Source organism: Streptomyces sp. NPDC050988 (genome assembly GCF_044456225.1).
Classification (GTDB): Bacteria; Actinomycetota; Actinomycetes; order Streptomycetales; family Streptomycetaceae; genus Streptomyces.
In genome coordinates this window covers 132,025-188,429 of record NZ_JBITFQ010000010.1, presented here as the reverse complement: position 1 = coordinate 188,429, position 56,405 = coordinate 132,025, and the positions used below count along the sequence as shown (strand labels likewise).

The following is a 56,405-nucleotide window of genomic DNA, read 5'->3' as shown; positions in this document are numbered from 1 at the left end:
CGACGGCACCCGCGCGCCGCAGCAGTTGGCCCATATGGGGAGACGGCCCGGGGAAGGGACGGCGAGCAGCAGTGGACTTCGTCATGGCATTTCACTCCTCAAGTGGCGGGCCCCGGGCACGGATGGTGCCCGGGGTGCTGGGAGCGGGCTTGTTGCGGGCCCGGCTCGACCGGCTGTCGGAACGGTCGCCAACTCGATGCCAAGCTCCGCAACCGAGCGGCCCCAGGCGGCCGGGAACACCGGGGCCCACCCGCGCACCGAGCAAGCTCGTGTGGCGGGTGGGCCGAGCTCCACGTCTTGCGCTCCGGCGTTGCGGAGGGCGGGGTGGGGGCCGCGTGGTCGCGCCGGTACCGGCTTGTCAGCGGGTGGCGACGCGGAACTGGGTGCACTCGCCGGAGGGCTCGTGGGCGGTGTGGTGCCGACCACAGCGGCAGTTGGCGATCGGCTGCTCGCCCAGGGTGTCGCAGTCGGTCAACTGGCATACCGGGCAGCGGCCGTTCGACAGATGCGCGAGGGCCTGCAGTAGGGGCATGGCGTCCTTCTCGTAGGGGCGGATGGCATCGTCGAGGAACGAAGAGTCCTCCGGCTGCTCGTCGGCCTCCAGGCCTTCATCCTTCATGAGCTGGGCGCGCTCGTTCTCCCAGGAGGTGATGGACGCGGCCGCTTCGGCCATCAGCCGCTGGACGGCAAGGTCGGTTCGGGCCAGGCGTTCACCGGTCTCGCGGATGGCGGCCAGGCTCCAGACGATCACGTCTCCCCACGTGGCCTGCTCCGTGGGAGGGCGGAAGAACTCGACGTCCTCGGACAGCGAGGCACGGCGTGAGCCGTCGGGGAGGTCGTAGGTGATCAGCGCGTAGCGGACGTCTTCCGCGTCGGGCCAGACCAGAATCGGCTCGGCCCACGTGACCTGCGCGCTCCGCGCGGCTGCCAGGAGCTGCTCCAAGTCGTCCCAGGTGAGGGCGGGTGCGGTGTCGAAGAGCTCGTGCCACTGCTCGGGGGATGGGTCGGGGTGCGGGTGGGGTGAGTTGTAGGCGGCGAGGGTGTGCAGCACCCAGAGGGCGTACGCCATGGCGGTCTCCGCTCGGTCCGGTGGGCCGCGCTGAGTGCGCGGCGGGTGCGGGCGAGCGTGGAGGCGTGAGCATCTAGGCGGGCAACATCGCCCCCCGGGGCCCTTGTACGGTCCGCTGGATGGGACGCGGGGTCGGCGTCACTGGGACTTGCTCAACCGGCTGGCGATTGGGTGCTGCGTGGAGGCATGCGAACGGCCCGCCTGCTGATGCAGGCGGGCCGCGGGATCGCTCGGGTCGAGCTGGGTCGTTCGGCTAGCCCGGGAGGTGTTATGCGTGCTGTTCCGTCATCTCCAACTCCCACTGGTGGAGGAAGTCCGGGTCGGAGGGCGCCGCGTGGGCAACGGGACGTCCGTCGGTGAACAACTGGTTTCGGGTGATCAGGTGGGGTGTTGCCCTGGTGGCGTCGCTGGACAGGTGCGGGCAGGACTCCAGTGCCATGTCTTTGCAGGTCTCGTGGAGGGCGGCCTGGAGCACCTGCCCTTCCGGGGTGGCCATCACCCAGGCCTCCTCATCCAGCGCGAATCCGCATCCTTGGCACAGCCAGTGGTTCTGTGCGTCAGCGAGACGTCGGGCATCTAGTGCTCTCCACCAGACCTCGTCTGCGGCCCGAGGAGCGACCCAGGGGACGGGGAGACCCCGATGTAGGGGGCGCGGCAGCCCGGCCGGGTTCGGTGCGGCCAGGCCGCTGGTCTCAAGGGCGCGCCAGACGGGCGTCTCCATTCCGAGAGCAGCGCACCAGTCGGTCGCGCAGTAGAACCGGCTGCTGGTCTGGTCGAGTTCGAGGGCCTTCTTGCACTCGGGGCACGGCACGCTCATGTGGACATCCTCTCCAAAGCAAGCCGCTGCTGTGTGCGGCCCCGGTCACGGCGCCGGCGAGTCGGCCGGGTCTGGCGGGACCGTAGTCAGGGCGGAGGCAAGGGGGACAAGCCATCCCGGCTGTGGGCGCGGGTCGAGTTGGTAGGCGGCCTCGGCCCGCGCACAGCGGGCCGGGGCCGGGATGGGATGGGGGGGGTGGGGTGGGGTGGGGATCAACGTGGGGAGGTGTTCCCGCTCTTCTGGCTCTCCAGGAGTTTGTGGAGCTGGTCAAGCGTGGGGGCGTTGTCGAAGGATTCGTCGACGGTGAGGAGTTCGCTGGTCGCCCTATCCACGACGTCGTAGCTGAGGCCGGGAGCGTCTCGCCAGGTGAGGCGGTGCACCTCCAGGGTGTGGCCGTCCACCGTGTGGGTGTCGACGAGCTGCTCCGCGATCACTTTGTCTCCCATGTCCAGTTCTCCGTTGCAGGTTGGGGTTGTTGGTGATGTGGCCCGGTGGCGCTCGGTCGTGGCTTGTTGCGGCGCGGCGGGCCGCTGCACCGTGATGTCGGTGACGGCAAGCGGGGCCATCTGCGAGCAGGGAGCTGGTTGATGACGAGCGCCGACTTCCCGAGGCCGGGCATGGCAGCGCCCCGGCCGCCAGGGGTTCTGGCGACCGGGGCACTGAGCGCTGCGTCAGCTCTTCCAGATGCTGACGATGGCCTCGACGAGTCCTTCGAAGAGGTCAGCGATCCAGGATCGATCGCGGCGGCGCTTTCGTGAGCGTCGGGTCACTTGGTGCACCTCGGGTCGTTCGCCACCACGGCGAGCGATCCGTACTTGTTGTCCCCGTGGTAGACGACGTAGACCCTGTTGGGCCCATCGCACTTCGAGCCCACATTCGAGAAGCCGTCGGCCATCCTGATGAGGTCCATCGGCACGCCGTTGTCCTTGCCGGAGCGCGGTGCGTCCTTGAAGGGCTCCGTGTACTTGGCGCCGCACCCGGCCAGGGTGAGGGCGACGGTGGCTGCGATGGCACCGCCGATGGCGAGGCGGCGGTTGCGCCGTGAGCGGGGAGTGGGGTGAAGGGTGGTGGCGCTGGGCTCGGTGGTGGTGGTCTTGCGGGCAGCGGGCATCGCTGTCATCGCTGTACTCCTGTGTCGATGAAGTGGTTGGTGGTTGGTGCTTCCTGCTGGCCGTCAATCGGCAGCCAGCCGCCCTGAGTTGGGCGAGTGAGCTGACCTTGGCCGGTCGAGGGGTTAGCGCCGCAACCCGCACCTGACCTGGGTTTTGGTGGAGTGCCGTACATCGGTCGCGTGACCGTGCCCTGTTGGCGTCGGGGCCGGGTGGATCGGTCCGGTCACAGGCCATCTGGGCGGGCTCCTGCGGTAGTTGGCCGTTGGCGGCGTGGTGTGGGTGAGAGCAGGGCGAGCTTGCTGGGTCTGCGGGCTCGTCTCCGCTGGGGTTGGCGTTCTGTCCCGCACCCTGGATTCGCGATCGGGGTAGCTGTTCCGCCTCCCGGGATTCGCTGTCACGTACGCCGCGCCATTGGCGTCGGGCGACGCCCAGGGTTCTGGGCACAGCGACTGAAGCGACTGGTACGCGGAGGTGATCTGGCCCTGAGAAGCGATGACGGGTGATCCGCACCCTCAGACAGGCGCCCCCTGGTGGTGCACCCGTTTCGGATGCACCACCAGGGGGCGCGGGAGCCTGCAGGGCCGGCCGGGTTCTGCCTCTAGTCGCGGTGGGTTTCGCGTCGGGCCTCTTCCAGGTGCAGGTGGTAGCGGCCCAGCTGAGCGGGCTTGGTGTCCGGCTTGAGTTCGAGGAGACCGCCGCAGGTGCACGCGAGGGCGCTTTCCGGTCCCTCGGGCGGCTCCAGGATGGGGCTGTGGCCGGGGTGGAAGTCGGTCTCCTGCGGCGCGGTCGGGGTTACGGTCAGGGTGCTGGTCATCGGTGAGCTCATTTCGTGAGTTGGCGGTGGGTGGAGAATGGGCGGACGGCGCTAGTAAGTGAGGGTTGCGAGGTACTGGTCGGCCGCGGCCGCCCCGAGGTGACGGCGTAGGGCGTCGCCGCGGCGCCAGGTGATGGGCCCGTCGAGTGCGTCGAGCATGCGGGCTGCGGCGATGATGCCGTTCAGGGTGAAGTCCTGCTTGAAGCTGTGGCCGATCCGTCGTTCCAGCAGGGCGAAGGTCTCCGGGTGCGGGAGCTCGAGGGCGAAGCAGACGCGGGTGGCGAGGATGAGCCAGTCCGGCCCGGCGAGGACGCAGTAGACGCAGGAAAGGCGCTCCAGTCCGGTGTCGTAGATGGGGTGGTACTCCAGGCCGTTGCTCGCGATCTCCTGCCAGACCTCCTGTTCGGACAGCCCGTGGATGATGTTCCAGGTCAGCACGAGCCGGTTGGCACTCGTCGTACGGGTGTCGAGGGCCAGGCGTGCTTTGAGAGCGCGCGAGGCGGATTCGGCCCCGCGGACCCCCATGACGTTGAGCACGATGGCCTGGCGGTCGAGGCCGAGCTCCCCCACCCAGGTGGTGATGACGGGACCGGTGGGGTCCCGCTTCAACGCGGAGGTGCAGAGCCGGCGCTTGGCGTCGGGCCACATCTGGCGGTTCTCGACCATGCCCAGGAAGCCGCCGTCGGGGGTCACGAGGAGGAACGGGATCCCGTAGCGCTCGGCTTGACGCCGGGCCAGTTCCGGAACCCCCGGCCACTCGGAGCCGAGATCGCAGTGCATGACGCGCACCTTGTGCAGGCAGCCCGCGGCCTTGGCCGCCGCCACCGTACGGTGCATGGCCACGATCGAATCCTTGCCGGCCGACGTCTGAATGATGATCAAGTCGGCGGCACGGATCAGGTCGACGGGATGGTCGGCCAGGCGGTCCAGGAGCACGGTGGTGGCACGTCGCCGGATGCGTTCGGTCGGGTACCGGTTGAGCGCCGGACGGTGCGCCTGAGCCGTGGCCGAGGCCCGTTGCAGCCGGGCTTCGGCCTTGCGGACCTTCTGCTCGGCCTCCTGGTGCTCCTGGACGGCGGCGCGGAGCGCGGAGTACGCCGGGGAAGCTCGGTCGGCTCCGCCCATCGCGTGAATGTGGCTGTTCCAGTGGTTGAGCTGGGCCTGAGCGGCACCGTGCTCCTCGTATGCCTCTCGGACGCTGTGCTGGGCCGTGCGGTAGACGCTGGCCGCCTTGCCGGCGCAGCGGATCAGCTCGATGGTGCGCAGTGCGTTGTCCATGTTCACGTCGGTCTCCTCGGTGGGGAATGCGGTTGGTGGGCCGGTGGCCGGGCCTGATCGGCCCGGCCGTGGAAGGGCGTTGCCGGGGTTGCTACGGGCGGGCCCCGGGAAGCTGGACCCCGGGCATGTCGAACACCACGACGGCGGCGTCCGGATCACGATCGGCACGGGTGGCCGCGAAGTGCGCGCGGACGGTGGCGGCGGCCTCCCCCGGGCCCGTGGCGGTCACCTCGTAGGAGGACAAGGCCGCGTCGTAGAGGACGTTGAAGAGGGCGTCCTTGACTTGCGGGGCCTCGATGGGCGAGGGAGTGGGAAGGACGTCGATGACCTTCACTCGCCATCCGTGGTCGGCGGCGACGACGGTCCAGGAGTCGGCTTCGCGTTCGTACTTCCACCGGATGGTCTGTACGAGCTCGTTCACCGGGGTGGCGTCACGGTCGGTGTACTCAGTCCAGGGCCAGTGGAAGGCCCCGGGTCGGTAGCGACCGTCCTGGTCCGGGAGGACCTCGGCGCGGCCGCGCGGCGTCACGATCACCACGGCGTCGCCCTCGAAGTGGGCCGGTGCGTCCCAGCGGCCAGCGCGGTGCGCGGTCTGCGTGTCGTCGCAGATCTGCCGCATCACGGCGCGGGTGAAGCGCGGGGCGCAGTATCCGTCCCAGTGCTCCGGCCGGGTCTGGCAGCGGTAGGGACCCGCAATGCCCTCGAGGCTCACCTCGTTGCGGATCCACTGGGTGGCAGAGCCGTCGAACCAGTCCCGGATGGCGCGCGCGCAGCTGGCGCTGTCGTGCGCGATGTCGGCGAGGGTGGCGTTGTTCAGGGAGAACTCGCGGTTGTACAGCTCGTTGTCGGCGTAGCCGTCGAATTCCGGGCCGTACCACATGGCGAGCCATCCGCTGTGGTGCGCGATGGGGTGGTCCACCGACGCGTCGTCCGTGATGACGATGTGCAGCTGGTGTTCGGTGATCTCGCTGTCGGGGCCGAAGGAGATGTACCGGGCGGTGCAGCCGCCGCCGGTGTACCAGAACTCGGAGGGGATTGCGTAGGCGTCGAGGGCGGCCTTGAGTGCCAGGTCGGCCCTGATCTCCCGAGCCGTGCCGGTCTGCGCGGCGAGTGCGTGCGTGACGGCTTCGCGGGCCTTGAGGAAACGGGGGTCCGCCAGCACGATTTCTGTCGAGGGCATGCCAATTCCTTGGGAGGGGGTGGGTTTGCGATGGGTGGCGGTGCGTCCGGCCACCTGAGGCGTGACCTCGCTGAGAAGGAGCGGGTCGCCGACGATGACGAAGGTAGGAGGCGGCGGGGTTAGCCCGGCAACCGCGACGGAGCACTGCAGGGATTGGGCGGTTTCACGCCGCGACAGTGCGCCACGTGGGCCGCATCACAGCAGGTCAGAGTGGCAGGCGATGGATTCGGCTGGATTCCATCGGCATGATCGGGGGATGTTCGCCAAGTTCCGCAGCCGTCGTCAGCGCCGTGTCCCCGATCTTGAACCGGGGTCGGTCGCGCCGGCACCGGCGCCGACGCCGCCCGCTCTGGGCGACGCCGAGGTCCTCGGCCGTGTAGAGCGCCTTCGGGCGGCGCTCCGGGCTGCCGGGTTCTCCCTCGACCAGGCGGCGGGACCTGAGCCGGTCTTCTTCGGCGAACTGCGCGCTGGTCGCACCGTCGAGCTGGGCACCGTTGAGCTGGAAGCGATCACGAGCCACCTGGGAGGAGTCCCGGCTTCGTACGTGCTCGCCGATGAGCCCCATGCTGAGGTACTGCGCCGGATAGAGGCGGAGGGCATTCGGATGGATCTTCGCAGGGACGGCTTCAAGATTCAGTCGTGCCGGGGCAGCCTGCCGGACGACCCTGAGGCCATGCGCAGACTGGCCTCTCACATTCGTCAGCAGATGGACATCGCGGTTGCCTCCGCCAAGGCCGGCGAGACGCCTCCGACGCAGGGGCCGACCTCCACTTGAGGCGGCGCCCGGGACCGGGGCTTGTGCGGAAGTCCGTTTCAGCAGCTCAACCGGCGCAGCGGTTATGCCTCCGAAACGTCCTTGATCCCCTGCAGGAACGCCTGGTCGAGTGAGCCCTGTACCGTACCGTCCGGGCGGGGTTCTCTTCAGGCAATGCCTTCAGTCTTGAGGCCGCGCAGTGCGGCAGCTGCCGCAGCTCCGGCGGGATGGCCCCAAGCCGCAGCTTCTGTGGCTTCCTTCAAGGCCGCCTCCGCTATGTCGCCTCGTCCATGAAGATGAGCGGCGATGCCGATGGCGAACTGATCGCCGGCTTCTGGCAGCAGTTCCAGTACCGCTTTCCACCTTCGGCTGTGGAGCGGGCGGGGCTTGTGCCCGTGGTCGCCGTCGTCGGCTCCGGCCGCGTAACCGAGCACACGCCAATCCGGCGACCGGCCGCCTTCCGCGCGAAAGACCAACCCGGTCGAGGCGTCTTGGGGGACGGCGCTGGCCCAGTCGAGCGCGCGCCGGAACAGGGGACGGCACTGCTCGTACTCATAGTCGCCGCGTGCACACCAGAGGCTGTACAACTCGTCCTCGCCGAGGGGGCGGTGGATGCCGCAGCGTCGCGCGTCGACGGCGGCCTGCACGAGGAGGTGTCCTTCAGGATTGTCGCGGGCCCCCCGGTGATATCGCTTGATCAGGTTCTCGCCACCGACAAAGGACTCAGCGATTCCCTTGCTGACGGGGTAGCCCATCTTGCGGATCACGGCTCGTTCACGTTGGGTCATGCTGAACGGCACTGAGACCCGCTCCGCGTATTCCAGAAGGACCGTCCGTGCCGGAGCGGTGACTGCTGAGCTGTCCTTCAGGAGGCGCTCACGCCAGGCCGTGTCCGTGCTGGCCAGCATCAAGGCATGCGGTAGGACCTTGTCCAGCACTCCACTGCCAAGGAGTACGAGGTCTGCTGGTGAGAGGCCGTCGAGCCACAGGACGAACCGCTCGCCACCGCTGAACTGGGTCACGAAGTCTGGCCGCGCGCTGAACTCGGCGAGTTCGAGAGCAGTGAACGGTGCAAGGTGCGCCGACGGAAGGCACCGTTGCACCGCCTCGTACATCGACCTCGTCACACCTGACAGCGGCGGGCCGTCCAGGAGAACCATGGGGTTCGTCGGGGCTGCGGCCGATTCGAGGAGTCGGGCGACTCTCTCGATCGGGTCTCCTGGACCTTCTGGCCGAGGTCGCTGGTTCACGGCAGATCCTCAAGTCGAATGGGCACGTGCGCACACCATGGTGGCACTGCGCGCATGGGATTGATGGTTCCGTACACGATTTCGATCAAGCCCCCCGGGACCCTGCGGCGCGTCTGTCACTCCTGCGCAGGATGCCTGATCGATCCGCGATGTCGGGGGGCGGGACGGGTCCTGGTCCTGCTCGGGCCGAGGGCCCCAGGTCCGCAAGGTCCGTGACGGGGCACTCGGCGGGCGAGAGGGACAGGTGAGCAGGCTGTTGGAGCCCGTACGTGGACTCGGCCGGGACGTGGCCGGCGCGGAAGGGGCAGCCAAGCCGGGGCGCGCGGTGGTCACCGCGGCCAACCAGTCCTGTCCAACTACATGCCCGAGGTCAGCGTGGTGCCGATGTTTGCGGTCCTGCGTACTCGACTGTGGCCGGAGGGGTACCTGGCAGTGTGCTTCTGGCACCGGGATCTCCTCGTGGAAGGCGACGCGGGTCGGCAGAGCGGGGCGCCTGCCTCACACAGGACATTGCCACAGGGGGCCGACTCGACTTCGCGCCAGGGAGTGGACCGCACGTGCCGGGATCCAAGTGCTCGCTGCTCATGGGCAGGTCAGTGTTCCCGGTGGCACGCAGGGACTCGTCCATGCCTCGGGAAGCCAGGCCGTAGCGCCTTCCGCCAGGCCGGACGCGGAGCGGTAGCGCAGCCTCAGCTGAACCCAGCCGTCGGCCTCGCGAAGTTTGATCCCGCGGTCGAGGTAGAAGAGTTGCCCGATCGGCGCGAAGTCTGGGCCGGGTCCGGAGTGTGCGAAGACCGCGTCGCGGTTCACGTACCGCGCGAGGTAGCTGACTGCCGTTGCTGCGGCCGTGGGCGTTTCGGTGGGCGCGGGGTCGGCAGTGCGATGGCCGAGGGCGAAGAGCTTCACGTCGGACCTTCCCTGGAGGACAGGACGGCTCTTTCGCCGACCGTGATCGTGTGCAGAACAGCGTCGCGGCGACTCATTGGTCAGACAACCGTCCGGTCCTGCTCGAGGGAGCCGGAGGCCTGCGCTCCCGGGATGTGGCTCCGCTGTCGCGGCGCACGTCCCTCGGGCTGGGACCAGAACATGCCTGGAGGCCGGGTCCCAACAGGGCGACCATGCGGCGGAGCTGCTCGAGCCGGGCCTTGGTGTCATCGAAGGCGCGGGGCAGGGCGTTGGTCCCCTCGTCGAGGAGCGCCCGCGGGTCCGTCGTGGACCTTCGCGTCGGAGAGGTCCGTGTTCGCCCGGGCGGCGCCCGAGCGCGTCGTGTCCTCGGACAGGTAGTCGATGATCCGGTCTAGGCCGCTCAGCCGTCTGCGTGTGCCTCGCGTGGCCCGTTCCAGAAGGCCGACGGTGATGCCTCCCCCGGTGACGGTGGCCGCCAGGGTGGTGGCCAGGCGGACGTGCATGTTGTGGCGCGAGGACATGCGTCGGTAGGCGGCGGTTCCGCTTGCGGCAGCCGCGGCGAGCGTGGAGGCGATGATGGCGGATCCGATGAGCACGAGGTTCGCCTCTCGGGCCCGGCGTTGGGCGGGGGTGCCTTGGTCGTCGAAGAGCATGGACAGAATCTCCTCCAGTAGGTCGGTGGGGTATCCCGTACGGGGCCGTGGAACGTTCAGGCGGGTGGCCGGGAGCTTCCGGCGGCGCTCTGGGGCACTTGTGAGGGGATGTGCTCCCGAGGAGCGCCGTGGTCGGGGATCGTGATGTCATGCGGCGGCCCGTGGGGTGCCCGGGCGGCGGAGTCCGGCGGTGAGGGCGCGTGCGAAGTCGGCCGCGGCCTCGGGTTGCTGCCGAGGCCCTTGTGCCGCGTCGATGGCGCGGAGGAGCGCGGATCCCACGATGGTGACGTCGGCGATGCGGCTGGCCTCCTGGGCTTGCGCGGGGTTGGAGATGCCGATGCCGACTCCGATCGGGAGGTCGGTGGCGGCCCGCAGGCGCTGCACGAAGGCGGGCAACGCGTTGTGGAGGGGGCCTGTGGAGCCGGTGACTCCGGCGACGGCGGGAGCGTAGAGCATGCCGCCGGCGGCGCTGCAGATGCGGGTGAGGCGAGCGTCACTCGTTGAGGGGGCGACGACGAATATGGTGTGCATACCTGCCTGTTGGGCAGCGGTGAGCCAGCCGTCGGCTTCTTCGATCGGCAGGTCGGGCAGGATCACCCCGGCGGCGCCTGCTTGCGCCAAGTCATGGGCGGCGCGATCGAGGCCGTACTTGTACAGCGGGGGAAAGTACGCCATCACCAGAACGCTTGCGGGTGAGGTGGCCAGAGACCGGATGCTCTCCAGGAGGTGCTGGACGCGGAATCCAGCGGCGAGGGACTGGGCTCCGGCCTGCTGGATTACCGGGCCGTCGAGCATGGGCTCGGTGTACGGCCAGCCGAGCTCGATGACATCGGTGACTTCGGCGAGGCTGTGCAGGATCCGCAGGCTCTGGGCCTGGTTGGGGTAGCCTGCGGGCAAGTAGGTGGCGAGGGCGGCCCGGTTGTCGGCACGGGTACGCGCGAGCACCTGGTCGAATCGGGCGGGCGCGCCGGCGGCGGGTCCTGCCGGTGGGGGGCTCGTGGTGCGCCATGTCGCGTTCATGGGGTGAGGCAACCAGGCTGCGTGGCGTCGGCGGGGTGCTCGCGGCTTCGCGTTTCACCGCGCGGCTCCGGGGTCGGGGGAGCTGTTCCGCCGGGCGGTACAGCTCCCTCCGTGCGGGTCTGGTGGTCGGTCCTTCGGGGAGGCGTGACGCGGGACCTCTGAGTGATCGGATCGAGCTGATCGTTCACCTGGACGCCAGTGCTCGGGAGGAGAGAAGAGCGACGGTCGCCGCCATGCCGACGAGCACGGTCAGTGCCACGGGCAGGCTGGTGAACGCTGCGAGCGCTCCGATGGCCGCCGGTCCGGCAAGCAGGCCAAGGTAGCCGACCGCAGTGACAGTTCCGACGGCGCGCGGTCCGCCTCGTCCAGCGGCTGTGATCAAAGAGGGCATAGCCGTGGACAAGCCCGCACCGAGTGCCAGCCAGCCGAGCAGAGCCGCGGGGGCCGTGCCTACGGCGAGCGCGCAGCCGAGGCCGGCTGCGGCCAGTGCGCCGCCGGCGCGCACTACCGCTGGTGCTCCGTAGCGCGTGGTCAGCCGGTCGCCCAGGAGACGGCCTGCGGCCATGGCCGCGCTGTAGAGCGCGTAGGCGGTCGCCGCGGTTGTTTCGGAGGTGCCCAGGAAATGCAGGTGTACTGCTGACCAGTCAGCAGCGGCGCCTTCAGCCCACAGACACGCAGCGGCGAGGGCACAGAGCAGCCACACGGTGGTGCGAGACATAGACGGGGTACTGACCTCGTCCGTGGCTGCTGGGGTGCTCTCGGGTGCGCCGTCGAGCGATGTCGCTGCTCGAACGCTCGGCACTGCAGTGAGGGCAGCGAGGACGGTGAAGGCGCCAACGAGTGCGAAGAGCAGGTTGTGGGGCATCCATGTGGTCAAGGCCGCGAGCACGGCGCCGCACAGTGCTCCGACTGAGTAGCTGGAGTGTAAGCCCGCCATGATCGACCGCTGGTAGGCGAGTTCGCAGGCGACGGCCGAGGCGTTGGCACCGACATCCAGCAGACCGTGGACCAAGCCGAAGAGCACCGCTGCCAAGATCAGAGTCGGTAGCGTGCGGCACTGTCCGAGCAGTGCCAGGGCGATGCCGAATGCGAGCATGGGGGCGACCAGCAGGCCTGAGGAACCGTGCCGATGGGCCCACCGTCCCCCAGCCTGGACTCCGACGACCATGCCGGCCGCAGCCCCGAGCAGGACGAGTGCCAACCGGCCCGGCCCAAGGTGCGCTGCAGCCTGAACCGCGGGCATCCTTGCTCCCCAGACCGCCATGGCCATGCCGGGTACAGCGAAAAACCTGATCAGCACGCGTCTGTCGGCTCGCGGGGGCGTGAGCTGCCGCGCCGGGGCAACCGCGGTCATGTCGCCTCCCCGGCTAGGCTGCCAGGTCGGCGCTCTGGGCGGCGGTCTCGTCGACGACCTCCTCGAGTAGCGCCAGCGGCACGGGAACGAGTGGCAGCGCGCCCGTGTGCAGCACGTTGCCGGGCTCGGACAGCAGCACCATCGGGGTGTGACCGGTCGGGTTGTCGATGTAGCCGCCCTGGTTGTCGTAGGCAAGCAGGTACTTCACCAGCGCGGTGTCGACGTGCGGGGGGATCAGGGGTTCCACACCGCCCGCGGTGACCAGTTCGCGGTGTAGAGCGACGAGCTTCTCGTCAGCAAGGCCCAGGCGTCGGGAGACTTCGGCGGCGACCAGCATGCCGATGGCCACGCCCGCCCCGTGCGCGACCTCTCCACGTGAGGCGTGTTCGATGGCATGCCCCGTTGTGTGCCCGTACTCCAGGACGAGGCCGGAGCGGCGCTCGTACTGGTCGTCGAAGGTGACGTCCGCCTTTGCGGCCAGGCTCTCGGCGATGATCCAGCGCAGGGTCTCGTCGTCGTAGCGGGCCTCGGCGTTCAGCGCGCTTCCGAGCCTGTCGATCATGGTGGGTCGGATGGCCAGGGCGTTCTTGATCACCTCGCCCATTCCGGAGCGCATTTCGCGGGTGGGCAGCGTGTGCAGCATGGCCGTGTCTGCGAGGACCTCGACGGGCTGGTAGAAGGTGCCGATCAAGTTCTTGCCAAGGCGGGCATTGACTGCCTGCTTCAGAGAGAGAACCGAGTCGAGTTGGGCAACCAGTGTCGTAGGTACATGTATGAGGCGGACGCCGCGGAACAGCAAGGCCGCCAGGAGGCCGGCAATGTTCCCCGTCACGCCGCCGCCGAGTGCGACGACGACGGAGCGCCGGTCGGCGCCTTTCTCCAGGGCCTGTTCCGCGAGTGATCCGACGGTGGTGAGCCCCTTGTGCTGCTCGCCGACCTCGTGGGTGAGCAGGTGGGCCGGGCCCGCTGTCTTGGCGATTCGAGCGATCAGGTCGAGGCCGTAGAGCTCGGCCACCGTTGTGTCCGCCACCACCACGTAACTGCTGGCGCTGTGTGCGGCGAGACGAGCGACGATGTCGTCAACGCAGTCGGTTCCGAGTCTGTACGGGAACGTTGCGTCTTCCATCGCAATGACCTGATTGAAAGTGAACGTCATGATTCTTGCGATCCTTCAGTCGTGGGCGAGGCGGTGTCGCGGCGCTGATGCCTCGTCATGCGATGGTTGGTGTGATTCCGTGGGACTGAGGTGCGGTGATGTCGTCGGTATCGCCGAGCAGGGCGGCCGGACGCAGCTCCGCCTCAGGGCTCTCAGTCGGCGTCCGGGCGCTGGTTTGCGGTCCTGGGCGGATCGGGTGCGCCTGGGCCCGGTTGGTGCCGAAGTCTGTGTTCCGGGGTCGTCCGGCGGACGGACCTGGGCGATGTCCGCATCCTGCGCAAGACCGTCCGTCGGTCGCCTGAAAGCGCATGGGAAGTAGCGGCCGGCAAGATTGAGCCTTGCTCAGTCGCAGTGGACGCCCTTCTTCAGGACCTCGTAATGGGCGCGGAGGTGGCCAGGCGTGCCGGTGTTCATGTCGCCGGTCACGGTGATGCAGGCATGCGGTGACTTCACATAGACCGGACCCGCCCACCGGGTGTAGACCTGCCCGCGCGCGTATCCGTCGGATCCGCCGTCCTTGTAGGTGGGGCTGTGCAGGCCCACGCCCAGCCCCCAGGCCTTGCCCCGCAGTTGGGGAACCGGCTTGGATATCGCGCAGTTCTTCTTGGTCTTGGCGCTGTAGTAGACGTACACGTAGCCGCCCGTGCGCGGCCCTTCCTTCCCCGAGACCTTGGTCATGGCGTGCTTGCCCACGTAGCCGTAGGACGAGCCGCACAGCGACGTGGCGGCCGCGGCGCTCGGCGCGGTCGCGACCATGCCGGCGAGCGCGGCGACACTGACTGTGGAGGCGGCGAGGACTGCGCGGAACTTCTGCATCGGATCACACATCCCTGGTGTGGAGGAGCCCATGTGACGGGCGGGGCGATCCGACACTGCCGCTGTTCGCCAGCGCACAACGCGATCCGACGCACGACATCCCAACAGCTGGATCCGCATTCGCCGTCCACGTCCCGCGCGACGGACCGAGTTGGTGCTGATGGCCGGCGGCCATTGCCCCGTGGAGGCGTTGGCCGTACCGACGCCTTCATCCCGGAGTCGGCTGCGCCGTCGGCCGGCGGGGCCCGCACGCCGCGCAGCGCAGGGGCCACGGTGGGCGCCGGTCAGTCGGGCATGCAGGGCTGCAGAGCGTGGACGGCCCGGGTGATCAGGTCGAGTTGCTCGGGTAGCGGGGCACGGATCCCCCAGTCTCCCAGGTCCGCGAGGGCCTCACCGATCAGCGGGGCGAGGGCGGTGGAGTCCGCATCCGGTGGCGGCTGCTGGACGGCACTGACGTGGAGCGCGAGCGTGAGCGGGCCTGCCACCTCGTCGAGGCGAGGGCTGAGCATGCGCAGTTGCGCGATCGCCTGCTGCCGGAGGCATTGATCCTGCCCGGTCATCTGCTTGGCCCAGGAACTGTCCACAGCGTGCAGGAGGAGCTGACGGCCGGTGTTCCAGCCGTGGTGCACGGCTCCGGGTTGTTGCAGGTCGGGGTGGCTGGTGGCCGGGAAGATCGTATGGGATGGGGGGATCCGGTCGATGCGAGTGATGGCAGGCATGCGGTCCTCGGTGTTGTCGCCGCCGGTCTGTCCGGCAGGGTGGGCGAAGGGACGGTAGGGGGCACGTGCCCTAGCCGTGCAACAGGGTCACGCGCGGGCGGGAGTGAGGTCCACATCCGCGGGGCCCGGCTCCGTGGGTGTGTTGTCACTCGGTTGCATCGGCGTCAGAGCCGTTGTCGGGTGGCCGTGTTCCGTGGGGCGGGACGCACTGGCGGATCGCGATGCCAGGAGGTGGGACGTACGCGGCAGGTGCGCCCGTGCGGCGTGCGGCGGGGCGACGGTGGTGCCGCTACCCGCCCGACCCGCGCGAGAGATCGGACCCCACTTGATGGACCTGCTGGAGAAGTGCCGCGCCTATACGCGGGCTGATGAGGCACGCGATGTTGGGCTCTACCCGTACTACCCGGCCTTTCAGGGGCCAGGCGGAGGCGGTCAGGCGGTACTGGACGGCGCCGAGGTCCTCATGCTCGGCAGCAACAACTACCGGGCGCTCAGCTCGAGCCCACAGGTGATCGGTGCCGCACAGGACGCGATCGCCCTGTATGGGACGTCCGCGACCGGGTCCCGGATGCTGAACGGGAACCTTGATCTTCACGAGGAGCTCGAGGCGGACCTCGCGGACTTCTTCGGCTACGAGGCGGCCTTGGTGTTCGCCACCGGCTACATGACTAACCTCGGTGTCGTGTCCGCCCTGGCTGGACGCGGTGACCAGGTGTACCTGGACGAGAAGGCCCACGCGTCACTGATCGACGGGGCCCGGCTGGCGAAGGCCTCTGGCGCGGAGGTGCGGTGGTTCGGCCACAACGACCCCGGTGACCTGTCCCGGCAGCTGGCGGCCGCACCAACGCAGTCGGTCCTGGTCGCCACCGACGGGGTGTTCTCCCTGGAGGGCGACTTGGCGCCGGTTGCTGAACTGGTCGCGGTCTGCGAGGAGTACGGCGCCACGCTGCTGGTCGACGACGCCCACGGGGTGGGGGTGTTCGGGCGCGGCCGCGGTGTGATCGAGCAGGCCGGGATGCAGGGCCGGGTGCCGTTGATGACTCTGACGTTCGGCAAGTCCCTGGCGTCGCAGGGCGGCGCGGTTCTGGCGGATGCCAAGACGATCGACTTCCTGCGCCACACCGCTCGGCCGCTGATCTACTCGGCCGGGCTGAGTCCGGCCGACACCGCCGCCGCGCACGCGTCGCTGCGCGAGATCCGTCGGCGCGCTGAGGTGGAGCCCGACCTCTTGGCGGCGGCCGAGCATCTGCGGCGTGCGCTGGATGCGCTGGGGTACGACGTGGCCGGGAACGTCGGCCCAGTCGTCCTGGTGCGGTTCCCCGACGAGATCTCGATGCTGTCGGCTCAGCGCGTCCTGGTCGACCACGGCGTGTACACCAACGCCGTCCTCCCGCCGGCCTGCGAGCGCTACCAGCTGAGGATCGCCTGCACGGACGCGCTCACCCCCGACTCCCTGGAGGCGGCGCTCGGTGTCTTCGCCGCGCTGCGCGAGGACCTGCTCCCCCGCTACCGCCAGGTGGCGTGAGCCGCGTCGGCAGCCGTGGCCAAAGGAGCCAGCCGCAGGATCAGGCAACACTTCGCGCGCGCCACGGCAGAACGCGGGTACGACATGGCCCTGGTCGCGCGGGTCGCTCTTCGGTTCGTGTGGCGGCGCCACACCTACGTGCCGTATCACGCCGACATCGACCCGCTGGAGATCCCCGCCGCCACGACCACCACGGCGGAACCCGCTCAGTAGGACTTCACCGCCCCGCAACGCCCGGGCAGACGCCTTGCTCCAACCACCGAGGTCCGTGTGATCACGAGGCCTCACGACGTAAGGAACCCCATGGTCCTTCCCACCCTCACCAACGACGACCGCGACGCGGCACGCCATAAGGCCATCCTCGCCCGTCAGGCCCGCAGTGCGGTACGGGCGAGCCTCAAGGCCGGCACCCTGACGCTCGCACAGGTACTGGACCGGTCCGACACCATCGTGGGCCGCATGCCGGTACGGCAGTTGCTGACCGCACTGCCCGGCATAGGGCAGGTGCGCGCCACCCGTTCGATGAACGCCCTGGGCATCCCGGAAGGACGTCGCGTGCAGGGCCTGGGGCCCGCTCAGCGCGCCAAGCTCCTGGAAGAGTTCCCGGCCGCCGTGTAGGTCACCTGCCTGGTGGCCGCCGCGGCGCCGGGAATGGTCAGCTGCCTGCGGGGAGCTTGCTGACGGCGGTCTTGATGTGGCGGTCCACTAGGGCGGGTGCACCCACCAGCATCACCGCAACGTTGCCCTTGCGGACCGCCATCGTCTTGAGCACCTGCGCCCCGGAGGGCAGCTCCATCGTCGAGGTGTAGGCGAACTGCTCGTCTCCGAGCTCCGGGGTGGCCGACTTGGCGATCTTCACCTCGATGGGGGTGGTGCCTGCCGTCATCGTGTAAGTGGGACACGCCGTGTAGGCGCCGATCAGCTCGCGGAGCTTGCTGGAAAGCACCGAGGGGCGGTCGCTGTGCAACTCTTCGCCGAGAGAGGCGTCCGAGTCGTAGGTGAAGCTGGCCTCTGCCTTCGAAGCGAACATGGTCTCATCGCCGCTCTGCCCCAGCTTCTCCAGCGAGGGGCACCCCTGGACCGAGACGTCGTCGAACTTCCCGCTGTCGGGCTCCTCCTGGGCCTGGACGTATCCGGCACCGAGATCCGCCTGAGAGAGCAGCAGAGGGCGCAGGGCACCCTCGGTGAGCGGCTTCGGCTCCGCCGCCGGCTTGGCCTTCGGCTCCGTGTTGCCGTCTCCTCCACCACTGCCACTGCTGCATCCTGTGATCAGCACGCCGCACAGAACCGTGGCCAGCATCCATCGTCGTTGTGTCCCTGACGTTGAGATGCGCATCACGATGACTCAACTCCCTCTCCGATTACCGGAACATGACACTACTGCCTCGTGTCGATCAGTGTCTCCCGCGGCACGCGTGCCGAGGCCCTACCGCGCCGGGCGGGCCAGGTTTCGCCTCCTGGCGGGATGCGTGCGGCGGGGTGGCCGATGTCGGAGTTGAAGATCGCCCAGACCAGGCGGTCGCCGGCTCGGTGGCCGTTCCGCGGCGCCGTTGAAGGAGGTCGGAGGTCTCGCAGGTACCAGGTGGAGGGCGGATGCAGGCCTCGGTGATGGCGGTGCGAAGCTGCCTACGGCACAGGCCAGTGGATGTCCTTCAAGGCGCGAGTCGAGGTGCCCGCTGCTGGCGCTCACCATCAGCAGGGCCGCGATCGCTGCGGGCGGGGTGCACGCGCCTTTCGCGGCAGCTCTCCAGCGCGGCCGTCGAGTGCACGGCATCGCCGGGGTGTCGCCGCTGAAGGCGCTCAGCCCGGCTTCCAGGTCGTCGGCCAGGATGCCGATGCCTGCTCGGGGTGTGATCGTGGGGCGAAGTTCCGTGGCTGCGCTGGTCGAAACTGAGGAGCCGGACCCGGTCGTCTGCCAGGAGGTGCCGGATCTCGACGCCCCGCACGGCGGCGGAGACCGATCATCCGTGCGCCAGGACCAGCGTCACATCGGCAAGGCGGGTGGCGTGCGGCCGGGCAGGCGTGGAAGTCTTGTTGCCACGGTGAGCTCCATCGGCTACCCGACGGGGACCATGAGGTCGACGGTCGGACCGTGGATAGTCGGCAGGGCAGCGCCGAGGGTCCTCATGATCTTGAGGACCCGCACGTTGTCCGAGCCGGTCATGACGACCAGCGAGGAGCAGCCGAAGGCGCGGGCCTGCGTGCGGGCGTACCGCACGAGATAGGTGCCAAGGCCGCGGCTCTGCCAGGAATCCTCGATCATGATGCCGAGCTCGGCCGCACCGGCCTCGGTCGTACGGACCAAGTTGGTGGTCGCGACGAGTTGGTGTGGTTCGTCTTTGGGATGGGTGACCCAGGTGAGGCTGCGGTCGGGGCGGGTCAGATGTTGGAACTCGGCGAGTCGGAGTGATCGCCGAGCGGCCTGGTAGCGGGCGAAGCACGTCTGGAGTGAGCATCGTTCGTGGAGCGCGTTCACCTCGTCGAAGTCGTCGAGGGTGGCGGGGCGGGTGACGGTCTGGGTGCCGGCGTGAGTGAATCCGGTTGCGGCGGTGGCCTGTTGAGGCGCGGCGGCAGTCAGGGGGGTGGGCACGGTCGTCCTCGGCTTGGAAGTCGGGGCAGGGGGCTCAGCACACGGTGCTCGACTGCCGCAACCGTCGGTAGACCGGGCGGGGGTTACTGACCGGGGCCCGGCACCACTACTTGATGTGCCGTACCTCGTGGCGGGATTACGGTCCATGGCCGAGCGGGTCGGACACAGCAGGAGAGAACACCTTCGTGGGAAACGCGAGCACCACAGGGCCATCCCGTACCCGGCTGATACCTACGTTCCGGTGATCAGGCGTTGGCCTTTTCGTAGGCCTCACGAATGGACGCCGGAACAGGGCCTCGGGTGTTGACCTCGTGACCGTTCTCCTTCGCCCACACGCGGATCTGCGCGGCGTCCTGGCTGCCTCCGGAAGTCGCGCGCGCCTTTCGGCGCTCCCCCGAGGAGCGGCCTCCCCTGTGGCGTGCCAGTCGTGCCCGCTCGGCTCGCCGGGCGTTGGCCTCCCGCGCGGCCGCGCGGTCCTGTTCCGCGCGCTCGGAGTTTTTGGCGAGGCGCTCCTGCTGTTTTCGCAGGAGCGTCGTGAGCCGATTGATGGCACTGGGTTGGATCCAGGCTGACCGGTAGTCGCGGGACCAGACTTCGACCAGCCCGCGCGTGCGGGCTTTCAGGATGCGCACAGTTGCGGACTCCATGATCCGCCCCGCGCCAAGGCGCGGGCCCCCTGTACGTTCGTATGCGTTCTTGTCGACGACCAGTACGAGGGTGCCCAGAGGGACCGTCAGGCGTTCCCCGGGCTGCACGAAGTGCCCTAGCACGGCGTAGCCTCCGTGCCGCGTGGGGTCGATGCCGGTCACCACCCGGCGCCAATGACCCGTCGAGTCGGGTGGGACGGACGGGATGGTGACGGTCACGACTGACAAGTTCGGTCTCTCCAGGCGAACGGGCGGACGGACTTCGGACAGCTCGCATGGGCGGGGAGGTACGCGCGGCGGTCATTCGAGGCATTCGCGCACCAGATACGTCAGCTCCTCGATGGCGCCCAGGAGGTCGTCCTCGTCCTCCGGGATGTAGTCCCAACGCCCCTGGTTGTGGAGGTAGGTCCATTCGGCGCGGTCGATGACTGCGATGCCGGAGAAGCCAGCGACGACCTTCCCGATCCTGTCGACCTGCTGGTCGGTGAGGGGTGCTGTACCGACCTTGATCATGATCGTTTCGGGGTCGGCGAGTCCATCCGGGTGCCAGTCCAGCCGGCCGCCACCGGTGCCCGGGCTGAGCGCCAGAGTGACGAACCATCCGTTGCCGCCCGGGGAAGGGCCGGTCACAGAGGAGTCCACGACAACGTCCACATTCGCTCCTCTAGGGGGAGAGGGAAGGCCGCCAGCAAGAAAATCGACGCTACCACTCTTTTCAAATAGATGAAGTCATCCCTTCTGGGTGGGTAGGGTGGGCTCATGCACCAGGATGGCCCTGCGCCGGTCTTCACCGGCCCCGATGAAGCGCTGGACAGACTGACGGAGTGGGGGCGGGAGAGTCGCAGCCTCGCCCGGCGTCGCGACCCTCTGGTCAGGGCCGCCCTGACCGGCCCGCTCGCCCATCACGGCGGCCTGCAAAAGGGCCTGGAGGCAACCGGACTGACCGCCCAGACCCTGCGACGCATCAAGGGCCGCAACGACATCCCTGTCCTGGCCAAGGACACCAGTGCCGAGGTCGACTGGGACGGGTACGCCGACTACCTGGCCACCGAGGCCGCCGAGATCCGCGAGGCCCTCAGCCGCATGCCGTCTGCGGCCGCCAGGACACCGACTGCCTACGAACTGCGCGCCGGCCTGCTTGAGGACCTCGCCGAGCGCGTGCGGAACACCGAGATCAGCGACGTGGGCTACTGGGGACTCACCATGGAGCTGCGCAACGATGCGCAGGACGCGGAGAACCCCGTGATCGTGCTCCAGGACGACTGGCGCGAGACGCCGGAATCGACCCACGTACGGGCGCAGTACGCCCGCATCCTCCACGAGGTCGCCGACCAGATCACCCGATTCCGTACGGTGGGCGAGGTCGGCTTCGAGCACCTGGACCCGGCCGTCCTCGCCCGCGCCCGTGCCGAGCTGGCGCCCTCGGCATCAAGCCACCTGGTCGATGAAGAGGACACAGAACAGCCGCTACAGCCCACTGAGTTGCCCAGCGAGGGCATGTCGGAGCGGAGGGAGCAGAGGTGACGCGGTCAACTGCCATGCAGGAGGAATCGTCCCCGACGGGCGTGACCGGGACGGAAGTCCTGGTGGAGTGGCTCGCGAGGTGCGTCCGCGACGGAAACACCCAGGTCACAGCGCCGCTTCGCCGGAGCGGGAGAGGTCGGCCCCCTCACTCTGTGCCCGGCATGCCCGGGGACGTCCCGCCGGAGGTCGCGATCCGCGTCGCCCGCATGTTCGTCCGCTACCACCAGGCGGGCGACTTCCGCTTCTCCCTCCGTCTGACCGGCTACGGTGACATCGGGCAGGCCCTGCGACGGCTGTCCCGCGCCGACCCGCCGGGCCGTCCCTGGGAGGAAGCAGCGGAGCGGGCTATGCAGAGCCTCCTGAATCCCCGGCGCCGGCTCCCGTGGCGGGAACTGGAGCACGCTCTGGACACCATGAACCGCGCTCGCCTGATCCCGCCGTCGTGGACACTCCTGATCGACGACCTCACGGACTGGCACATGCGGGGTGACGCCCAGCCGCGTACGACGCGGGAACGATGGGCATGGTCTTTCTTCAACGTCCCCACAGCCTGTTCCGGCCGCGGTCGCACCTCCGCCGAATAGCGCACCCGTGAGGAGTTGCTGAGCATCGCGTGCGTACGCGGCCCGGGGCGGCGGCTTGCGGCTCACCTCCACTCGTGGTGGGTATCGCCCGGAACGAGCGCCTGGGCTGCGGTGGCGAGGTGAGAGTGCAGGAGGGCAGCGCCCTGCTCGCCGTCGGTGTGGGCCGCGTTCATGCCCGCGAGAATGATCCCTGGTGCGCTGATCCGGTTCCACAGAACGACGAAGGCCATTGGGTCCTGGGGCGGCATGGCGGGCAGCAGTCCCCGTGCCTTGTGGTGCGGGCCGATGGCTGCAGTGAGCTCGGCGACGCCCAGGGCGAGGAACCCGTTGCCCTCGGCGCTGACACGGTGGTCGAGGAGCTCTTCCCTGGTGCCGCCGGTCGGCGGTTCTTCTTCCCGGTGGTGGCGCAGGGTTGGGGCTACGGTCAGGGCCTTGATGGTGCGGGCTTCGTGTGCGGTGCGCTCGGCGTCCTCCTTGTCCCCGGACTCCAGGAAGCGTGCCGCCGCGTCGAGGAGGAAGCCAAAGGTGCTCTGCAACCGGAAGGTGAGCACCTCGCGCGCCGGTTGCGCGGGGACGCGTCGCGGGACGACTGAGCGGCCGGTGGCTTCCAGTTGCTCAAGGACGTGGGACCAGGATGCGTGGGTGAGGCTCGTCTCAGGGCTGCCCAGTAGGTTCCCGGCCGGCTCGACACGGATGTCCCCGATTGCCTCGTGCACGGCGTTCTGCATGATGAGCCCCCTTCTGGGATGGGCGCGAGCAGCCGCCATCTTCCCGCCTCTGGGCGCTTCGCAGTGCAGTGGGGTCCCTCACGCCGTCAGCAGTCCGGTGGACGCTGGGTCGGTTCGCTCTCGTCCCGTCCAGGTGCCCGAGCCGACGTGTGGCCGGTGGCCTCCTGCACGGGGGCGGTGCCTGCAGAGCGTGTCGGGGATTGGGCAGGGGACGAGCTCTTGCCCTGACGCCCGCGGGGAGTTGGGGAGTTCGGCGGTGAAGAACGCGCGAGAACACACGGGCGGGGCTCCTGTCGGTTACGCGGAGAGGCGTGCAGAGCGGAGCTCGGCCGCGGCGCTGCGAAGGCGCGCCGTGCACTGGGGGTAATCGGTGCCTGAAACGAGTAGGTGCCCGCTTCGCCATAGGGGGCCCACGCAGCGCGCGTCCGGATACTGCTGAAGGGTGGCGTATGGGGTGATGTGGGGATGCGCTGGCTCGGCCGAGGGCGACAGCGGGGTCCGGTGAGGGCCCTGGAGGAAGCGCACAGCTGCCGCGCCGAGACGGCTCTCCTCAGCGAGGAAGGTCCGGCCGCGGGCATGATGGCCAGCCTGGGAGATGAGGTCGATCCCTGTCACTTGCTCGATCAGCATGCCCAGCAGCGGGTCCGTCAGATGGGGCGTGACGCTGATGACCCGTGGCCCGGTCGAGGTGATCCGCATGCGGATCTGCGCCGGACCTGATCGGTGTCCCAGGGCGGCCAGCGCCCGGCTCGCCGTGTCCTCGATGGCGGACGCGCAGACGTCGTCCGCGTCGACCACCACTTCCACCGGGAGCAGTGCGGGTTCGGCCTGCGGGTCGAAGATGGCGTGGGAAATCGCGACGACCCTGGGGCCGGATGGCGAGTCGGCCGTGTAGGCGGTGGCCTCGATCCCGTCGAGCAGCGGCTCTATCACCGTGCCGGTGCCCGGCCAGGTGGCTGCGGTGGCTGCTGAGAAGGCCTCGGCGAGTTCGGGGATGCCGGTCACCTGGCGCGCGGCATTCCGGGTGCGCGGGGAGGCCGGCTTGCACACCAGCGGGAAGCCGACCTGATGCGCGGCTTCCAGGGCCTGGTCGTAGGAGTCCGCGTGGACGGCTCCGCTGTTGTCCACGCCGGCACCGGTGAGGAGTTGGGCGGTGCGGTGGCGCAGGGTGGTCGCTTCACTCGTCGCGGTGGATGGTCCGGGCAGTGCGAGCTCCTGGCGGAGCAGAGCGGCCGTGCGGGCGTGGGCGGGATGAAAGGTGAGCACGCCGTCGATGGGCCGGGTGATGGCGAACTTCCGTACTTCGTCGAGGATTTGGTGGGGATCGAGGAGGCTGGCGGTCCGGGCGTCGGCGACATGGGGTCGCTGCCAGGTGGGTGCTCCTGCATCGATGAGAAGCAGCGGTCCGACTGCGGCGAGGCGCTGTATGGCGTGCTCCCACTCCGCCTGCGGTCCGCTGCCCAGGACGACGAGGTGCCCGGTGGGGCCGTCTTCCCGGTGGGGCGCGTGGGTGTTCACGGGCGGTGCTCCAGAGTGTTGGAAGTGGGGCGCTCGCTGGCGGTGCCAGAGGGTTTGATCACTGTCGCCGGGTGACGTGGGGCGGGGCAATGGTTCCTCGCCCAGGTTCCCCGGCTGCGGTCGCCATGAGGCTCGTCGTGTCACATAGCGGGACGTGAACTGAATTTCCGATTGCTGCTGGCGGGACGCGGTCCACACGATGGGAGAGGGCGGCATCAGCGCAGGTCACGTGAGGTGTACGTGGGATGACGGTCCACGGGGTGACACCCATGTCAGCGAACCGTCTCCCCGGCGACGCACCCTGCTGCCCGAGCCTACTCACCCGGACGGAACAAGCTCTGACCTGCTACTTCGATGTTCAGTTGCAGCCAACTGTGGGTGCGCGCAGCTTGTTTGGGCGTGTACTGGAAGACCCTCTTCCTGGAAGAGGTGGTTCCTCCACAAGATCCGATTGTCACGGTAGAGATGTGCCTGGCGGGACCCGTGAGGCGGGATCAAGCCCCGCAAGTGCCTACCAGGAGGGACCCTCAGTGATCGACTCCGAGCTTGTCGAGTCCGCGGGCACGGTGGACGACGGCATGACCGCCCACGCCCGGGTCTACTTGGTCCTGCAGACGTTGAACAGCATGGGCCCTGGGCTGCACCCTCTTCGACGCATCATCGACGAGTCCGGCGTCACCAAGTCGACCGTGCACCGCATCCTGCGCGCAGGTGTGGAGGCCAAGCACCTGATCTACCGCGCGCCGGGCCGCTACGGCATCGCCACCGACGTGGCCAACCACCGCCCGGATGCGAGCGTGCATCTCAACCTTCCGCACGACAGCGCACTCGACCGCGAGACGACGGTGCTGCAGCGCCAGACCGCCCAGGTGGCCATGGCGTTCAGCGCGGTGCTGATCGACGACACGCCGGGTCGGCTGATGCTCGACCACACCTACGGTCGCCGCCAGGACTTCCAGGCGGCGTTCAACCACGCCGACGTGGACACCAAGGTTGCCCTGCGGTACTCGCCGCTCACCGCGGATGCCGCCGGGCTGGCGATCCTCTCGCACCTCGACGGCGCTGCTCAGAGCCACCTCATGCGGGAGATACGTTCCGAGGGCTACGTGCTCACCCAGTCGCCGCTGCCGGACTGGAAGATGCTCGGCGTCCCGTTGTGGCGGGGCTCGACCGTGTACGGATCGCTGGTGGTCATGGGGCTGCGCCCTCAGATGGAACGCAACCGTCGGGAGTACGCCGCGGCCGCGCTGGCTTGTGCCGCACGCCTGAGCGCACGCTGCGAGTTGGGGAGCGGTGCCATGCGCTTGGCGAGTTGAGGAGCTCGCTCTGCATGTGAACCCGCCGAAGATCGCTTCTCGTGAAGGTGACCGCCGGCGAGAGGATCTCCCACGCTTCCTGCGGCTGGCAGCCATACCTGACCATCAGCGGGCCGCGGTTGTCTTCGCGCAGGTGCTCAGTGCTCAGGCTGCGGCTTCGCCGGGGTCCTCATCCTCCGGAGAGTCGCCCGGGTAGGACCACCCATCGACCCAAGTTTTACCAGGAGGGAGGTCTTCCCCTGTCTCCTCCTTGTACTTCTCCTTCTTTTCCTCGCTGGCGTTCTGACCGTCGGGGAGCTTTCGCAGGAAGGAGTCAACGTCATAGGCACTGCTGGATCGAGGCGGCTCGTCCGTGGTTTCAGGGGCGGAGAGCGGCTCCTGATCCTCGGCGTCCCGCCTTTCGGCGAGACTGGCGAAGACGACGGCCAGGGCCACGCTACCGACGGCCCCGCCGACGGCGAGGACCTTCCCCTTGTGCTTCTTGATCAGGTTCTTCGTGTTCTCGACGAAGGAGGTGGGCTCGCCGTCCTCAGGGGTGGGCTCGCCGGGCGTGGAGTCAGTCACGCGCACACATCTACCGGACCCAGCCCTCACCTGTCAGGCAATCACCTGATATCGCACGATCAAGTTCAGTAGCCGGATCTCTTCGAGGCGGATTTCCTCGACCAGGGGCGGAAGGATCGCCCATCAGGGCCTCGATGACCATCTCCGCCTCCCGACGCATACGCCGGGATCGGCGGCCGCCGGCCGGGAGCTCGCTCGACCTCCATGGGCGTGGGTCGTGGTTCTCCCTCGGTTCGGGTTCTTTCAGATCCCCGCCCCGCCGGTCAGCCGTCCTCGTCCTCCAGTTCGGGAGGGACGGGCTGCTCTCGGTGGTCACGGACGACGGGGTCAGCAACCTGGCAGCACGCAAGGATCGACGCCAGCGGCCTCTGTGCTCGCCTGGCGCCGGATCCGGCGCGGCGATGTGCTTGGGTTTCGAGCCGTCCCGGTTCCTCGGCCTCCGCCACTCTGGCCGCCTGAGCGTCACGCCACGAAGCTGCCGGCCGCTGTGGGCAGGTTTCCCAGATCCGCCAACGATGCGCCTGTACATGGACTTTGGTGCTCGTACGAAGCAGACGTTGCGGACTCCAGCGACGTCGTGCGGTGTGCATCTGTTGCCCGTGCGGAGGGGGCTGCTGTCACGGCGGGGGGGGGCCGCCGAGCTCATGCAGCGCGCTCCGGTACTTGCGGGTCAGGCTGCGTGCTGGTCGTGCGAACGGCACGTTTCAGGCAGGGACCCGTCGTTGAGGTCCACGAGCACCAGAGTGAGGCGCGTGAGTCCGAGGGCCTTCAGGGGCCGCGGGGTCTCTTCGAGCAGTCGGCAGCCCTGGAGGCCGATGTGCGCATCGGGGTGACGCAGTTCGCGGACCGCGCCTTCGTGGTGAACCAGGTCGGCGCCGGAGCCCAGAACCCAGTTGGGCATGTCGGTGAGGTAGGCGTCGCGCAGCGGGGGGTGCAGGTAGACGTCGCGGCGGATGGCCTGGAGGCCGGTGTCGTCGCCGTGGCGTTCGAGACTGGAGGAGAGCTGCGCGAGCATGGCCAGCTGCCACTTCAGGTGGTCTACGAACACGGCCGGGGCGTCCGGGTGAAACAGGCCGAAGCGCAGGAAGTTGGTGGAGGGCATCGCGGTGGGGTGGGCTCGCACCCCACGGAACAGGTCGCGGTAGGCCTTGTTGGCCATCTTCACGTCCCACCGTTGGTCGATGACGAAGGTGGGCAGCGAGAGTGCGTCCATCATGACGCTGTAGTCGCCGAGGAAGGCCGAGGTGGCCGGGTCTTCCGCTTCGGTGCGGTGGAACATGGCGCGCAGGTCCGGCTGCGGAGCCCGGCCGACGGCGTACAGGAACAGGCGGGTGGTCTGGAACTGGGACATCTCCAGAGCTTCCGCGAGGAGGTACAGCTTCTCGTCGGTCCACTCTTTGAGGGTGCCCCGTTCCCAGTTGCCATAGGTGCGGGCAGTGATGTCGAGGCGTTCGGCGACGTCGTCCTGGCTCAGGTCGAGGTAGTCGCGCCGTCCCTTGAGGAAGTGCTGCAGGCGCTTGCCGCGTATCTCCGCAGTCAGGGCCTCCTCCGTGTCCGCCGAATCGGCCTCTGTGCGCACGGTGGTGTCCACTGCGGTTCCCCCTTGACGTTGCGGCTCGGTGCTTGGCCGCCCTTGCAGCCGCTGTTGGGGCACATGGCGGGCCGTGCGGTCGTGAACGGCCCCCGTCCAACGCGTATGTGGGCGCCGCCCCAGCGCCAGATCCGCCATGGCGAACCTCCCCTTCGCAGTACTTGGTCAGCCGGTGGGCTGCTCTGGTGTGGTCCTTGGCCGAGACGGTTTGGCTATCGCCTTTGAGGTCCAGGGCATCCCGCTCGTGGCGGGGTTGCAACTGCCGGCCGTGTCGGCGCCGGCCGGTTCGTGGTTCGTATGACGGGCGAGGCCGTCGACGCTCGGGAGGTTGCGGGCACCGGTGGCGGATGTGTCCGGCCAGTTGGCGTTGCCCGGGTTCAGGTGTTCCGGGCCTGTCTTTCCCGTGGCGGTTGTATGCGGGGCCAGCGGGATGTCTACGCCCAGCACCAGCGCCGTGCCGCCCATGATCGGATACCGATGGCGGCGAGCATGCTGCGTCGGTGTCCGCGATGATGTAACGCTCATCCACGTCTCCCCGTGAGGCGATGGCGCCAGGCCCGGTCGCTGTTGGCCTAGGAGACCATTTGACCGGGGCCAGACGCAGTCCCCGCCGCCATGACGCGACGCGGACACGACTAACCGCGAGTGACCGAGGGTGAAGCCAGTCCACCGGTTGGAGGACGGCACTCCGCCACCAACAGCGATCATTGTGCAGTAAACCCTCTGGTGTCAATTGTCACCACGACTTTCGCTCTGACCCTCCAGTCAGCTACAAAGGGCAACGCCCTCTGGTGTGCGAAGCACCTGCGGGCGCTACTCTGCTACCGCTGCACAGGCGGGTTGACCGACCGAAGAGCAGGAGACCGCCCGTTCATGGAGAACACCACCGAGCCGGAGGGCGTCGCGGCCGCCTTGGCGGCAGTCAAGGCGGAGCTCGAAGAACTGGGGCACACCCTCGACGTGATCATGTTCGACCAGCTCGCCCACGAGACGGGCATCGCTGAATCGACGATCCGTAAGCTGTTCGCAGGGGAGCCCGTGGGCCCGGAGGAGGTCGACCCGCCCTTCAAGGACCGTCTGCGGTTCCTCATGGAAACCCGGCTCCATCCGGACGGCCGGCAGTACACCCGTCCGGAACTGGCGGCTGCCGCGCACGTCGACAGGTCGATGATCACCAATCTCCTGACCGGCAAGCGCAAGCCGGGGCTCGAGACCACCAAGGCGCTGGCGAAGCACTTCAAGGTACCCGGCTTCTTCACGATCGGCCCCGAGGAAGCCCTCCTCGCGGCGCTGGAGCCTGTCCTGATCGAGGCCCGCTTCCTTGCCAGGGTCAAGGGGCAGCAGGTCGAGCACGTGGCCCTGCGAGGGTCCGTGACAGGGGGCAGTAGCGACTTGTCACGACAACTGCAGGCGGCTATTGACGAGGTGTTGGCGACCGCGCAGAGCATGAAAGAGGCGTCACCGGAACCGGACGACGATCCCGAGCTGCGTGAACTCACCGACACCGTGCGATCCCTGCCGGCGAGCAGCCGCAAGGGCGTGATGGGCGCCCTCCGGAGCGCGGTAGGCCTCGCCAGGAAGAACGCCTAACCCCCCTGCGAGGGCGCTCAGCCCTCAACGGCGCAACTCGGTCGCCCCCTGAGCTACTGCGCCCGGCGCCGCTGGGTTCGCGCGCGCCGGTACTGGCGGGCCAGGACGCCCAGTGCTGCCAGCCCTCCCGGTCCCGCCCCGCGGCGCAGAAGCCCTCCCCCCTCGCGCTGAACCGCCCGGAGCCGGAGCTCCTGGACGGCGATCAGTGCTTCGAGGAACGGCCGGTACTCGGCCGCGACGAGCGAGGGCAGCACCCGGCATTCCGCGAGCGAGTTCTCGGCGAGCTCGGTCTGCCCACGGACCAGGCGCTCCAGCCCCGGCACGCACGCTTCCGACCTGCTGCGCAGGTCCTCGAACTTCAGCCCGTGCCGGTCCAGTTCATCCTGCGGAATGCCGATGCAGCCCTGTTCGGCATCCTCGGACAGATCGGCCAGGAAGTCGCAGCGCTGCCAGCCTTCGATCAGCGCTCGGCATCCCTCTACAAACGGCTCATCCCGTCCGGCGTCGGGGACGGGCGCGATCAGCGAGGCGGTGAGCATCAGGGCGGGCAGCGAGTAGCTGTCCACGTACGCCTGGAAGTCGGCCTCCGAGTCGAAGCCCGTCCATTCGGCCTCGACCGTTGCGCCGTCGAGGAAAGCCCGCACCCGTGCGGCCATGTGGGGGTGACGGCGCGTGGTGTCCCAGAGAGCCAGCAGGGTGGGCTGCGTGGGCGGCCCGCTCCCCTCGATCCCGGCGGTGCTCTCCTCGTCCCAGCGACGGAGGGCTGCCTTGCGTGCGCCTACCTCTCCGGTATCGATCAACTCGTCGGTCGTGTGCATGTACGCCACAGCGGCGATGACGGGCGGGTGGAGCCGTGCAGGCAGCAACAAGCGGGCCGCGACGTACTCCTGCAGCGCGAACCTTCGCACGAGCCTGCGCTGAACGTCGTAGGCCCTCCGCAGATGCGGATCAGTGATTCCGGCCCTTGTCAGGGCGGCTGCCCAGCGCATCGGGATTCTCCTGTCTTCGTTGGTTTGCTACGGCGCGTGTGCGCCGTCAGCGGGTTATGAGCGCCCTGGCCGCCTGGAGAAGGACACGGGGCCGGGTGAGCGCGCGCGGGGGCTTGCGCATCTGGACCACGTCCATGAAGGCTCGGTTGACCTCGGCATCGCGCAGAGAAGCGCAGACGATTCTGTCGCCGATCCAGCGCAGAACGGGATAGCCGGGGGGATAGGGGCCGGTGACGTGAGGCTGGGCCAGGTCCGCGGTGGCCGATACATCCCACGCCGCGTCCACGAAGGCGGCAGCGCGGCGGAAGTATCCCCAGGCCGGGTCGTGGGGCGATGCTCCGGACCGCAGGTATGACGCGAGGGCGGAGGCCTGCAGAGCCGCGAGCGTGAGCCCCTGCCCGTAGACCGGGTTGACGGAGGCCATCGCATCGCCCAGCACGACCAGGCCGCCGGGGAACCGGCTCATGCCGCCGAAGCGGCGGCGCTGGCTCTCGCGGAAGTGGAAGGTGTCGACGTCGCTCCGCAGCGCGCAGTGCTCGGCGACCTCCCGCAGTGGCGCAACGCAACGTCGCATGCGGACAAGGAACTCCTGCGGGTCCCTGCTGGGCCGGTAGTCGGCGTAGCCGGCCAGGACGACCGACCACCGGCTTCCCTCGACTGCCGCGAGGGCACCCGGCTCGCAGATCGTGGGCTGATAGCTGCTTTCCGGGCCCGGAGCAGAGTGGGCGATCACCGTTTCAGGGAGTTCGGCGCCGCGGTCGAACGATGCCGTCGCGTAGCCGAGGTCGACTCTCATCCGCTCCAGAGGCGGCACCGGCCACCCCTCTTGCTCCAGCCACGTACTCAGACGGCTCGAGCGCCCCATGGCGTCGGCAACAAGGTCGGTGTCCAGGGCGGTTACGGTTTCCTGCCCGTCCGGGACATAGCGGACACCATGCACGCGGCCACCTCGGACGAGGAGTCCTTGACCACGGCCCGCGGTGAAACGGACGTTGGGAAGACGCTGCGTTCGCCGACGCACCGAGCTCTCGATGAACGGGCGTGAGGCGCCAAGCATCTCGAGCTCGTCGATGGCAGGACGAAGCCTGCCATCGACATAGAACTGAACTGCCTGGCCCCGGCCAACCCGGGCGCCTTGCTCAGCCATCTCCGCGATGATGCCGGGAAACCAGCGCTCCAGCTGGAAATGCCCCATCGCGAGCAAGGCGTGCAGCTGCTGCCGGTGTGGCGCGCCCGGGCCGGTCGACCCGGTGTCGAGCGCGTCTGGCTCCACTATCACCACGTCGTCGGCGAAGTCGCTCAGCACACGAGCAGCCAGCAGGCCCGCGAAACTTCCCCCAAGAACAACTGCCCGCTGCACGGGGCTCCCCTCCGAGCCCCCTGACGGCTCAGCTCCGCTTTCAGTGCCCGTCGCCAAGAACGGCGGCCGCAGCGACACTACCTTGCCCCCGCAGTCGCCTGAGCTGCTCCATCGGTTCGCGGGAGAGACCGGACTACCTGCAACGATGCGTCGACCAAGGGGAGTTCGAGCGCCCGGGCCACTCGCACCAGGCGCGGTCGCTCCTTGGCGGCAGGCGTCTTCTTTCCCGGCACGTACGGTTCGGAACTCGGGCCACCAGAGAGAGGAGCGACAGCAGCACCGTCCCCCTTATTGCGAGCAGCCTGCAGACGCTCTACGGCATCCCGCAGGACTGCGGCTGTCGCGGCGGCTTCCAGTTCGACCTCAGACAGGCCCTTCTTGCCCAGGCCGACCCTGCGCCGGAGCTCGTCGACCTTCATGGCCTCTTCGTACAGGGCCCTGACCGAGTTCGCCGGCAAGGAGCGGGCCCAGGCGTCCCGGTCCAGCTCCCGGATGCCATCGAGGATCTCGATGACCTGACGGGTCAGCGTCCAGCGGACGTTGAGGAGGCGATGGGGGCCGGAGCGCATGGTGGTGGCTGACGGATCCGCGGCACTGCCGTCCCGCTGCCCGCGTGTGGAGTCGAGCGACAACTCTTCATCGACTCCGGCGACGACCAGTTCCCACAACGGCGTCAGAACCGCGATGTCCCGGCGCTCGGCGAGCCACATGCTCACCGCTGCACCGCTGACTCCGTAGCAGGTCATGATGGAACCCACGGACCCGAAGCCGGACCCCATGACCCCCACGGTGTCGAGTTGGTGGTACCCGGCCGCAGCGGCGAGGATCGCGGGCGCCGAACAGACCACGTATCCGAACGTCACGAGCATGCTGACGCCGAACCAGCGAACAGCGTGCATGATCGCTTGGTCGTCGATCCGTGCGCGCCGTGAGCGACGCCAGATGCTCACCGTCCCACAGGTGAGCATGGTCAGAAACACAGCGAGGAAGACCCTCACGTGGGGGTCACCCACGTGTTCGGTGTTGAACTTCAGCGGAACGGCGGGCCCTTCGAGGTCAGCGCCGGCAAAGGCGATGATCATGATGGTGAGGGAGAGGCTGTAGGCAAGCGACCAGGACCTGATCGACTGACGCGTCCACCACGTCTTGCCAGGGCGGGACGGCGTCCACAAGATCGTCAAAAGGTGGTTCGTCCCGAAGCACAACAGGATGCCGAGGTAGATCGGCAGGGTGGGGAACCACGGCTCGCCGAATGCCGAGCCGACACTGCGGTACCCCAGCGGCGAGGCCACCATGTAGACGATCCCGCCCACGGCGTGGGTGGTGGTCTGCAGGGCAAACGAGGGAGTGGGCGTGCGCAGGAGGGCGAGACCTTTCCAGCACGCGATCGACAGGTGAAGGGAGGCGATGAAGAAGTAGACGGCGGTCGCGGTGTTCTCAGACACCAGTCCTCCGGTGCGTGAAGGTGGTTGTGAAGCCGTGGGCGTCGGGCTGCCGGAATGCGATCTTGCGTTCCAGCATCACCGTGGCGAAGGCCTCAACCTTTCGTTCGATGCGTGAGTCGTAGTGCGACCGTCTGAAGAAGGCAGTGACCGCGTCCGGGTTGAGCGTCGGCGCGAGCTGGATCGCCAGTTCCCTCGGCAGCGGGCTGCTGTGGCCGGCCTCGACGGGCACCTCGGCATCGTGCGAGTCATCGAAGAGGAAGTGCCCCAGCTCATGAGCGATGGCGTTCAGCTGAGTCAGTTCGCTCGCGTTGACGTCGACGACGATGAAGAGCCGCTCCGGAGTGGCGATGCAGAACGCGCTGACCCTCGACGGCAAGGCGAGATACAGGACGCTGATGGGCTTCCCGCACCGCTGGGCCACCAGCTCAACCAGGCTGTCGATGTCCTGGACACTCCTGAGGCCGAAGTCCTTGCGGATCAGCCTGGCTACCGCATGCGTCTCGCGGAGGATGGCGAGCTGATCCCGAAGCCGGCGGGTCCGGCGAGGCCCGTCCGCTTGGCGGCGGCACGGCCTCATCGTCGACTGCATGCTCGAATTCCCCCTTTGGCCCGATTCGCTGTGGCTGCTCGGCGGCCCGACCTGCGCGGGCTGTCATCGGCGAATCAGATGGTGCAAATGTTCTGTTCTTTGGACCCAGGCGGGTCTGCATCGGTGCGCAGCTGTGAGGACCGGAGGTCGTAGCAGGCACATGTAATCGACCAGGCAGGGACGAGGGGGCAGGTCGAAGTCGGTCCGTGGGGGCAGCAGTCGGAGGACCGCCGGCGGCACAAGTCTGCGCATCTGCGGGGCAGCGCATGCCGCTGCGGGAGCTGCGGGTGGACCGGTGCTGCCGTCCGGGGCGGGCGGACGTAAGCGTGCTGTCGCGGAGCGGGGGCCGGCGCGGCTGCCGGATGACGGCGGGGAAGGAGGTGCGGCCCGAGGCCACTCCCGTCCTGCACTCGCTGACCACCATCTCCCGTCCTCCTCGCCCCCGTGTCACGTCGTGTTCCGGAGCTGCCGCCTCAAGCAACTCAAACACATGTTCTATTTGCGCGTCGAGCCGACACGTGCAGCGAGGTCGCACCGACCGGTCACGCTCTGCGCACACCGCCGACGATGCGGATGATCCCGAGACCGAGGGCAACCGCATGATCACTTTCTGCGTGAAGCGGCCCCACTATGTCCCTGCGATTTGCTATAACGCAAGCATGTATTCCATTTCTCACGACGCGAGAAAGTGTAGGCCCCAACTATCTCGGCACGCGGGAAACAGTCACCCCCTTTCTCACGTGGCGAGAAAGGCCGGGGCAGCCACCCGGCTTGAGGCGGCTGTGAATAACCTGTGCGAATCAGGGGGCTCTGACCTGGGCTGGGTTCCGTATGGAGCGTGGCATAGCCTGTGCGTGCATCCCGCAACCATGTGAATGTTGAAAGAGGGTTTTGTGCGCGCCATCACCATGAAGGCATTCGGTGACCCAGAGGTTCTGCAACTCGAAGAGGTCAAAGACCCGGAACCGCGCGGACCGCAGATCGTCGTCGATGTGACCATAGCGGGCGTTAATTACGCGGATATTCACGTAAGGAACGATACGTACCTTGCGCCGGTCAAGCTCCCCTACACCCCCGGAAACGAGGTCGTCGGCACAACGGCCGACGGAAGGCGCGTCGTCGCACTGACCCGCGGAGGCGGCTATGCGGAGAAGGCCCTCGTCCATCGCAGCATCAACTGGCAGATCCCTGACAGTGTCACCGACGAGCAGGCCGTCCCCCTTGCCCTCCAGGGGAACACCGCCTGGCACCTCCTGTTCACGGTCTGCCGGATCCAGGCAGGCGACACCATCGTCATCCCCGCCGCGGCAGGCGGCGTCGGCTCCCTCGCCGTCCAGCTCGCACACCAGGCTGGTGCCAAGGTCATCGCCCTCGCCAGCACGGACGTAAAGCGGCAGCTCGCGCTCGACCTCGGAGCGGACAAGGCCATCGACTCCGCCTCCGACGGACTGACCGACCGGATCAAGGAGGCGGCCGGCGGACCCGTCAGCGCGGCGCTCGAGATGAGCGGCGGCGACATCTTTCAGCAGACACTGACCGCCCTGGCCCCGCGTGGACGCCTCGCCTGCTTCGGGTTCGCCAGCGGGCAGCTCAGTGATGACCCGAGCCTTCGATACCTGCTGGAGAACTCGATCACCGTTTCGGGGTTCTGGCTCCCCCACCTGTACACCGACCGCAGGCGGCCACTCGACTTCTCCATGAAGGCGCTCTTCGCCGCCGTCGCCAACGGCAGCCTGAAGACCCTCAACGGAGGCACCTACCCGCTCGCGGAGGCCGCCCAGGCGCACCGAGACCTGGCAGACCGCCGGACAACCGGCAAACTCAGCCTGGACACGTCCCAGTAGGATCCTTGTCACGGGCATAGTCGGAGGCCCCCACGCCTCCGCATGCCCACAGGAGTGCTCCTGCGGGAGGAGCACGCCCCCCACAAGGGAGTTCAGGGATGGCCGCATCGAATGCTCGAGGCACAAACCACGCAGAGCGCGCCTTCTTGGTCACGCAAGCCTTCATAAGCTACCCAGGGGGGCCGATCGGGCCCGGAACCATCGCGGCTGCCACGGGCCTGGACGACTCCACGGTCCACCGAATACTGCAAAGCGGCGTCTACTCCGGAATCTTCGTCCGCAGCGGCCGCGGAAAGTACCAACTCGGCTCGAAGGCCGCCGACCTCGGCTTCCACGCACTCACCGACGACAACCTCGACGACGACATCGTCCAGGAGATCCTCCAGACCCTCCGGCTCAAGACAGACGGAGGCCTGGCCTTCCTCTACATGAAGGCCCCTCACAAGGCAGCCGCCCGGCAGTGCGTCGACATGGCTGTCGGCGACTCGGACCTTGTCGAACTCGGGATGACACCCCGCGAGGTCCTCATGGTGACCCGCTCCCTGCGCACCGGCGCCTCGGGCCGCACCATTCTTGCCTACCTCGGCGAAGAACTGCAGCGCAAAGTCCTGGCACAGCCCATACCGGAAGAAGCGGGCCCCGGCGTCTACACCGACGACAGAGAACTCCTCGCCTCGCTCAAGGAGATACGGGACCAGGGCTACGCCATCGGCCACCAGGAGTGCATGAAGGGCTGGAACTCCTGTGCGGCACCCGTCATTTGGCACGAAGCCATCTACGGCGCCGTGCTGCTCCTCAAGCCGGCCTACGTCATGCCCGAGGTGCCGCAGTCAGTGATCGACGCGACGGTCGAGGCAGGGGCCCGGCTCAGCAGCCTCAACGGCGGCTGGCCGACAGACTCCTGAGCGATACGAGCACGATGGCCTCACCGAGTCCGAACGTGCCTCGATGGTCCTCTTCCTGTACGTGGGTTGAAGAGCGACAAGCAACTGCCGCCCGGACGGCCGTCTTTCACTCACCGGAGGGTGCGTGCGTTTCCGGGCGCCCTGCCGAACTGTTCGGCTCGTCGGTCGCCTCTGCGTGCACCAGGCGTGGCCGACCTGGTGGCTCCTCCACGGGGATCGTCGGAGCGGGTGAGTTCCGCTGTGCCGTCGGGGCCGTGTTGACGGTTTCCTTTCGCTTCTGATCACTTCCCGTCATCGGGTGCCCCGGCGTCCGCTGAGGTGTTGAACTGAGAGTTCCCCTCGGCCCTCGGTACTGGGAATGGAGCCCATGGACACGTCTACCGGCCTGCTTCCGGACGGATTGGACCAGCGTCTGGCCGACACGGTCCGTGCTGGTGCGCTGATGTCCGTCACCGGACCCGATGCAGCCGTGGCGGAGACCGCCGTGAACGGCGTGCTCGACGCAGGCTTGCCGGTCGTCCGGATCCGGCTCGACTCGGCGGGCGCCTCAGTGGCACAGCCGGAGTTCGCTCGGCTCCTCGCTGCAGAGTTGGGCCTGGGCCGTCATGGGGCGGCGCCGTGGCCAGTGGCCGACGTCGAAGAGCGGATTGAGGACGAACTGGCCCGTAGAGGGGTGGTGCTGGTGGTCCACGGGTCCGAGCGGATGCTTACCGAGGCGCTGTATTGGCTCTACAGGGTCTGGAGCCGGACGGCGCCCGGCAGGCGGCTCACGGTCGTCTTCACGGGAAGCCAGGGCTTCGACCGGGTGCTTGCCCGGCCCGCGCTTGCCGACTTGAAGAGCTGCATCTTCATCCACCATCGCCTCGCCGCATGACGCCATGCGTCACCGCGTCGCACAGACGCACGTTGCCTGTGCACGGGTTTGCCCGGACGGGGACGGATAGAGTCTGTCGTCAGCCCCTTGAGGCCTGTGCGGCCAGATGACCTCACGCGCCACGGTGGTGACAGGGGGAAGGGGAAGGCAGTCCGCGCAGGCGGGCCGGTGTGAGAGGGGCATGCGGCGTGGCCGGCTCCGGGCATGAGGCCGTCGATGTAGTTTCTGCCGACGGTGGGGCAGTTGACGATCCCCGGAAGGAGTTGCTGAAGCGGCGTGCCCAGGAAGAGGAACGCCGCCTGCTGCACACCGGTGACGCAGATGCGCTGTCGGCCCTGGACGCCCGCGGGTTCGGGCGGTTGCTGGTGCGTGCCTGCGCGGATCGGATGTTCACGGCGTCGCTGTCCGCCGAGACAGCGCTCCGCGCTTCGGCCGGGCGGCTGACCACGCGCGATGTGCGGCTGATCCTCCTGGAAGCAGACAGCGGCGCAGTCGCCGAGGACGCACGGCAGGCCGTGTGGAACGTGATGGTGAAGCGTCCGGAGGACGCAACCGCAGTGCTGACCTCGCACGACCAGGCCGGTGGCGGCGGGGCGCTCCTGATGCGGAGCAAGAGTCACGAGGGGCAGGCCTGCTGGCGCGCGGGTGGAAGGCTTTTGCACGGCGTGGTGGTGCGCGCTGATCAGAACAGAACGGCCTCGCACCTGGCGGCCCTCAGTTTGCTGGGCCAGCTCAGCGGCGTGCAGCCGGTACCGCAGGGGCCGGTGGCGGACACCGGATGGAAGCCGGTCACCGTCCCGGCTCCGGATCTGCCGGTCCAGCGGACGGACGACCACACCGCGGCGTCCGCCTTCCACGAGCAGCTCAAGCGGATGTGCGCGCAGCCGGTGACGGCGCCGGCAGTCGTGGCGGAGGTCGCGGCCCGGGCCAGGGCCGCCACACTGCAGCCGCGGGACGTGTACGTGGTGCTGTTCGAGACCATGGCCCAGCAGTGGGCTCCGGCTCGGCAGGCCGCGATCGAGGCGGCGGCGCTGCCCGGAGTGGCCCCCAGTGTCCTGTCTCTGCACGCTGCGGCGGCCAGGCAGCCGCAGCCCCAGTACACGTACCAGACGGCGGGCGACTATCAGCCTCCGCGCTTTTCGTGCACGGTCTCCTACGATCCCGGCGACGGCCTGCTGGCCGCGGACTGCGAGACCAAGCGGACCAAGAACCAGGCCCGGGACAGTGCGGCCCTGGCGGTGCTCGCGAAGATCACCGGCCTGGAGGCCACCGACCTCGAACCCGTGGCCGGGCCCGCGCCGGTGCACCGGCTGCCGTCGGGAAAGAACCCGGTCAGTGCCCTGAACGAGCTGGCCCAGGTCGAGGTGATCACTGGCCTGGACTTCCAGGTCACGAGCGGCGTGAGCGGCAAGCAGCCGCTGTTCACATGCGTGGTGTCGTGCACCCGGGCCGGACGCGACTGGACGGCGACCGGACAGGGCGTCGGCAAGACCAGTGCCCGGGAACACGCGGCCGGCGAGCTGCTGCGCCAGCTCGCCCACGACGGCGCATCGGTCACCCCCGCCGCCCCCGCCCCGGCGGTTGGTCGGGCGGTCTCGGTGATTCCGAAGCTCAAGCCGGGAAAGAACCCGGCCTCGGCTGTGCACGAGCTGGTGCAGATTGAGGTCATCTCCGAACTCGACTTCGCCTACGAGGAGACGGGCAAGCCGTCCTTCGCGTGCACGGCGTCCTGCCTCCATGCCGGGACGCTGATGCAAGGCCTGGGCCGCGGCCGGAGCAAGAAGCTGGCCCGCGAAGCCGCTTGCCGTGATCTGCTGACCCGGCTCACGCTCATCGCCGGACCGCCCGAACAGGATGAGGCCGGGCCCGAGGGCTCTGACGGGGCCGCTCAGCGCCCGGACACCGGCCCTGAACTGCCCGCCTGGCCCGTCCTGTCCGGGCCGGAGGCGGCCGAGCTGACGCGGTCGGTGGTGCGGCTGCTGGGCGAGGGCGCGGCGCTGACCGTCGACCTGCGGGGCGGCGAGGCCCGCATGCTGCTGTACCGGCCGGACGGGGCACCGTTGCCCGGACCGTGCCATGCGGAGCTGGCGTCGACGGCGGAGCTGGTCCTGCCGGGCATGGGTGTGGCGGTACGGCGGGTGCCGGTCGGGGTGTGGCGGGTGCCGTGGCGGGTGCTCGTCAACGCACTCGCTGCGCTGGCTCGTCGAAGCGGTGCGGGCGAGCCGGTGCATCCCACCGTGCCGGTGTGGTGGCAGGTGGTGCGGCTGGGCCTGGAGGCGGTGGCGGGCGAACAGGTGTATCCGGGTGCCGACGACGCGGGCCGTGACGTGTGGCGGCTGGGGCCGCTGACGGCGGTGCAGCGGGAGCGGGCCCGGTTGCTGGCCCGCGCGCTGCCGGCCCACGCGCATTGTGTGCCGCTGCCGTCCAAGGCGCCCCCGTACCGGCTGTGGGCGCCGCAGGTGGTGCTGCGTCAGGTCCTTGATGCGCTGGCGGACGCGGTGGTGCGGTCGGCCGGGGCGGCGGCCGTCCACGGCCCCGGCCCGTATACGAGCCCCGCGCCCAGGCGACAGCCCGCAGGGCTGGTCGACTGGGGCGAGAGTGTCGAGCAGCTCGCCGACACCGGCGCGCCCTCGCTGCTGCTGAGCATCAAGCCGCCGCCCGCGAACTCGCCTGCCGACACCGAGCTGCTGTGGGCCGTCCTGCGGATCAAGACCAGCGGCGCCGACGGCCAGTCGCGCGTGGTGGACGCCGCTACGGCGCTGCCTGAGTCCGGAGCCGACCCCTACGTGCTGCGGCAGGTCCGTCGTAGCGTGCGCGCCGGAGCACGGGCCTGGCCGCCGCTGCAGCGCTTACTGGAGACCGATACTCCTGGCCGGTGCACGATCCGGGCGGTCGAGGCCGCGCTGCTGCTGGGCGAGATGGGCGCCGAACTGGCCCGCCTGGGCATTGAAGTGTCCTGGCCCAACCGATGGCCCCAGGCGCTCGGGGTGCACACCATCGTCGGCTCCCGCTCCACCACCTCGCCGCCGGACCGGGAGAACGCCCCGCATCGTTTCGCCCTGGACAACGTCCTGGACTTCCGCTGGCAGTTGACCGTCGACGGCGAGAGCCTCACCGACTCGGAGATGGACGCCATCGCGGGCAGCGGGCGCGCCCTGGTCCAGGTCCGCCAGCGCTGGCTGCTGGTCACCGAGCAGACGGCGCAGCGTGCCGCCCATCGCCGGCTCGATCCGCTGCCGGCCGCGGACGCGCTGACCGCCGCCCTCTCAGGCAGTATCCGCATCGACGGCGTTCTGCATCCGTGCGAGCCGGCCGACGCCCTGGCCGACCTGGTGGAGTTCCTGCGGGTGGGTACGCACCAGCCCGTTGCCGTCCCCGCGGCGTTGCGCGCCGAGCTGCGCGACTACCAGGTCCGCGGCCTGGCCTGGCTGGCGAACACCACCAGGATGGGGTTCGGCGCTCTGTACGCCGACGACATGGGCACGGGCAAGTCCCTGGCCGCGCTTGCCCTGCACCTGCACCGCCGCGAAACCGCGCCCCGCGCCGCTCCCACACTGATCATCTGCCCCGCGTCCATGATCACCGGCTGGGAGCGTGAAATCAGCCGCTTCGCGCCCGCTACCCCGGTTCGTCTCTACCACGGCACCGAGCGCACCCTGGCCGGGCTCACCGACGACACGGTGGTGATCACCACCTACCAGACGCTGCTGCGCGACGGAGACATCCTGGCCGCCCAGCCCTTCGACCTGCTCGTCGCGGACGAGGCTCAGCAGGTCAAGAACCACCTGTCGGCGACCGCCCGGACCCTGCGGCGCCTTACCTGCAGCGCGCGCGTGGCGCTGACCGGGACTCCGCTGGAGAACCGGCTGGAGGACATCTGGGCGCTCATGGACTGGCTCAACCCGGGCCTGTTCGGCACGGTGCGCATCTTCAACGAGCGCTACGGCATTCCCGTGGAGCACGACCCCGTGCACGCGGACGCCACCGCGCGGCTGGCCCGCCTGCTGGGCCCGTTCATGCTGCGCCGCAAGAAGAGCGACGCCCACATCCTCCAAGAGCTGCCCGAGAAGGTCACCAGCCACCGCTACGTCCGCCTGTCCGGCGAGCAGGTCGCTCTGTACGAGGCGGTCGCGCGCGACACGATGGAGCGGATCCGCAGCAGCGGGCCCGTGGAGCGCCGCGGGCTTGTGCTGGCCCTGCTCCAGCAACTGCGGCAGATCTGCAATACCCCCGCCCACTACCTGCGGGAAACCCCTTCCGCGGAAGGCTACGACCCGGATGCCGCCGCCGTACGGTCGGGCAAGCTCGCCGCCCTCGACGACCTGGTCGCCCAGATCCGTGAGACGAACGAGTCGGCCCTGGTTTTCACCAACTACGCCGCCATGGGCCGCCTCCTGGTCACACACCTGAGGGCGCGGGGTATCGGCGAGCCGCTGTTCATCCACGGAAAGATCCCCCCGGGCCGGGCACGGCAGAAGCTCATCGACGCCTTCCAGAACCGGCACAGCCCTCTCATGGTCCTCACCATCAAGGCCGCGGGCAGCGGCCTGACCCTCACCGAGGCCGCGCACGTCGTGATGTACGACCGACCCTGGAACCCGGCCGTCGAGGACCAGGCCATCGACCGGGCCCATCGCATCGGGCAGACCAAGAGCCTTCAAGTACACCGGCTTACCAGCGAGTTCAGCATTGAAGACCGCATCGACGCGCTGTTGGAGCACAAGCGGGCGCTGGCGGACGCGGTCCTGTCCGGCGGGGAGACGGCACTGACCGAGCTGACCGACGCCGAACTCGCCGACCTCATCACGCTGGGAGCCCGCACATGAGCGCCGCCGTCCCGTCCACCGCATGGGCCGACGCCTTCGAGGACGCGCACAAGCAGGCCACCTCCAGCCACACGGTCCTCCTCCAGGGCTACGCCGTACACCTGTCCGGCGACTTGGGGCCTCTGGAGGTCGAAGTGGGACGGGTCCGTGCACTGGTCACCCCTCGCCACGAGGAGCCCTGCCAGGCTGCCATCCACGTCACCGCTCTCTCGGAGGCCGAGGAGCACACCGTCACCGGTGCGCTCGCCGCCGGCCGCCACCGCAACGCCGTCCTCGGCGGTCAGCTTCCGGCCGCCCTCCTGCAGCCGGAGGCAACCGGCGAGGTCGCTCTTGGCCCCGCGCCCGAACAGATCTCCTTCACCTGCGCCTGCCACCAGGCCCCCTGCCAGCACACAGCCGCCCTCGGCCACGCGCTCGCCCAGCACCTGCGCGCCCAGCCCGCGGCCTGGTTCATCCTGCGCGGCCTGCCTCCCAGTCGCCTCGCTGCGCAGCTGTCCCGCTCCGCCTACTCCCCCACCAGCGCCTCTGCCCCGGCACCGGCCTCGACGGCACCGGTGAAGGACACCCCGGCCGCCCCCGCCAGGGCCTACCTCAACGCGCACCACGTCTTTCAGGCCCAGCCCGCCCCGGTCCCCAGCACCGCCCCGGCCACGGGTTCCGAGCCGGTCCAGCCGCTCCTGCACGACCACCGCCTCGCCCCACCGCCTCAGGGCACCGACCTGGAGCAGCTGCGCCACCTCGCCGCCGAGGCCGCACGCCAGGCCGCCGCCCTCCTGGCCGACGGCACCGCGCTGGAGAGCGACCCCGTCACCGACGCCGTCCGCCGCACCACCGCCCTCGCCCCGGGCCGGCGCACCGACGACACCGCCTACCGGCTCGGCCTCGAACCGGCCGTCCTGCGCCGCCTGCTGAGCGCCTACGGCCACGGCGGCACGCCCGCCGTGCACACCGCCCTGCACCCGCAGCCTGCCCCGCCCGGCGCCCTGGGCGCCGCCGTGAAGGCCATCACTCCGCTCCGGCCCTCGTCCCGCACGCCCCTGGCCACGCACGGCAACCAGATCACCGACACCGCGCTCGGCATCGCTGTGCGCTACGGCCCCGACGCCCGCTGGTACCCCTTCGGTGCCAGTGAGCAGGACTGGGAATGCCTCGCCCCGCCGGCCGACAATCCGGCCACCGCCTACCGCGCAGCCCTCGCCGCGAGACGTTCGCGTGCCCGCGCCTCATGGGCCTGACCCACCGCGTCGGGACTTGTGCGAAACCTTGCACGGAACTGGGCGCACGGGGCGTCGCGTGCGGACCCTCGCCCATGCCCTGAGCGACCTTGGGGTCCGCATCGGACCGACCGCTCCTCTCCGACGGGGCGGGAGAACTATCTCGGCGTTCTCAAGTCGCGCGAGCGCGTTCTTTCGGTTTCCCCTCCGCACACGCTGACCTGCCGCACCCATTGGTACTCGTTCTCGGGATGAGTGTGGGTCGAGGAGGAACCACGCAGAGAGTGCGGTTGGTGTCACGTGACCGCCGGGACCGGTGCCGTGCGTGTCGGACGCGGCGAGGTCGACGCCATCAAGGTCATGGTCAAACCCCTTGGTGGCTCCGCCTCCGAATTCGGCGGCGAGCACGCCCGCAAGTAGCTACCGGCCAGCCCGAGCCCTCATCGCGTACGCCATCCACTCGGATGCGACGGGCTCAGCTTGTTCCCCGGACAAGGTGTTGACTTCTGCTCTCATCCACCCGGTGCTGACTGTGAGGGGTCGATAGGGTACGGGTTGTGACTGATGAGCGTGATGCGTTGCAGTGGACGCTACTGGGTGAGCGTCCTGAGTCGGCCGGGTTTTTGAAGGTGGGGTGCCGGACGTACCGGTACCCCGATGGCCGGGAGGATCAGTGGGACATCCTCCACGGTCCGCGGACAGTGGCGATCGTGGCGCTGACCGACGATGGGCAGGGGGTTTTGGTGCGCCAGTTCCGTCCGGGCCCGGGCCGGGTACTGGCGGAGCTGCCCGGAGGCATCGTCGAGCCGGAAGAAGGCGTCGAAGTGGCGGCCGCCCGGGAGCTGTTGGAGGAGACGGGGTATCAGGCGGGCTCGGTCGAGGTCGTGATGCGGACCTTCTTGGCCTCCTACGCCACTCATGTGCGGCATGCGGTGCTGGCGCGGGACTGCCGTCGGGTGGCCGAGCCGCAACCGGACCAGGCGGAGTTCGTGGAGCCGCTTATCCTCCCGCAGGGCGAGTATGTGGCGCACATCCTGTCGGGGCAGCTGACGGACACGGACATGGGGCTGGCCGGGCTGGTGGCTGCCGGGCTGCTCAAGCCGACCGTTTGAAGGGTTACTGTGCCGTCCCGCCCGCCGGGTGGTTGAGGGCCGTGGCGACCCGTCTTTTGGGCCAAGCACTCACAGTTGCCACAACCACCGGATCCGCCCGCAACCTGCGCGCGGTACTAAATGTCGTCACCGCGCACCAGCCGCAGACCCGCGGAAGTGCCTGAAAGTCGAGCCCGCGCCATAAGCGGGCGGCGCTGCAACGCCAGGAACCTGTCGTGATCGAATTCTCCGGGACGCTCACTTCCTCCTTGCCGCATCGAGCCTGTGCCGTTACCGGCGACAGACCACCAGGTGTTGATGGTCTTTACGCGCCCTCCTCGGCGGGCTGGGCGACGGCCACCGAGCGGCCAATGCCGATCTGCGGGAGCGGAGTAAGGGCCCAAACGCGGCATCCGGCCGTTGCTCTGACCATCCCCCGTCGCGGCAGGCGGTGCCCGGCGAAGCAGGTGATGATCCCGCGAAGCGACGCTCCGCCCTCGCGTTGATCGGCGGCACGGCCTCATGGGCCGGGGCGGGCGGCCGCGCGGCCGAGCGGGCCCTACAACGCGCCGCTGACTCGCGAGCGTTCCCGCCACCGTGCAACGGCGTTTTAGCCGCGCAGCCGTCACTATCGCTGAGCTGGTGAAACGGACTTTCGTTCAAGCCCCACCGCGTCACCGTCTGAATGCTGTGCTGCGGCCTAAGCTTGATCATTAACCTCGCTGCTGTTTCAGGCGCACGTGTTCGGTGAGGGTTTCGATTCGTTTCACGGTCTTTCCAGGTTCGTGACGTGGGGCTGAGCTGCGGTTCTTCGAGCCGGGTGGGCGTCCGGGGCCGGGCTTGGAGGGTCTGGGCACGTCGGCGGGACGGGCGGTCTTCACGCGGAGGTGGCGGAACCCCCGGCGGACCCGGGCAGGGGTGAGCCGACGAGGCTGCGCCGGCCGCTCCCAGGGCCGACGAAGATCCTCGGCGAGTGGCCGGGCAAGGCGGAGTTGGGTGTGGGCGGCGATGATCAGCCACGTCCACAGGTCGGCCGTGTGCGGGTCGCGGACCTTGGGGACGGTCCAGCCCAGGGTCTGTTTGAACAGCCGGAAGGTGTGTTCAAGATCGAACCTGCGGAGGAACGCCTGCCAGCGCAGGTCGACGTCTGCGCCGGTCATCCCGGTGCGCGAGGACCACAGCCACACCGGCTTCGGGTTGCGGTCACCGGGCAGGTGCTCAACCTTCAGACGGATCAACGTGCCGTGGATCAAAGGGAGTTCACCGCAGTGGTCGAGCCAGGGGCCACGGGCCTGCAATCGGGGGTGCATCCGGTCCCAGGCGAGGGCGTCGGCCGTGCCGTAGCGGGTGGTGTCGCACGTCGTGGCCTGGTCAGGGGTGTGCCAGGACTCCGGCTTGGAGAAGGTGAGGACGCCGCCGTGCTTGCGGGGCTGTCCGCCGCGTGGGGTGGAGCGGCGTGGGCCGGCGTCCCGGAGCATGACGCGGTCCGAGCGGAGTCGGCCGACCAGCTCGACGGGCAGGTCGGCCAGGACGTAGGCGAGGCGGGTGACGTCGTAGCCGGTGTCCATGACGACGAGGATGTCCGCGTCGCCCGGCCGCCATTGCCCGGCATGCACAAGCCGGGTGACCACCTCCCGCAACTGGGTGGCGGTCACCGCGGTGGCATCGTCGGACGGCCCCAGCCGGATCGCGTCCAGCACGGCCGTCCAGGACGTGCGTCCCGTCTCCAGCGCGGCGACGAAGGAGTAGGGCCAGCCGGGGATGAACTGATCCGCGCTGCGGCCCCGTCCGTAGACGTGGCAGAACAGCAACTCCGGACTGGTGGGGGCGTCGGGTCGCAACCAGTTGCTCACGTCCACCGCGAGTACGATCCGCCCGTCGGCGGCACGCGGCAGCGGCGTGGAGGCCAGCAGCCTGCGCAGGCGGCGCGGTTCCAGCCAGCCATGGTTGACCGCGTCGTACATCGCTCCGTGCCCACGCCGGTGCTCGGCCGTGAGCGTCAACTCGACCAGCGACGTCACCGGGCCGTCCGAGCACAGCACCGCGTCGGTCAGCTCGAAGAGCGCATCCGCCCGGGTGTAGAGGCTAGTCGTAGAACTGGACACGAAAGTGGGACAGGACACCCAACGCGGCGTCAGCGGACTGTTCAGCGGCGAGACTCTTCACCAGCGGCCGTTCCTTCACGCGACGTTGCTCGACACCTCGAAGCGTGAAGAACGGCCGCCCTGCTGTCCCGGGAACGAACCAAGATCAGCGGGTCAGGTGAACGGCCGAGGTTAAACACCAAGCTAAGCGCCGGCGGGCTCGGGGTCCGGCTGCACCAGTGCCTCGGCGAGCTGTTGCAGCTGGACCCCACGGGACGCCTTGACCAGAACGACGTCTCCGGCACGGAGCGTGGTGCGCAGCAGGTGCAGCGCGGCGTCCTGGTCGGGCAGGTGCACGGCCTTCGCCCCAGCCTCGCGTGCGGCCTGCTGGATCCATCCGGCCTCGTCCCCTCCCACCACGATGAGCTGGTCCAGGTGCAGGCCGGCCGCGTGCCGGCCGACGTCCTCATGCGCGGCGCGGGCGCCGTCTCCGAGTTCGTTCATCCGGCCCAGGACGGCGATAGCCCGCTGATCATGGCCGCGGGCCATCGCCGCGAGCGCGTCGAGGGAGGAGCGCATCGAGTCCGGATTGGCGTTGTAGGCGTCGTTGATGATCGTGACGCCGTCGGCCCGGGTGTGAGTCTCCATGCGCCACCGGGACTTGGTGGTGGCCGCGGACAGCAGGCCGGCGATCTGGGCGCCCGCGAGGCCGGCTTCGCGGGCGACGGCAGCTGCGGCGAGGCTGTTGTAGACCTGGGGCCGGCCGATGAACTGCAGCCGAACGGCCGCGGTGCCCTCGGGCGTGTGGAGGGTGTAGGACGGCTGCCCCTGCTCGTTCAGGGTGACGTCCGTGGCGCGGATGTCCGCCGTCTCGTCCAGGCCGTAGGTGACGACGCGGGCCTTCGTCCGCTCGGCCATGTTCCGTACACGCGGGTCGTCGGCGTTGAGGACGGCGATCCCGCCTTCGGGAAGGGCTTCGACGATCTCGCCCTTGGCCAGGGCGATGTTGTCCTGGCCGCCGAACTCGCCGACGTGGGCGGTGCCGACGTTGGTGACGACGCTGATCCGGGGCGGGGCGATCTGGGTCAGGTCCCGGATGTGACCGATCTTCCTCGCGCCCATCTCCAGCACCAGGTAACGGGTGGAGGGGTCGGCCATGGTGATGGTGAGCGGCAGGCCGATCTCGTTGTTGAAGCTCTGCGGGGTGGCCACGGTGGTTCCGGCGGCGGGCAGGAGCTGGGCGATGAAGTCCTTGGTGGAGGTCTTGCCGGCCGAGCCGGTGATCGCGATGACCTGGGTGTCGGTAAGGGCGTTGCGGACGAGGTAGCCGCCCAGGCGCGCGAACGCGGCGAGGACGTCGTCGACGACGATCGCAGGGACGCCGACGGGCCGGGTGGCTAGGGCGGCCACGGCGCCGTTCGCGGCCGCCTGCTCCGCGTAGTCGTGCCCGTCGCGGGCGCTGCCCGCCAGGGCGATGAACAGCGAGCCGGGCTTGGCCTCGCGCGAGTCGAACACGGCGGGCTCGAAGACGAGGGCCTCCGGGGCGGGGGCGTCGGTCAGGCGACCGCCGGAGACCTCGGCGATGGTCGACAAGAGCATGGGCTGCACAGGCTTCTCCCAGGTCAAGAGATTTGCTTGGACGCTACCGGGCTGTGCGGCTGACGGGCGGTCACGACGAGGCTGCGGAAGGGCATGTGACTGTGGTCCGGCAGTTTCTCCCCCGCGCCGCGTGATCGGGCTGGTCCGGGAAGCATCGCCGACGCGGCCCGCCGTCAGAAGGAGGGTGGGGCACCGGGGCCCTGCGCGGCCCCGGTGCTGTACCCACCTTGCCTCAGCGGGAGTCGGTCTGGGCGTAGCGGTAGTCCAGAATGTCGGGCTGGCCTTTCTCGGGCAGGAGTACCAGGGCTTCGCCCTGGAATACGTCGACCGTCACCGGGCGCGGCGACTTGTTGTACACCGAGCCGACCTTCCCCGGGGTGATCTGCAGGCCGGGCTGCAGGACGAGGCTCTCCTCGTTGTGCGCGAGGGGTGCGATCGCGAGGACTCCGTCACGCGTGCGCAGGGCGTACACCCTCTCGTGGACCGGGGTTTTGGGGAAGAAGCTCACCTTGGCCTGCGATCCCAGGCTTTTGCCGCGCTCCCGGTAGGTCTTGAGGATGCTCTTGACGGTCTCGCTCGTCCGGGACAGGGGGGCGCCCTGCTTGGTGCCGCCGGTGGCGAAGAGGTCCTCCACGGCCGCGGGGACGCCGTCCGGTGCGAGTGCTCCCACGGAGGTGGCCGCCGGGGCAGTCCGGATGACGCCGTCGGTGGTCTGCACCGGCGGCAGGGCTTTGGCGGGGAACAGGGACACGACCTTCTTCCACCTGTTTTCGGTGGCGGGCGACTTCTCGAACACCATCACCGTGTGGTTCTTACCGTTGGTGGTCGCCTGGGCCGCGAACCAGTTGCCCCCGGCCGGCAGGTAGAAGGTGCGGTCGGTGAAGGTGAACGGCTTGCCGTAGTCCTTCTGTTCCTTCTCGCTCAGCGTCTCGAACTGCTCGAACTCGGCCTTGCTGCGCGCGTACAGCTGCCCTGCTTCCACCGTGGCCAGGAGCTTGGCGTCGCGGGTCGCGTTCGCACGGTTGTTCACGTCCTGGTACGTGTCGAGGACCGTGTTGGCCTCGCTGAGGGTGACAACGCCCCGAGGAACAGGGCTCGCGGTGGCGGAGGGCGTGTGCGGGGCCGGTTCGCGGTCGTTGGAGGGAGCGCCGCTCGCGCAGGCGGCCAGGGTCAGGGCAGTGGTCAACCCGATGGCGGCGGCTACGGCCCGTGTGGCGTGGGCGCGGGGTTCGGCGGTGTGGGGCATGCGGGTTCTCCTCGGTGGCGACTGCGGCTCCGAGCAGCCTGCGGCCACATCAGGCCCTCCCTGCCTCGGTGCGCCAGGCATTCCCGCACGGCGGGAGACGGGTTGAACTCCTCTCCCCCGAGGCGGACTTGCCGCGTCATCGCGCTGCCCTCGCCCGGCCTGGTCTGTGCGCCGGGCGGTCAGTGCGGTTGCTGCGGGAAGGGGTTGTGCTGCGGGTGCCCGGGGGTCATGCCGTAGCCGTGCTGCTCGGCCGGCTGGGGCGGGAAGGGGTAGGCCGCCGGGGCGGCGGGAGCGGTGGCGGGCGGGGTGGTCCTGCGGGTGGCGAAGCCCTCGGCGACAAGGGTGGACAGGTTCAGATAGGCCTCGCGCGTCTTGGGCCGCATCAGGTCCAGGTCCACTTCGGCGCCGACCGCCAGGTGCTCGTCGAAGGGGACCGAGACGACACCGCGGCATCGGGCGGAGAAGTGGGCCACGATGTCCTCCACCTTGATCATCTTGCCTTTCTCGCGTACGCCGGAGACCACCGTCAGGCCCCTGCGCACCAGGTCCGCGTAGCCGTTGGCGTTGAGCCAGTCCAGGGTGGTGCTGGCGCTGGAGGCGCCGTCCACCGACGGGGTCGCGACGACGATCAACTGCTCGGCCAGGTCGAGGACTCCGCGCATCGCGCTGTAGAGCAGGCCGGTGCCGGAGTCGGTGAGGACGATCGGGTACTGGCGGCCCAGGACGTCGATGGCGCGGCGGTAGTCGTCGTCGTTGAAGGTGGTGGAGACGGCGGGGTCGACGTCGTTGGCGAGGATCTCCAGTCCGGAGGGGGCCTGTGAGGTGAAGGCGCGGATGTCCATGTAGGTGTTGAGGGTGGGGATCGCCTGCACCAGGTCGCGGATGGTCGCTCCGGTCTCGCGCCGCACCCGCCGTCCGAGGGTGCCGGCGTCCGGGTTGGCATCGATGGCCAGGACCTTGTCCTGGCGCTCGCTGGCGAGCGTGGCGCCGAGCGCCGTGGTGACGGTGGTCTTGCCGACGCCGCCCTTGAGGCTGATCACGGCGATCCGGTAGCAGGCGTGAACCGGGGTGCGGATGAGCTCCAGCTTGCGCTGCGTCTCGGCGACTTCCCGCGCACCGCCGAGACGGAAGCGCGAGGGGCGGGTTCCGGGGCGGGCGCTGCGCGGCTTGGGCGGGGCCCCGCGCAGGAGACGTTCGGAGGACAACTCGGTTGCGGCGCTGTGCCCCAGCGGTGCTTGCGCCGGGCCGGGAGGGGCCTGGTGCGCCGGCATGTACGTGGGTGCGGGGGAAGGCGGTTGCGCAGGGGCTTGTGCGGCGGGCGGCATGGCGGCGGGCGCGGTGTGCTGCGGCGGCCAGGCCGTGGCCGCGGGTGCAGGGCTGGAGACCGGGAACGCGGGCGCCGTGGGCGCGGCAGGGGCGGGGTGCGTGACGGCGGGCGGGTATCCGTATCCGTCCTGCGCGGAGGGCGGCCCCTGCTGCGGGTACGCGGCCGCCGGAGGCGGCGCGGGGTAATTCGCCGGCGAGGGCTGCGCGGGCGGCACCGGCTCCGGGTGCGGAGGGTGCTGGACGGGGCCGGGCTGGCCGGGCCAGGAGGTGGGCGCGGCTTGTACGGGGGCCTGTTGCGGTTGGGGAGCGGCCGGGCTCGGTGCCGGGGGCGTGGTGGCGGGCCCGGGCTGGGGGGCGGCCTGGCCGTACCAGTCCGGGCCCGTGTAGGTGACGGCGAAGGGCCCGTGATCGGGAGCGGCGTCGTCGCCGTTGGCCGGCTGGCTCTGTGCGCTCGGGGCCCAGCCCGCGTCTCCCCCTGCCGGCTGGCTGTACATGTTTCCTCCTGATCTGAGCCACCGCCGTGTGGGCGGTGCTGTTCGCGGCGTCGAGCATGGGTCTGATGCGGGACCAGGAGGTGAGCGGCGCTGCGGATCCGGCGCTCTGGCCGGCCCCTTGACCGCGGCTGTGCGCTCACGCCCGCCTTCTTCGACGTCTCCCCTTCTGGACCTTTGGTTCGGTGCAGTACGGCCCAGCGTGCCCGAGGAGCTACGGGTGATCGGCGTGCCAGCGCGCTTCTTCCCGCCGGGAGGAACACCAGTTGCGATCAGATCCCGCCCGCTGCCACCGGACAGGCCTGGAGGTCCTCGCGGCCACCGGGCGCGTGTGTAGGTGGGTGGGTGGGTGGGTGGGTGGGTGGGTGGGTGGGTGGGTGGGTGCGGGAGATGCCGCCCGGGTTGTGGCAGCTGCCGAGATCCAGGACGAGGGGCACGGGATGGAATGGATGCGAAGGCGCCGCAGGCTGAACGTCGCCGCGGGCATCGCCCGGATCGAGCTGGTGTGCGCGCCCTCCGTATGGTCGGCGATGCTCACCCGATGCGCCCGCCGGTACGGCACCGTGCACTTCGCCGAGGGCATGCAGCAACCGGCCGGCGCCGGACTCGTGTTCGTGGAGCTGTCCGGGGTCGAACTGTCGGAGCTGATGGATGTCGCGGCTCGAAGGGGCCGCTGGTGGAGCCGGGAAGACCCTCCCGGCCGCGCCCTGTGCCGCGCCGTCTACCGGGCCGCGTCCGCTGTCGTCGACGAGCTCGGCCCCGGCTACGACACATGCGTGACGATCCCTCCGATCACCCTTTCCGCGGGCGCAGGGACTTCATAGGTCTGCCTGGTCCCGCTGGGCGAGCGTGTCATGCAGGCAGAGGCCTACACCAGTCGCATTCCATTTTGAGGCGAATGCCGGACTCGACGGACACACATCTCCCCTTCGACGGAGGAATCGCACGTCGGACGACGACTATCTATCGACATTTTAATCGTGAAAGTTTCCACACATCTGACGTGCAGTGACAGCCGTGAACGCGTCGATACCCGGATCTTCCGCCACAAGGTCAAGGGGAATGCTCACAATCCGTCACAGGAAGAGGGTCTTCCGGAAGGGGGTGTTCCTGGTCAACCCCGCTTGCACCCAGATAGAGATCTTGTGGACAGACCAACAGCACCAACCGCCCTGGCTGACGTGCTGAATTGGCGCAACGGGGAGGGATCGTGGACACCGGCACACGCCGTTCGCATCAGCGCAAGGAGCGCGACCGCACGAACGCAGTACTCCATGCCCTGCTGCAACTCGGCCCGGGTCCGCACAAGTCCGCCGCAATCACCGCCCGCACGACCATGGACGAAGAAGAAGTCCGCCGACGGCTGCTGCAGCTCTTCAAGGCCAAGGTGTGCTACCGGCCCCGCTTCGGGTACTGGGAACTGCGCCCCACCGCGGCCGCCCCGACCGACACACCGGGGCTCGTGCACCCCAGCACCACTCCCCTGCTGGACGCCCCCCTCCTCCTCGAAGGCCTTCACAACCGCACCCAGCAGATCGTGCTGCTGCACACCTACTCCCCCGTCACCGGCGAGCGCCTGTGCATTGCCGCCGCCGGCGCCCACGACGAGCACCTCCGTCGCGAACTGGGCTTCACCCCCGGGGCCGTGCACAGACTCAGCCGGGCCCCCCTCGACTCCGACGCGCCGGGCCTGGTCATGCTCGCCAACCTCGCCAGCCACGACACCCCGCTGCGTGAGGACCTGCGCCAGATCCGATCCACCCAGGTCGCGCTCACCGAGTCGCCGCTGCCCGGCTGGATCCTGGTCTCCGTCCCCCTCCGCCGCCTACCCGGCGCCCCGGCTACCCCCGGCGCCGAGCCGCGGGTGGTCGCCGCCGTCAGCATCCTGGCCCCCGCTCACGCGCAAGGCGACCCCGTCGCCGCCTACGGGCGGCTGATGCACAACGCCGAGCGGGCGGCCATCGAGACCAGCATCGTCATCGACCACCCGCGCTTCGCGGTTGCCCAAGTCGCGTGACCCAGGCCCGGGCCGCCTGCCTCTCACCAGCCATGCAGCGGCCCCTCCGACGCCCGCACAGCGGTCCACGCTGCCGGGCGCATACGCATGTTGGCCTCGACACAGCCCACACCCAGCCAAGGAGGGCGACGTGTCAGTCAGGAACGGCAGACCACTACGCAGGGAGCATCCGATGACCTAGCTCCCCGCGGCCCCGGTGCTGTCTGCCACTACACACCGGGCCCGGCCTCGCGCTCGATGCGGTGTGCCACCACCCCATCAACCGCCGGCCCTTCGTCATCGCCCGACCTGCCAGTCGAGCGAGTCCCGGCTTCTCCTTGCCGAAGGAGCCGGGCGAAATCACTCCCACTCCGGAGCTCGCGCCCCTGCCAAGGGGCTTCGACGTTCCACGACACCGGGAACGGATCGCGTTCATGATGCAGCAGACTGCTGCCGCTTGTCACCCACCCCTGCCCCAATCACCCCGATATGCCCTCCGCGCGGGCCTCCTTTTTGGCCCTTCGCAATGGCACGCCCGGTCCGCAGCGGCGGCGCCGCCCCCGTGTCCGCACCTGCTCTCCATCTGCGCTTCGTGGTGTTCTGCGGGGGTGCTGTGATCATGGTCAGTTCGATAGCCGCCCGCCCGGCGACTGGAGCGCGGCTGGTCCCCCCGGCCCGCTCCCCCATCCGGTCTCCCGCTGGTCACTCGTCGCAGCCCGTGCACCAGACGCCCTGGGAGCTGCAGGTGGCTCAGTCCGGCCTCAGCGGTCACTCGCGGGAACAGTCGCTGCGCAGGACCGGGCTCCTGACCGCGCTACCGCCCCTGTCCTCGCGCATGCACAAGCTCCTCGTCCTCGGCGACAAGGACGCCGCGTACGAAAGAGGCAACCTCCAGCGCGGCGGGAAGAACACGGCCACGTCCGACCACGCCTGGGCAATGACCCGCGCCCTGGCCGCCGACGCCGTCCGCGCGGGGTGGAACCGCTCCTCCTTCATCCAGGTCATGCTCGACGGGCCGTACAAGGCCGGACAGCACGCGCGCACCCTCCAGCACCGCCGCGGCTACGACAAAGCCTCCGCCTGGCTCCAACGGGCCTGGGACGGCGCACAGCACTACATCCGCTCCACCGACCCCATCAGCACCCGACAGGACTTCCACGCCGCACTGGCCGCCTTCCGCTCGCGCATCGAGTGCACCCCCTGGAAAGGCATCGCCGGCAAGACCGACCTGCGCAACCTCATCGCCCGCATGGAGATCTGCACCCAGGCCGGAAGCTGGGACCACACCGTCTCCGAACGCGATCTCGCCGAACGGATGGGCTGCAGCCGCACCACCGCCCACAACTCCAACCAGCGCCTCCTCAACGCCAAGCTGCTGCGCCAGCTCGACAACGGCTCCACCACTGAAGGCGCCCGCTGGATGCTCATCTCCCGGCTGCCTTCCACGACGTCTCACCACTGGTCCACCCCCAAAGGGCCGGAGGCTGGGGGGGCCATGAGTGGCCCAGACGTGAGACAACCCGATCCCGGCGCCGACATCGACTCCCGGACAGCCGGCCAGCTGATGCACCTCGACGCCTTCGCCCACCACGGCCTGGGAGGCAGCGGACTCGCCGTTCTGGCCGCCCTCGCAGAGCAAGACGGCCAGAGTCTGACCGAACTCCGGTCGAGCGCCTCCATCTCCCGTGCGACCGCCTACCGACAACTCGAGAAGCTCAAGTCCCTCGGCCTCATCCGCCACGAGGGAGAGCTCTACCACCTCTCCCCCACCGCCCTCGAAGGCATCGGCACGCAGACCCCGGACTGCACCGACCCAGTCTCCGGATGGCCTCAAGCCGCAGAACGCCTGGGCAGCGCCGGGACGAGCGCACGCCGACGCAAGCACCACGAGGCACAGCGGGTCCGCTGGCACCACGAGCAGGCGCGACTCGCTGAGCGCCGCCGTGCAGCGAGCCAGGAACCACTCCCGCACCCGGCCATAGCGCAGCCGGAGCACGTCCGCGCCGACGGCTGCGCAATCGACCCGGCCACGGGCGCGCCCATCACAGGGCTGTATGTCGCCTCGGATGGCTGTTGGGTCTGGGATGAGTCAGAGTCTGTCGATGGGCGAGGTGCCGCCGGGCAGCCGGAGCCGTTCCAGAGCTCGCCGTGACCGGTTGCGCAGCGGACAGATGCGTGGGCTGTGCGTGCTCTGCTCTGGCCGAGCTCTACTTGAGCGCATCCGCAGTGGTGGTCTCGATCAGCGTCACACCCAAAATTACATCTCACTCCTTACGGGATGGCTGAAGCGACCTTCGAGGATCCGAAGAAGGCCCTGAATGCCCGCCTGAGGGCCTAACTCGCCCCCGGGGAGCACACACCCCAGTGACACCCAGTTCGGCCGGTAGGCGGGAATTCCGGAAAAGCCGCAGGTCAGAGCTGCAGTCCAAGGCGGGAGCGAGAGCGTTTTCACCCTTTCGCGCCTTTTCGGTGGTCGACGCAATGGATCGCGCTCGGCCCAACTCGTCGGGGAGAGAGACCCACTCACCACCTCCAAGTCACGGGTCATTGGACGCCACGCTCCTTCAGTCTGGATGACAACGGCACCGTCTTACGTGCCGCGCGAGACGTCACCGGGGACCACCTCACCATCCCGGACCACGCGCCCGTCCTTCCCGCAGAGCCGTCAACTCCGGCCGCGTCTAGCGCTTTTCGGCCCGTCGACAGCCTCCCTGCAGGGAGCGAACACTCGCTCGGGGCATGAAGGATGGGCTGGCTGGGTCTCTCCAGGGGTGCCGGCCCCGGACGCGAGGGAAGGGGCCCAGGACTACGGTGCAACGAATATCTCTATCCCAAGTCAGCGCTCGTACATGCGCCTTCCGGGTCACGCGCCTGCGTCAGCTGCTGCGCGCAGCAGCTGGAATGACCACAGCACTGGGATCAAGATGCAAGCCCACTACCCACAAGATGATCGCTTGCTCAGGGGATTCCATTTCGATGAGGACCTCAACCCCGGGGCGCAGCTCTGCACCAAACCTGGGAAGCCCTCAGCTCTTCACGGCCGCATCAACACGATGCACCATTCTCCCCAGTCCTCGGGTCCTCGTTGGCCTTCGCTATGCAGCCTTCCTTCCCCGTCCTGACACGGGCCCTCCAAACTGGATCCGGTCATCGATGGTCGCCTTCTCGCGTTCGCTAGGGCAGCATCTGTGAGCTTGAGCTATGGCAGGCCGTACGGAAGTCGAGGACTCAGGAGGCGTCCCACGCGCTAGGCACCCCTTCAGCCGGCCGCCTGTTCAGTGCGCAAGCGCCTCCTACATCCCGGCCACAGCGAGTAGCGCTCAACTCCGAGCCGCCTCCAACCAGGACGGCCACGGTCGCCTTCTCGCGTTCGCTAGGGCAGCATCTGTGAGCTTGAGCTATGGCAGGCCGTACGGAAGTCGAGGACTCAGGAGGCGTCCCACGCGCTAGG

48 protein-coding genes and 2 pseudogenes (1 of these 50 running past the window's edge) are annotated in these 56,405 nt (G+C 69.1%); 17 read left to right on the top strand and 33 right to left on the bottom strand.

Annotated features, from left to right (window positions below):
* The 8 genes from ACIBEI_RS23045 to ACIBEI_RS23010 form a co-directional block, all read right to left on the bottom strand.
* Positions 1 to 85 carry the 5' portion of a hypothetical protein gene (locus tag ACIBEI_RS23045; protein ID WP_398891683.1) on the bottom strand. Its footprint begins 584 nt before the window's first position, so only the first 85 of its 669 coding nucleotides appear in the window; its start codon is at positions 83 to 85; its stop codon lies beyond the left edge, outside the window.
* A 273-nt stretch (positions 86 to 358) separates the two neighbouring features.
* Entirely contained in the window at positions 359 to 1,069 is a 711-nt protein-coding gene (locus ACIBEI_RS23040) for a hypothetical protein (protein WP_398891681.1), read from the bottom strand.
* A 268-nt stretch (positions 1,070 to 1,337) separates the two neighbouring features.
* Positions 1,338 to 1,886, bottom strand: a complete 549-nt coding sequence (locus ACIBEI_RS23035) for a hypothetical protein (protein WP_398891679.1) — start codon at positions 1,884 to 1,886, stop codon at positions 1,338 to 1,340.
* A 212-nt stretch (positions 1,887 to 2,098) separates the two neighbouring features.
* Positions 2,099 to 2,332, bottom strand: coding sequence for a hypothetical protein (locus ACIBEI_RS23030; RefSeq protein ID WP_398891677.1), 234 nt, complete (start codon positions 2,330 to 2,332; stop codon positions 2,099 to 2,101).
* 320 nt (positions 2,333 to 2,652) lie between these two features.
* Entirely contained in the window at positions 2,653 to 3,006 is a 354-nt protein-coding gene (locus ACIBEI_RS23025) for a hypothetical protein (protein ID WP_398891675.1), read from the bottom strand.
* A gap of 590 nt (positions 3,007 to 3,596) precedes the next feature.
* Positions 3,597 to 3,812 (bottom strand): hypothetical protein, encoded by a 216-nt coding sequence (locus ACIBEI_RS23020; RefSeq protein WP_398891673.1) that lies wholly within the window; start codon positions 3,810 to 3,812, stop codon positions 3,597 to 3,599.
* 51 nt (positions 3,813 to 3,863) lie between these two features.
* Positions 3,864 to 5,090, bottom strand: a complete 1,227-nt coding sequence (locus ACIBEI_RS23015; RefSeq protein ID WP_398891957.1) for a phosphoadenosine phosphosulfate reductase family protein — start codon at positions 5,088 to 5,090, stop codon at positions 3,864 to 3,866.
* Positions 5,091 to 5,181: 91 nt separating this feature from the next.
* Positions 5,182 to 6,270, bottom strand: a complete 1,089-nt coding sequence (locus tag ACIBEI_RS23010; protein WP_398891671.1) for a hypothetical protein — start codon at positions 6,268 to 6,270, stop codon at positions 5,182 to 5,184.
* 256 nt (positions 6,271 to 6,526) lie between these two features.
* Here ACIBEI_RS23010 and ACIBEI_RS23005 point away from each other — a divergent pair, with 256 nt between their 5' ends.
* Positions 6,527 to 7,045, top strand: coding sequence for a hypothetical protein (locus ACIBEI_RS23005; protein ID WP_398891669.1), 519 nt, complete (start codon positions 6,527 to 6,529; stop codon positions 7,043 to 7,045).
* A 146-nt stretch (positions 7,046 to 7,191) separates the two neighbouring features.
* Here ACIBEI_RS23005 and ACIBEI_RS23000 read toward each other — a convergent pair whose 3' ends face one another.
* The 8 genes from ACIBEI_RS23000 to ACIBEI_RS22965 form a co-directional block, all read right to left on the bottom strand.
* Positions 7,192 to 8,139, bottom strand: a complete 948-nt coding sequence (locus ACIBEI_RS23000) for a hypothetical protein (RefSeq protein WP_398891667.1) — start codon at positions 8,137 to 8,139, stop codon at positions 7,192 to 7,194.
* 717 nt (positions 8,140 to 8,856) lie between these two features.
* Complete coding sequence (locus tag ACIBEI_RS22995; RefSeq protein WP_398891665.1) at positions 8,857 to 9,180, bottom strand: hypothetical protein; 324 nt, start codon at positions 9,178 to 9,180, stop codon at positions 8,857 to 8,859.
* A 245-nt stretch (positions 9,181 to 9,425) separates the two neighbouring features.
* A complete protein-coding gene (locus ACIBEI_RS22990) occupies positions 9,426 to 9,833 on the bottom strand; it encodes a hypothetical protein (RefSeq protein WP_398891663.1) in 408 nt (135 codons plus the stop codon).
* A 147-nt stretch (positions 9,834 to 9,980) separates the two neighbouring features.
* Positions 9,981 to 10,853: a tryptophan synthase subunit alpha gene (gene trpA / locus ACIBEI_RS22985; RefSeq protein ID WP_398891661.1), complete on the bottom strand. Its 873-nt coding sequence runs from the start codon at positions 10,851 to 10,853 to the stop codon at positions 9,981 to 9,983.
* A 184-nt stretch (positions 10,854 to 11,037) separates the two neighbouring features.
* Positions 11,038 to 12,117 carry an MFS transporter gene (locus tag ACIBEI_RS22980; protein ID WP_398891659.1) on the bottom strand — a complete coding sequence of 360 codons (1,080 nt, stop codon included), beginning with the start codon at positions 12,115 to 12,117 and terminating at the stop codon, positions 11,038 to 11,040.
* A 103-nt stretch (positions 12,118 to 12,220) separates the two neighbouring features.
* On the bottom strand, positions 12,221 to 13,333 hold the full coding sequence (locus ACIBEI_RS22975) for a 2-deoxy-scyllo-inosose synthase (RefSeq protein ID WP_398891657.1): 1,113 nt from the start codon (positions 13,331 to 13,333) through the stop codon (positions 12,221 to 12,223).
* Between the two features lie 372 nt (positions 13,334 to 13,705).
* Positions 13,706 to 14,179, bottom strand: coding sequence for a hypothetical protein (locus ACIBEI_RS22970; protein ID WP_398891655.1), 474 nt, complete (start codon positions 14,177 to 14,179; stop codon positions 13,706 to 13,708).
* Between the two features lie 284 nt (positions 14,180 to 14,463).
* Positions 14,464 to 14,898, bottom strand: coding sequence for a hypothetical protein (locus tag ACIBEI_RS22965; RefSeq protein ID WP_398891653.1), 435 nt, complete (start codon positions 14,896 to 14,898; stop codon positions 14,464 to 14,466).
* A 328-nt stretch (positions 14,899 to 15,226) separates the two neighbouring features.
* On the opposite strand from ACIBEI_RS22965, the gene ACIBEI_RS22960 reads away from it, so the two are divergent.
* The 3 genes from ACIBEI_RS22960 to mihF all read left to right on the top strand — a co-directional run bounded on the left by ACIBEI_RS22960 (position 15,227) and on the right by mihF (position 17,041).
* Positions 15,227 to 16,423 carry an aminotransferase class I/II-fold pyridoxal phosphate-dependent enzyme gene (locus ACIBEI_RS22960; RefSeq protein WP_398891651.1) on the top strand — a complete coding sequence of 399 codons (1,197 nt, stop codon included), beginning with the start codon at positions 15,227 to 15,229 and terminating at the stop codon, positions 16,421 to 16,423.
* Between the two features lie 15 nt (positions 16,424 to 16,438).
* Positions 16,439 to 16,636 (top strand): hypothetical protein, encoded by a 198-nt coding sequence (locus ACIBEI_RS22955; protein ID WP_398891649.1) that lies wholly within the window; start codon positions 16,439 to 16,441, stop codon positions 16,634 to 16,636.
* 90 nt (positions 16,637 to 16,726) lie between these two features.
* Positions 16,727 to 17,041, top strand: coding sequence for an integration host factor, actinobacterial type (gene mihF / locus ACIBEI_RS22950; protein WP_398891647.1), 315 nt, complete (start codon positions 16,727 to 16,729; stop codon positions 17,039 to 17,041).
* Between the two features lie 37 nt (positions 17,042 to 17,078).
* Here mihF and ACIBEI_RS22945 read toward each other — a convergent pair whose 3' ends face one another.
* From ACIBEI_RS22945 to ACIBEI_RS22930, 4 genes and pseudogenes are all read right to left on the bottom strand, one after another.
* Complete coding sequence (locus ACIBEI_RS22945; protein ID WP_398891645.1) at positions 17,079 to 17,723, bottom strand: hypothetical protein; 645 nt, start codon at positions 17,721 to 17,723, stop codon at positions 17,079 to 17,081.
* Between the two features lie 756 nt (positions 17,724 to 18,479).
* On the bottom strand, positions 18,480 to 19,013 hold the full coding sequence (locus ACIBEI_RS22940; RefSeq protein ID WP_398891643.1) for a GNAT family N-acetyltransferase: 534 nt from the start codon (positions 19,011 to 19,013) through the stop codon (positions 18,480 to 18,482).
* A gap of 245 nt (positions 19,014 to 19,258) precedes the next feature.
* A pseudogene (locus tag ACIBEI_RS22935) lies at positions 19,259 to 19,432 on the bottom strand (histone-like nucleoid-structuring protein Lsr2); the annotation flags it as partial.
* A gap of 528 nt (positions 19,433 to 19,960) precedes the next feature.
* A complete protein-coding gene (locus ACIBEI_RS22930; protein ID WP_398891641.1) occupies positions 19,961 to 20,314 on the bottom strand; it encodes a hypothetical protein in 354 nt (117 codons plus the stop codon).
* Between the two features lie 105 nt (positions 20,315 to 20,419).
* Between ACIBEI_RS22930 and ACIBEI_RS22925 the strand changes: the two genes are divergently transcribed.
* Positions 20,420 to 21,184, top strand: a complete 765-nt coding sequence (locus ACIBEI_RS22925; protein WP_398891639.1) for a hypothetical protein — start codon at positions 20,420 to 20,422, stop codon at positions 21,182 to 21,184.
* A gap of 14 nt (positions 21,185 to 21,198) precedes the next feature.
* A complete protein-coding gene (locus ACIBEI_RS22920) occupies positions 21,199 to 21,768 on the top strand; it encodes a type I-E CRISPR-associated protein Cse2/CasB (protein ID WP_398891955.1) in 570 nt (189 codons plus the stop codon).
* Positions 21,769 to 21,830: 62 nt separating this feature from the next.
* Here ACIBEI_RS22920 and ACIBEI_RS22915 read toward each other — a convergent pair whose 3' ends face one another.
* Together ACIBEI_RS22915 and ACIBEI_RS22910 are read right to left on the bottom strand one after the other, a co-directional pair.
* On the bottom strand, positions 21,831 to 22,496 hold the full coding sequence (locus ACIBEI_RS22915; RefSeq protein WP_398891637.1) for a hypothetical protein: 666 nt from the start codon (positions 22,494 to 22,496) through the stop codon (positions 21,831 to 21,833).
* A gap of 297 nt (positions 22,497 to 22,793) precedes the next feature.
* Complete coding sequence (locus tag ACIBEI_RS22910; protein ID WP_398891635.1) at positions 22,794 to 24,014, bottom strand: acetyl-CoA carboxylase biotin carboxylase subunit family protein; 1,221 nt, start codon at positions 24,012 to 24,014, stop codon at positions 22,794 to 22,796.
* Positions 24,015 to 24,544: 530 nt separating this feature from the next.
* Between ACIBEI_RS22910 and ACIBEI_RS22905 the strand changes: the two genes are divergently transcribed.
* Positions 24,545 to 25,330: a helix-turn-helix domain-containing protein gene (locus tag ACIBEI_RS22905; RefSeq protein WP_398891633.1), complete on the top strand. Its 786-nt coding sequence runs from the start codon at positions 24,545 to 24,547 to the stop codon at positions 25,328 to 25,330.
* Between the two features lie 144 nt (positions 25,331 to 25,474).
* Here ACIBEI_RS22905 and ACIBEI_RS22900 read toward each other — a convergent pair whose 3' ends face one another.
* The 3 genes from ACIBEI_RS22900 to ACIBEI_RS22890 all read right to left on the bottom strand — a co-directional run bounded on the left by ACIBEI_RS22900 (position 25,475) and on the right by ACIBEI_RS22890 (position 28,010).
* Positions 25,475 to 25,894 (bottom strand): hypothetical protein, encoded by a 420-nt coding sequence (locus ACIBEI_RS22900; protein ID WP_398891631.1) that lies wholly within the window; start codon positions 25,892 to 25,894, stop codon positions 25,475 to 25,477.
* A 670-nt stretch (positions 25,895 to 26,564) separates the two neighbouring features.
* Positions 26,565 to 27,485: a helix-turn-helix domain-containing protein gene (locus ACIBEI_RS22895; protein ID WP_398891629.1), complete on the bottom strand. Its 921-nt coding sequence runs from the start codon at positions 27,483 to 27,485 to the stop codon at positions 26,565 to 26,567.
* Between the two features lie 165 nt (positions 27,486 to 27,650).
* Complete coding sequence (locus ACIBEI_RS22890) at positions 27,651 to 28,010, bottom strand: hypothetical protein (RefSeq protein WP_398891627.1); 360 nt, start codon at positions 28,008 to 28,010, stop codon at positions 27,651 to 27,653.
* Positions 28,011 to 28,358: 348 nt separating this feature from the next.
* Between ACIBEI_RS22890 and ACIBEI_RS22885 the strand changes: the two genes are divergently transcribed.
* A complete protein-coding gene (locus ACIBEI_RS22885) occupies positions 28,359 to 29,075 on the top strand; it encodes a helix-turn-helix transcriptional regulator (protein ID WP_398891625.1) in 717 nt (238 codons plus the stop codon).
* Positions 29,076 to 29,128: 53 nt separating this feature from the next.
* On the opposite strand, the gene ACIBEI_RS22880 is transcribed toward ACIBEI_RS22885, so the two are convergent.
* From ACIBEI_RS22880 to ACIBEI_RS22865, 4 genes are all read right to left on the bottom strand, one after another.
* Positions 29,129 to 30,064, bottom strand: a complete 936-nt coding sequence (locus tag ACIBEI_RS22880) for a squalene/phytoene synthase family protein (RefSeq protein WP_398891623.1) — start codon at positions 30,062 to 30,064, stop codon at positions 29,129 to 29,131.
* A gap of 46 nt (positions 30,065 to 30,110) precedes the next feature.
* A complete protein-coding gene (locus ACIBEI_RS22875; protein ID WP_398891621.1) occupies positions 30,111 to 31,370 on the bottom strand; it encodes a hypothetical protein in 1,260 nt (419 codons plus the stop codon).
* A gap of 131 nt (positions 31,371 to 31,501) precedes the next feature.
* Positions 31,502 to 32,869, bottom strand: coding sequence for a DUF6545 domain-containing protein (locus ACIBEI_RS22870; RefSeq protein ID WP_398891619.1), 1,368 nt, complete (start codon positions 32,867 to 32,869; stop codon positions 31,502 to 31,504).
* On the bottom strand, positions 32,862 to 33,458 hold the full coding sequence (locus ACIBEI_RS22865; RefSeq protein WP_398891617.1) for an ImmA/IrrE family metallo-endopeptidase: 597 nt from the start codon (positions 33,456 to 33,458) through the stop codon (positions 32,862 to 32,864). Before ACIBEI_RS22865 ends, ACIBEI_RS22870 begins: the two co-directional genes overlap by 8 nt.
* A gap of 893 nt (positions 33,459 to 34,351) precedes the next feature.
* Between ACIBEI_RS22865 and ACIBEI_RS22860 the strand changes: the two genes are divergently transcribed.
* The 6 genes from ACIBEI_RS22860 to ACIBEI_RS22835 all read left to right on the top strand — a co-directional run bounded on the left by ACIBEI_RS22860 (position 34,352) and on the right by ACIBEI_RS22835 (position 44,233).
* Positions 34,352 to 35,302, top strand: a complete 951-nt coding sequence (locus ACIBEI_RS22860) for a zinc-binding alcohol dehydrogenase family protein (protein ID WP_398891615.1) — start codon at positions 34,352 to 34,354, stop codon at positions 35,300 to 35,302.
* A 146-nt stretch (positions 35,303 to 35,448) separates the two neighbouring features.
* Positions 35,449 to 36,207 carry an IclR family transcriptional regulator gene (locus ACIBEI_RS22855; protein ID WP_398891613.1) on the top strand — a complete coding sequence of 253 codons (759 nt, stop codon included), beginning with the start codon at positions 35,449 to 35,451 and terminating at the stop codon, positions 36,205 to 36,207.
* Positions 36,208 to 36,574: 367 nt separating this feature from the next.
* Positions 36,575 to 37,081 (top strand): hypothetical protein, encoded by a 507-nt coding sequence (locus tag ACIBEI_RS22850; RefSeq protein ID WP_398891611.1) that lies wholly within the window; start codon positions 36,575 to 36,577, stop codon positions 37,079 to 37,081.
* 263 nt (positions 37,082 to 37,344) lie between these two features.
* Positions 37,345 to 41,907: an SNF2-related protein gene (locus ACIBEI_RS22845; RefSeq protein ID WP_398891609.1), complete on the top strand. Its 4,563-nt coding sequence runs from the start codon at positions 37,345 to 37,347 to the stop codon at positions 41,905 to 41,907.
* Positions 41,904 to 43,142, top strand: a complete 1,239-nt coding sequence (locus ACIBEI_RS22840) for a hypothetical protein (RefSeq protein ID WP_398891607.1) — start codon at positions 41,904 to 41,906, stop codon at positions 43,140 to 43,142. The genes ACIBEI_RS22845 and ACIBEI_RS22840 overlap by 4 nt, the downstream gene beginning before the upstream one ends.
* A gap of 536 nt (positions 43,143 to 43,678) precedes the next feature.
* Complete coding sequence (locus ACIBEI_RS22835) at positions 43,679 to 44,233, top strand: NUDIX hydrolase (RefSeq protein WP_398891605.1); 555 nt, start codon at positions 43,679 to 43,681, stop codon at positions 44,231 to 44,233.
* 692 nt (positions 44,234 to 44,925) lie between these two features.
* Here the strand turns inward: ACIBEI_RS22835 and ACIBEI_RS22830 are convergent.
* From ACIBEI_RS22830 to ACIBEI_RS22815, 4 genes and pseudogenes are all read right to left on the bottom strand, one after another.
* Positions 44,926 to 46,339 (bottom strand): annotated as a pseudogene (locus ACIBEI_RS22830) (NF041680 family putative transposase).
* Positions 46,340 to 46,500: 161 nt separating this feature from the next.
* Positions 46,501 to 47,895 carry a UDP-N-acetylmuramoyl-tripeptide--D-alanyl-D-alanine ligase gene (gene murF, locus ACIBEI_RS22825; RefSeq protein WP_398891603.1) on the bottom strand — a complete coding sequence of 465 codons (1,395 nt, stop codon included), beginning with the start codon at positions 47,893 to 47,895 and terminating at the stop codon, positions 46,501 to 46,503.
* 232 nt (positions 47,896 to 48,127) lie between these two features.
* Positions 48,128 to 49,141 carry a hypothetical protein gene (locus ACIBEI_RS22820; RefSeq protein WP_398891601.1) on the bottom strand — a complete coding sequence of 338 codons (1,014 nt, stop codon included), beginning with the start codon at positions 49,139 to 49,141 and terminating at the stop codon, positions 48,128 to 48,130.
* A 179-nt stretch (positions 49,142 to 49,320) separates the two neighbouring features.
* The gene (locus ACIBEI_RS22815; RefSeq protein WP_398891599.1) at positions 49,321 to 50,961 is read right to left on the bottom strand and encodes a MinD/ParA family protein; all 1,641 of its coding nucleotides are present in this window, start codon (positions 50,959 to 50,961) and stop codon (positions 49,321 to 49,323) included.
* A gap of 401 nt (positions 50,962 to 51,362) precedes the next feature.
* Here ACIBEI_RS22815 and ACIBEI_RS22810 point away from each other — a divergent pair, with 401 nt between their 5' ends.
* The 3 genes from ACIBEI_RS22810 to ACIBEI_RS22800 all read left to right on the top strand — a co-directional run bounded on the left by ACIBEI_RS22810 (position 51,363) and on the right by ACIBEI_RS22800 (position 55,106).
* A complete protein-coding gene (locus ACIBEI_RS22810; RefSeq protein ID WP_398891597.1) occupies positions 51,363 to 51,782 on the top strand; it encodes a hypothetical protein in 420 nt (139 codons plus the stop codon).
* 386 nt (positions 51,783 to 52,168) lie between these two features.
* A complete protein-coding gene (locus tag ACIBEI_RS22805) occupies positions 52,169 to 52,975 on the top strand; it encodes a hypothetical protein (protein WP_398891595.1) in 807 nt (268 codons plus the stop codon).
* Positions 52,976 to 53,699: 724 nt separating this feature from the next.
* The gene (locus ACIBEI_RS22800; RefSeq protein ID WP_398891593.1) at positions 53,700 to 55,106 is read left to right on the top strand and encodes a helix-turn-helix domain-containing protein; all 1,407 of its coding nucleotides are present in this window, start codon (positions 53,700 to 53,702) and stop codon (positions 55,104 to 55,106) included.
* The last annotated feature ends 1,299 nt before the right edge of the window (positions 55,107 to 56,405 follow it).

What these genes read in the sequence shown, in the direction of transcription:
- ACIBEI_RS23000 (WP_398891667.1), bottom strand. Translation starts at nt 8,139, where the DNA reads ATGTACGAGGCGGTGCAACGGTGCCTTCCGTCGGCGCACCTTGCACCG.
- ACIBEI_RS22915 (WP_398891637.1), bottom strand. Translation starts at nt 22,496, where the DNA reads ATGCAGAACGCCGTGCACGAGGCAATCGGGGACATCCGTGTCGAGCCG.
- ACIBEI_RS22840 (WP_398891607.1), top strand. Translation starts at nt 41,904, where the DNA reads ATGAGCGCCGCCGTCCCGTCCACCGCATGGGCCGACGCCTTCGAGGAC.
- ACIBEI_RS22990 (WP_398891663.1), bottom strand. Translation starts at nt 9,833, where the DNA reads ATGCTCTTCGACGACCAAGGCACCCCCGCCCAACGCCGGGCCCGAGAG.
- ACIBEI_RS22980 (WP_398891659.1), bottom strand. Translation starts at nt 12,117, where the DNA reads ATGGCGGTCTGGGGAGCAAGGATGCCCGCGGTTCAGGCTGCAGCGCAC.
- ACIBEI_RS22960 (WP_398891651.1), top strand. Translation starts at nt 15,227, where the DNA reads ATGGACCTGCTGGAGAAGTGCCGCGCCTATACGCGGGCTGATGAGGCA.
- ACIBEI_RS22925 (WP_398891639.1), top strand. Translation starts at nt 20,420, where the DNA reads ATGCACCAGGATGGCCCTGCGCCGGTCTTCACCGGCCCCGATGAAGCG.
- ACIBEI_RS23025 (WP_398891675.1), bottom strand. Translation starts at nt 3,006, where the DNA reads ATGACAGCGATGCCCGCTGCCCGCAAGACCACCACCACCGAGCCCAGC.
- ACIBEI_RS23010 (WP_398891671.1), bottom strand. Translation starts at nt 6,270, where the DNA reads ATGCCCTCGACAGAAATCGTGCTGGCGGACCCCCGTTTCCTCAAGGCC.
- ACIBEI_RS23005 (WP_398891669.1), top strand. Translation starts at nt 6,527, where the DNA reads ATGTTCGCCAAGTTCCGCAGCCGTCGTCAGCGCCGTGTCCCCGATCTT.
- ACIBEI_RS22970 (WP_398891655.1), bottom strand. Translation starts at nt 14,179, where the DNA reads ATGCAGAAGTTCCGCGCAGTCCTCGCCGCCTCCACAGTCAGTGTCGCC.
- ACIBEI_RS22865 (WP_398891617.1), bottom strand. Translation starts at nt 33,458, where the DNA reads ATGCAGTCGACGATGAGGCCGTGCCGCCGCCAAGCGGACGGGCCTCGC.
- ACIBEI_RS23040 (WP_398891681.1), bottom strand. Translation starts at nt 1,069, where the DNA reads ATGGCGTACGCCCTCTGGGTGCTGCACACCCTCGCCGCCTACAACTCA.
- ACIBEI_RS23020 (WP_398891673.1), bottom strand. Translation starts at nt 3,812, where the DNA reads ATGACCAGCACCCTGACCGTAACCCCGACCGCGCCGCAGGAGACCGAC.
- ACIBEI_RS22965 (WP_398891653.1), bottom strand. Translation starts at nt 14,898, where the DNA reads ATGCCTGCCATCACTCGCATCGACCGGATCCCCCCATCCCATACGATC.
- trpA (WP_398891661.1), bottom strand. Translation starts at nt 10,853, where the DNA reads ATGAACGCGACATGGCGCACCACGAGCCCCCCACCGGCAGGACCCGCC.
- mihF (WP_398891647.1), top strand. Translation starts at nt 16,727, where the DNA reads ATGGTCCTTCCCACCCTCACCAACGACGACCGCGACGCGGCACGCCAT.
- murF (WP_398891603.1), bottom strand. Translation starts at nt 47,895, where the DNA reads ATGCTCTTGTCGACCATCGCCGAGGTCTCCGGCGGTCGCCTGACCGAC.
- ACIBEI_RS22820 (WP_398891601.1), bottom strand. Translation starts at nt 49,141, where the DNA reads ATGCCCCACACCGCCGAACCCCGCGCCCACGCCACACGGGCCGTAGCC.
- ACIBEI_RS22945 (WP_398891645.1), bottom strand. Translation starts at nt 17,723, where the DNA reads ATGCTGGCCACGGTTCTGTGCGGCGTGCTGATCACAGGATGCAGCAGT.
- ACIBEI_RS22850 (WP_398891611.1), top strand. Translation starts at nt 36,575, where the DNA reads ATGGACACGTCTACCGGCCTGCTTCCGGACGGATTGGACCAGCGTCTG.
- ACIBEI_RS22885 (WP_398891625.1), top strand. Translation starts at nt 28,359, where the DNA reads ATGGAGAACACCACCGAGCCGGAGGGCGTCGCGGCCGCCTTGGCGGCA.
- ACIBEI_RS23015 (WP_398891957.1), bottom strand. Translation starts at nt 5,090, where the DNA reads ATGGACAACGCACTGCGCACCATCGAGCTGATCCGCTGCGCCGGCAAG.
- ACIBEI_RS22920 (WP_398891955.1), top strand. Translation starts at nt 21,199, where the DNA reads ATGCAGGAGGAATCGTCCCCGACGGGCGTGACCGGGACGGAAGTCCTG.
- ACIBEI_RS23035 (WP_398891679.1), bottom strand. Translation starts at nt 1,886, where the DNA reads ATGAGCGTGCCGTGCCCCGAGTGCAAGAAGGCCCTCGAACTCGACCAG.
- ACIBEI_RS22880 (WP_398891623.1), bottom strand. Translation starts at nt 30,064, where the DNA reads ATGCGCTGGGCAGCCGCCCTGACAAGGGCCGGAATCACTGATCCGCAT.
- ACIBEI_RS22975 (WP_398891657.1), bottom strand. Translation starts at nt 13,333, where the DNA reads ATGGAAGACGCAACGTTCCCGTACAGACTCGGAACCGACTGCGTTGAC.
- ACIBEI_RS22815 (WP_398891599.1), bottom strand. Translation starts at nt 50,961, where the DNA reads ATGTACAGCCAGCCGGCAGGGGGAGACGCGGGCTGGGCCCCGAGCGCA.
- ACIBEI_RS22890 (WP_398891627.1), bottom strand. Translation starts at nt 28,010, where the DNA reads ATGAGCGTTACATCATCGCGGACACCGACGCAGCATGCTCGCCGCCAT.
- ACIBEI_RS23030 (WP_398891677.1), bottom strand. Translation starts at nt 2,332, where the DNA reads ATGGGAGACAAAGTGATCGCGGAGCAGCTCGTCGACACCCACACGGTG.